This is a genomic window from Pseudomonas sp. s4, from assembly GCF_046764235.1.
GTDB lineage: Bacteria > Pseudomonadota > Gammaproteobacteria > Pseudomonadales > Pseudomonadaceae > Aquipseudomonas > Aquipseudomonas asiatica.
Window position 1 is genome coordinate 6,221,152 of record NZ_CP177209.1, and the last position, 57,671, is coordinate 6,278,822.

Annotated in this window: 49 protein-coding genes (2 of these 49 only partly in view); 29 read left to right on the forward strand and 20 right to left on the reverse strand. The window is 59.3% G+C overall.

What is annotated here, in order from left to right; all coding sequences use genetic code 11:
• Positions 1–868: the 5' portion of a LysR substrate-binding domain-containing protein gene (locus ACK56M_RS28825; protein WP_013974829.1), read on the reverse strand. 50 nt of this gene lie to the left of the window's left edge; the window shows 868 of its 918 coding nt (coding positions 1–868); its start codon is at positions 866–868; its stop codon lies off the left edge, out of view.
• Positions 869–1,050: 182 nt separating this feature from the next.
• Between ACK56M_RS28825 and aspA the strand changes: the two genes are divergently transcribed.
• The 4 genes from aspA (at position 1,051) to ACK56M_RS28845 (ending at position 6,023) form a co-directional block, all read left to right on the forward strand.
• Entirely contained in the window at positions 1,051–2,475 is a 1,425-nt protein-coding gene (aspA, locus tag ACK56M_RS28830) for an aspartate ammonia-lyase (RefSeq protein WP_003260072.1), read from the forward strand.
• A gap of 183 nt (positions 2,476–2,658) precedes the next feature.
• Positions 2,659–3,651 carry an AraC family transcriptional regulator gene (locus ACK56M_RS28835; RefSeq protein WP_015272357.1) on the forward strand — a complete coding sequence of 331 codons (993 nt, stop codon included), beginning with the start codon at positions 2,659–2,661 and terminating at the stop codon, positions 3,649–3,651.
• Between the two features lie 225 nt (positions 3,652–3,876).
• On the forward strand, positions 3,877–4,920 hold the full coding sequence (locus tag ACK56M_RS28840) for a histone deacetylase family protein (RefSeq protein WP_015272358.1): 1,044 nt from the start codon (positions 3,877–3,879) through the stop codon (positions 4,918–4,920).
• Positions 4,920–6,023 (forward strand): polyamine ABC transporter substrate-binding protein, encoded by a 1,104-nt coding sequence (locus ACK56M_RS28845; protein WP_015272359.1) that lies wholly within the window; start codon positions 4,920–4,922, stop codon positions 6,021–6,023. The genes ACK56M_RS28840 and ACK56M_RS28845 overlap by 1 nt, the downstream gene beginning before the upstream one ends.
• 111 nt (positions 6,024–6,134) lie before the next feature.
• Here ACK56M_RS28845 and ACK56M_RS28850 read toward each other — a convergent pair whose 3' ends face one another.
• A complete protein-coding gene (locus tag ACK56M_RS28850) occupies positions 6,135–7,679 on the reverse strand; it encodes a PLP-dependent aminotransferase family protein (RefSeq protein WP_411959177.1) in 1,545 nt (514 codons plus the stop codon).
• Between the two features lie 90 nt (positions 7,680–7,769).
• On the opposite strand from ACK56M_RS28850, the gene ACK56M_RS28855 reads away from it, so the two are divergent.
• From ACK56M_RS28855 to ACK56M_RS28865, 3 genes are read left to right on the forward strand one after another with little or no spacing between them, the layout of a single operon-like run.
• Entirely contained in the window at positions 7,770–8,399 is a 630-nt protein-coding gene (locus ACK56M_RS28855; protein WP_015272361.1) for an FMN-binding negative transcriptional regulator, read from the forward strand.
• An 11-nt stretch (positions 8,400–8,410) separates the two neighbouring features.
• The gene (locus tag ACK56M_RS28860; RefSeq protein ID WP_061304772.1) at positions 8,411–8,857 is read left to right on the forward strand and encodes a GNAT family N-acetyltransferase; all 447 of its coding nucleotides are present in this window, start codon (positions 8,411–8,413) and stop codon (positions 8,855–8,857) included.
• 8 nt (positions 8,858–8,865) lie between these two features.
• A complete protein-coding gene (locus ACK56M_RS28865; RefSeq protein WP_015272363.1) occupies positions 8,866–9,537 on the forward strand; it encodes a GNAT family N-acetyltransferase in 672 nt (223 codons plus the stop codon).
• A gap of 160 nt (positions 9,538–9,697) precedes the next feature.
• Here the strand turns inward: ACK56M_RS28865 and oadA are convergent, their stop codons facing one another.
• Both oadA and ACK56M_RS28875 read right to left on the reverse strand, forming a co-directional pair.
• Positions 9,698–11,506: a sodium-extruding oxaloacetate decarboxylase subunit alpha gene (gene oadA / locus ACK56M_RS28870; protein WP_013974836.1), complete on the reverse strand. Its 1,809-nt coding sequence runs from the start codon at positions 11,504–11,506 to the stop codon at positions 9,698–9,700.
• An 11-nt stretch (positions 11,507–11,517) separates the two neighbouring features.
• A complete protein-coding gene (locus ACK56M_RS28875) occupies positions 11,518–12,933 on the reverse strand; it encodes an acetyl-CoA carboxylase biotin carboxylase subunit (RefSeq protein WP_013974837.1) in 1,416 nt (471 codons plus the stop codon).
• Between the two features lie 189 nt (positions 12,934–13,122).
• Between ACK56M_RS28875 and ACK56M_RS28880 the strand changes: the two genes are divergently transcribed.
• Positions 13,123–14,085: a LysR family transcriptional regulator gene (locus ACK56M_RS28880; protein ID WP_015272364.1), complete on the forward strand. Its 963-nt coding sequence runs from the start codon at positions 13,123–13,125 to the stop codon at positions 14,083–14,085.
• Here the strand turns inward: ACK56M_RS28880 and ACK56M_RS28885 are convergent.
• Positions 14,027–14,245 (reverse strand): PA3496 family putative envelope integrity protein, encoded by a 219-nt coding sequence (locus ACK56M_RS28885; protein WP_080563834.1) that lies wholly within the window; start codon positions 14,243–14,245, stop codon positions 14,027–14,029. The genes ACK56M_RS28880 and ACK56M_RS28885 overlap by 59 nt on opposite strands.
• Before the next feature lie 149 nt (positions 14,246–14,394).
• Positions 14,395–15,261: a transcriptional regulator HexR gene (hexR, locus tag ACK56M_RS28890; protein WP_011536461.1), complete on the reverse strand. Its 867-nt coding sequence runs from the start codon at positions 15,259–15,261 to the stop codon at positions 14,395–14,397.
• A gap of 103 nt (positions 15,262–15,364) precedes the next feature.
• Here hexR and zwf point away from each other — a divergent pair, with 103 nt between their 5' ends.
• The 5 genes from zwf (at position 15,365) to ACK56M_RS28915 (ending at position 21,158) form a co-directional block, all read left to right on the forward strand.
• A complete protein-coding gene (zwf, locus tag ACK56M_RS28895; protein ID WP_015272365.1) occupies positions 15,365–16,807 on the forward strand; it encodes a glucose-6-phosphate dehydrogenase in 1,443 nt (480 codons plus the stop codon).
• An 87-nt stretch (positions 16,808–16,894) separates the two neighbouring features.
• Positions 16,895–17,209 carry a hypothetical protein gene (locus ACK56M_RS28900; RefSeq protein ID WP_015272366.1) on the forward strand — a complete coding sequence of 105 codons (315 nt, stop codon included), beginning with the start codon at positions 16,895–16,897 and terminating at the stop codon, positions 17,207–17,209.
• Between the two features lie 130 nt (positions 17,210–17,339).
• Positions 17,340–19,526: a DNA helicase II gene (gene uvrD / locus ACK56M_RS28905; protein WP_015272367.1), complete on the forward strand. Its 2,187-nt coding sequence runs from the start codon at positions 17,340–17,342 to the stop codon at positions 19,524–19,526.
• Positions 19,527–19,781: 255 nt separating this feature from the next.
• Entirely contained in the window at positions 19,782–20,636 is an 855-nt protein-coding gene (locus ACK56M_RS28910) for a Tim44 domain-containing protein (protein WP_003260050.1), read from the forward strand.
• A 114-nt stretch (positions 20,637–20,750) separates the two neighbouring features.
• Entirely contained in the window at positions 20,751–21,158 is a 408-nt protein-coding gene (locus ACK56M_RS28915; RefSeq protein WP_013974843.1) for an SMI1/KNR4 family protein, read from the forward strand.
• 212 nt (positions 21,159–21,370) lie between these two features.
• Here the strand turns inward: ACK56M_RS28915 and ACK56M_RS28920 are convergent, their stop codons facing one another.
• On the reverse strand, positions 21,371–23,131 hold the full coding sequence (locus ACK56M_RS28920; protein ID WP_015272368.1) for a cation:proton antiporter: 1,761 nt from the start codon (positions 23,129–23,131) through the stop codon (positions 21,371–21,373).
• 343 nt (positions 23,132–23,474) lie between these two features.
• Here ACK56M_RS28920 and ACK56M_RS28925 point away from each other — a divergent pair, with 343 nt between their 5' ends.
• Positions 23,475–23,960, forward strand: a complete 486-nt coding sequence (locus ACK56M_RS28925) for an acyl-CoA thioesterase (protein ID WP_003260046.1) — start codon at positions 23,475–23,477, stop codon at positions 23,958–23,960.
• Here the strand turns inward: ACK56M_RS28925 and pdxY are convergent.
• Complete coding sequence (gene pdxY, locus ACK56M_RS28930) at positions 23,957–24,829, reverse strand: pyridoxal kinase PdxY (RefSeq protein ID WP_013974845.1); 873 nt, start codon at positions 24,827–24,829, stop codon at positions 23,957–23,959. The two genes, ACK56M_RS28925 and pdxY, sit on opposite strands and share 4 nt — an antisense overlap.
• A gap of 120 nt (positions 24,830–24,949) precedes the next feature.
• On the opposite strand from pdxY, the gene ACK56M_RS28935 reads away from it, so the two are divergent.
• Positions 24,950–25,342 (forward strand): DUF3301 domain-containing protein, encoded by a 393-nt coding sequence (locus tag ACK56M_RS28935; RefSeq protein WP_015272369.1) that lies wholly within the window; start codon positions 24,950–24,952, stop codon positions 25,340–25,342.
• On the opposite strand, the gene ACK56M_RS28940 is transcribed toward ACK56M_RS28935, so the two are convergent.
• Genes ACK56M_RS28940 through zigA form a run of 3 tightly spaced genes read right to left on the reverse strand, consistent with a single transcriptional unit; the run spans position 25,343 to position 28,186 of the window.
• Positions 25,343–26,314 carry a CobW family GTP-binding protein gene (locus ACK56M_RS28940; RefSeq protein ID WP_054572032.1) on the reverse strand — a complete coding sequence of 324 codons (972 nt, stop codon included), beginning with the start codon at positions 26,312–26,314 and terminating at the stop codon, positions 25,343–25,345.
• A gap of 40 nt (positions 26,315–26,354) precedes the next feature.
• Positions 26,355–26,981, reverse strand: coding sequence for a DUF1826 domain-containing protein (locus ACK56M_RS28945; protein WP_015272371.1), 627 nt, complete (start codon positions 26,979–26,981; stop codon positions 26,355–26,357).
• A complete protein-coding gene (zigA, locus tag ACK56M_RS28950) occupies positions 26,978–28,186 on the reverse strand; it encodes a zinc metallochaperone GTPase ZigA (RefSeq protein WP_054572034.1) in 1,209 nt (402 codons plus the stop codon). Before zigA ends, ACK56M_RS28945 begins: the two co-directional genes overlap by 4 nt.
• A 202-nt stretch (positions 28,187–28,388) precedes the next feature.
• Between zigA and folE2 the strand changes: the two genes are divergently transcribed.
• Positions 28,389–29,294, forward strand: a complete 906-nt coding sequence (gene folE2 / locus ACK56M_RS28955; RefSeq protein ID WP_015272373.1) for a GTP cyclohydrolase FolE2 — start codon at positions 28,389–28,391, stop codon at positions 29,292–29,294.
• On the opposite strand, the gene ACK56M_RS28960 is transcribed toward folE2, so the two are convergent.
• Complete coding sequence (locus tag ACK56M_RS28960) at positions 29,278–29,805, reverse strand: DUF3617 domain-containing protein (protein WP_015272374.1); 528 nt, start codon at positions 29,803–29,805, stop codon at positions 29,278–29,280. The genes folE2 and ACK56M_RS28960 overlap by 17 nt on opposite strands.
• A gap of 131 nt (positions 29,806–29,936) precedes the next feature.
• Here ACK56M_RS28960 and cls point away from each other — a divergent pair, with 131 nt between their 5' ends.
• The gene (gene cls, locus ACK56M_RS28965) at positions 29,937–31,376 is read left to right on the forward strand and encodes a cardiolipin synthase (RefSeq protein WP_015272375.1); all 1,440 of its coding nucleotides are present in this window, start codon (positions 29,937–29,939) and stop codon (positions 31,374–31,376) included.
• Positions 31,377–31,516: 140 nt separating this feature from the next.
• Here cls and cfaB read toward each other — a convergent pair whose 3' ends face one another.
• Positions 31,517–32,701, reverse strand: coding sequence for a C17 cyclopropane fatty acid synthase CfaB (cfaB, locus tag ACK56M_RS28970; RefSeq protein WP_411959178.1), 1,185 nt, complete (start codon positions 32,699–32,701; stop codon positions 31,517–31,519).
• A gap of 207 nt (positions 32,702–32,908) precedes the next feature.
• Here cfaB and lpdA point away from each other — a divergent pair, with 207 nt between their 5' ends.
• Positions 32,909–34,309 (forward strand): dihydrolipoyl dehydrogenase, encoded by a 1,401-nt coding sequence (lpdA, locus tag ACK56M_RS28975; protein ID WP_411959179.1) that lies wholly within the window; start codon positions 32,909–32,911, stop codon positions 34,307–34,309.
• Positions 34,310–34,742: 433 nt separating this feature from the next.
• Here the strand turns inward: lpdA and ACK56M_RS28980 are convergent, their stop codons facing one another.
• On the reverse strand, positions 34,743–35,225 hold the full coding sequence (locus ACK56M_RS28980) for a hypothetical protein (RefSeq protein ID WP_411959180.1): 483 nt from the start codon (positions 35,223–35,225) through the stop codon (positions 34,743–34,745).
• 316 nt (positions 35,226–35,541) lie between these two features.
• On the opposite strand from ACK56M_RS28980, the gene ACK56M_RS28985 reads away from it, so the two are divergent.
• The 8 genes from ACK56M_RS28985 to ACK56M_RS29020 all read left to right on the forward strand — a co-directional run bounded on the left by ACK56M_RS28985 (position 35,542) and on the right by ACK56M_RS29020 (position 49,520).
• The gene (locus ACK56M_RS28985) at positions 35,542–37,866 is read left to right on the forward strand and encodes a P-loop NTPase fold protein (protein WP_411959181.1); all 2,325 of its coding nucleotides are present in this window, start codon (positions 35,542–35,544) and stop codon (positions 37,864–37,866) included.
• A gap of 279 nt (positions 37,867–38,145) precedes the next feature.
• Entirely contained in the window at positions 38,146–38,730 is a 585-nt protein-coding gene (locus ACK56M_RS28990; protein WP_411959642.1) for a DUF6088 family protein, read from the forward strand.
• An 85-nt stretch (positions 38,731–38,815) separates the two neighbouring features.
• Positions 38,816–39,805 carry an AAA family ATPase gene (locus ACK56M_RS28995; RefSeq protein WP_411959182.1) on the forward strand — a complete coding sequence of 330 codons (990 nt, stop codon included), beginning with the start codon at positions 38,816–38,818 and terminating at the stop codon, positions 39,803–39,805.
• 17 nt (positions 39,806–39,822) lie between these two features.
• Entirely contained in the window at positions 39,823–42,318 is a 2,496-nt protein-coding gene (locus ACK56M_RS29000) for a S8 family peptidase (RefSeq protein WP_411959183.1), read from the forward strand.
• Between the two features lie 842 nt (positions 42,319–43,160).
• Entirely contained in the window at positions 43,161–46,163 is a 3,003-nt protein-coding gene (locus tag ACK56M_RS29005) for a TrlF family AAA-like ATPase (protein ID WP_411959184.1), read from the forward strand.
• A gap of 374 nt (positions 46,164–46,537) precedes the next feature.
• On the forward strand, positions 46,538–47,302 hold the full coding sequence (locus tag ACK56M_RS29010) for an SDR family NAD(P)-dependent oxidoreductase (protein ID WP_015272379.1): 765 nt from the start codon (positions 46,538–46,540) through the stop codon (positions 47,300–47,302).
• A gap of 97 nt (positions 47,303–47,399) precedes the next feature.
• Positions 47,400–48,632: an ethanolamine utilization protein EutH gene (gene eutH, locus ACK56M_RS29015; protein ID WP_411959185.1), complete on the forward strand. Its 1,233-nt coding sequence runs from the start codon at positions 47,400–47,402 to the stop codon at positions 48,630–48,632.
• An 84-nt stretch (positions 48,633–48,716) separates the two neighbouring features.
• On the forward strand, positions 48,717–49,520 hold the full coding sequence (locus ACK56M_RS29020) for a LuxR C-terminal-related transcriptional regulator (protein WP_405047042.1): 804 nt from the start codon (positions 48,717–48,719) through the stop codon (positions 49,518–49,520).
• Positions 49,521–49,544: 24 nt separating this feature from the next.
• On the opposite strand, the gene ACK56M_RS29025 is transcribed toward ACK56M_RS29020, so the two are convergent.
• Entirely contained in the window at positions 49,545–50,870 is a 1,326-nt protein-coding gene (locus ACK56M_RS29025; protein ID WP_411959186.1) for a 2Fe-2S iron-sulfur cluster-binding protein, read from the reverse strand.
• 444 nt (positions 50,871–51,314) lie between these two features.
• On the opposite strand from ACK56M_RS29025, the gene ACK56M_RS29030 reads away from it, so the two are divergent.
• The 3 genes from ACK56M_RS29030 (at position 51,315) to ACK56M_RS29040 (ending at position 54,291) form a co-directional block, all read left to right on the forward strand.
• On the forward strand, positions 51,315–52,802 hold the full coding sequence (locus ACK56M_RS29030) for a SulP family inorganic anion transporter (RefSeq protein WP_009684101.1): 1,488 nt from the start codon (positions 51,315–51,317) through the stop codon (positions 52,800–52,802).
• 11 nt (positions 52,803–52,813) lie between these two features.
• Positions 52,814–53,665 (forward strand): universal stress protein, encoded by an 852-nt coding sequence (locus tag ACK56M_RS29035; protein ID WP_012316922.1) that lies wholly within the window; start codon positions 52,814–52,816, stop codon positions 53,663–53,665.
• Positions 53,666–53,757: 92 nt separating this feature from the next.
• Positions 53,758–54,291: an NUDIX hydrolase gene (locus ACK56M_RS29040; RefSeq protein WP_009684099.1), complete on the forward strand. Its 534-nt coding sequence runs from the start codon at positions 53,758–53,760 to the stop codon at positions 54,289–54,291.
• A gap of 33 nt (positions 54,292–54,324) precedes the next feature.
• Here ACK56M_RS29040 and tnpC read toward each other — a convergent pair whose 3' ends face one another.
• The 5 genes from tnpC to ACK56M_RS29065 all read right to left on the reverse strand — a co-directional run.
• Positions 54,325–55,860 (reverse strand): IS66 family transposase, encoded by a 1,536-nt coding sequence (gene tnpC / locus ACK56M_RS29045; RefSeq protein WP_009684098.1) that lies wholly within the window; start codon positions 55,858–55,860, stop codon positions 54,325–54,327.
• A gap of 61 nt (positions 55,861–55,921) precedes the next feature.
• On the reverse strand, positions 55,922–56,257 hold the full coding sequence (tnpB, locus tag ACK56M_RS29050; RefSeq protein ID WP_009684097.1) for an IS66 family insertion sequence element accessory protein TnpB: 336 nt from the start codon (positions 56,255–56,257) through the stop codon (positions 55,922–55,924).
• Positions 56,254–56,586, reverse strand: coding sequence for an IS66-like element accessory protein TnpA (tnpA, locus tag ACK56M_RS29055; protein WP_009684096.1), 333 nt, complete (start codon positions 56,584–56,586; stop codon positions 56,254–56,256). Before tnpA ends, tnpB begins: the two co-directional genes overlap by 4 nt.
• A gap of 74 nt (positions 56,587–56,660) precedes the next feature.
• Entirely contained in the window at positions 56,661–57,095 is a 435-nt protein-coding gene (locus ACK56M_RS29060; RefSeq protein ID WP_411959187.1) for a hypothetical protein, read from the reverse strand.
• 218 nt (positions 57,096–57,313) lie between these two features.
• A protein-coding gene (locus ACK56M_RS29065; RefSeq protein WP_411959188.1) for an aldehyde dehydrogenase crosses the window boundary here: on the reverse strand, positions 57,314–57,671 show its 3' end. It continues 1,133 nt past the right edge of the window; only the last 358 of its 1,491 coding nucleotides appear in the window; its start codon lies off the right edge, out of view; it ends in the stop codon at positions 57,314–57,316.

Sequence of the window (57,671 nt, forward strand, 5' to 3'; positions counted from 1 at the left end):
ACAAGCGGACGTTGGCCTTGCGCACCAGTGCGCAGCGGTACAGACGAATTTCCAGTGGCACATGCCACTGGCTGCCGCCGCAGATCGCCAGTTCGCCCCGCTCCAGTTCGCCACGCATCGACAGGCGCGGCACCCAGGCGATGCCCATGCCCTCCAACGCCATGCTCTTGAGGCTGTCGGCCATGGCGGTTTCGTAGACGGTGGTATAGCGCAGGTTTCGCTGGCGCAGCAGCAAATTGACCGACCGACCGAGGAAAGCGCCGGCGGTATACGCCAGCAGCGGCACACTGCCCTCGCCTTCCAGGTCGAACAACGGCTTGCCGTCGGCATCCACGGCGCACACCGGCAACATTTCAGTGGTGCCCATGTGCAGCGACGGGAAGATTTCGGCATCCATCTGCAAGGCGGCATCCGGGTCATAGAAGGCCAGCATCAGGTCGCAGCCACCTTCACGCAATGCATGCACGGCATCTCCGACGTTGGTCGCAACCAGGCGGGTGGCGATGTTCAAACCATCGTTGCGCAACTGGGCCACCCAACGCGGGAAAAAGCCCGACGCCAGCGAGTGTGCAGCGGCCACCTGTACCACTTCACCCTGCCCGCCCTCCAGGTGATGCAAATGGCGGAGAATTTCGCTCAATTGGTCGACAACAGTACGCGCGGTGACGAGAAACAGCTGCCCCGCCTCGGTCAGTTCGATCGGCGTGCGGGAACGATTAACCAATTGCAGGCCCAAAGCTGCTTCCAGACTGCGTATACGCCGGCTGAAGGCAGGTTGGGTAACGAAACGCCGCTCTGCCGCCTGGGAAAAACTGCGGGTCGCAGCCAGCGCGCTGAAGTCTTCCAGCCATTTGCTTTCAAGGTTCACGAAGCACATCTCCTGGCGTGCACCAAAATGGAACACGCTCGAATATCAATTGGCGTCACATGAAACACTATGCCGTTTGTGCATAGGTTAGCGTGCAACAGCATTGGCCGCAAAATCACCTTCAGGCCTAGGATTGGCGCCATTCCGGCATGTGCCGGGTCAAAATCGAGATGATATACATCATGTCCTCCGCTGCATCGTTCCGCGTCGAAAAAGATTTGTTGGGTACCCTTGAAGTTCCTGCAGATGCCTACTACGGCATCCAGACCCTGCGCGCTGCCAACAACTTCCACCTCTCCGGTGTTCCGCTGTCGCACTATCCGAAGCTGGTCGTGGCCCTGGCCATGGTCAAGCAGGCTGCTGCTGACGCCAACCGTGAGCTGGGCCACCTGAGCGATGCCAAGCACGCTGCCATCACCGCAGCCTGCGCCCGCCTGATCAAAGGCGATTACCACGACCAGTTCGTGGTGGACATGATCCAGGGCGGTGCTGGTACTTCTACCAACATGAACGCCAACGAAGTGATCGCCAACGTTGCGCTGGAGGCCATGGGCCACCAGAAGGGTGAGTACCAGTACCTGCACCCGAACAACGACGTGAACATGGCGCAGTCGACCAACGACGCCTACCCGACGGCTATCCGCCTGGGCCTGCTGCTGGGCCACGACGCGCTGCTGGCCAGCCTCGACAGCCTGATCCAGGCCTTCGCTGCCAAGGGTAAAGAGTTCGACCACGTACTGAAGATGGGCCGTACCCAGCTGCAGGACGCCGTACCGATGACCCTGGGCCAGGAATTCCGTGCCTTCGCCACCACCATGACCGAAGACCTGCAGCGCCTGCGCTCGCTGGCCCCGGAACTGCTGACCGAAATCAACCTGGGCGGTACCGCCATCGGTACCGGCATCAACGCCGACCCTGGCTACCAGGCCCTGGCCGTACAGCGCCTGGCTGCCATCAGCGGCCAACCGCTGGTACCGGCTGCCGACCTGATCGAAGCCACCTCCGACATGGGCGCCTTCGTACTGTTCTCCGGCATGCTCAAGCGTACTGCAGTCAAGCTGTCGAAGATTTGCAACGACCTGCGCCTGCTGTCCAGCGGCCCACGCACCGGCATCAACGAAATCAACCTGCCAGCGCGTCAGCCAGGCAGCTCGATCATGCCAGGCAAGGTCAACCCGGTTATCCCGGAAGCCGTCAACCAGGTGGCCTTCGCCATCATGGGCAACGACCTGGCCCTGACCGTCGCCGCCGAAGGTGGCCAGCTGCAGCTGAACGTGATGGAGCCGCTGATCGCCTACAAGATCTTCGACTCGATCCGCCTGCTGCAACGTGCCATGGACATGCTGCGCGAGCACTGCATCGTCGGTATCACCGCCAACGAACAGCGCTGCCGTGAACTGGTCGAGCACTCGATCGGCCTGGTCACCGCACTGAACCCGTACATCGGCTACGAAAACGCCACCCGTATCGCCCGCGTTGCCCTGGAAACCGGCCGCGGCGTACTGGAACTGGTGCGTGAAGAGAAGCTGCTGGACGACGCGATGCTCGACGACATCCTGCGTCCGGAAAACATGATCGCTCCCCGTCTGGTTCCGCTGAAGGCGTAACCAGGCCGCTGTAAACAGTCTCACCAGGTCGAGGGACTAGACACCTCTCAACCTTTCCAAGGCCCGAGCCTATGCTTCGGGCCTTTTTTTTGCCTGAAGGATTTGGGGGCTGCTTTGCAGCCCCCCGAACATCGGCACACAACTTGCTCCATAATGCGTCCCAGGCCAACGGGATTACCCAGCATGCTGCACAGCCACCTGACCACCCTCAACGCGGTTTCGCTGATCCTCAACGTCTTCCAGGCAGACGGTTGCGAGGCGTCGGCGCTGCTGGCCGGCAGCGGCATCGGCCCGGCAGACCTGGGCCATGCCGATGCGCGTATCACCACCCAGCAGGAACTGCAGGTGTGCGCCAACGCCGTTGCCCGACGCGAAGATATAGGCCTGGAGCTGGGCCAGCGCATGCATGTGTCGTGCTACGGCATGCTCGGTTACGCCCTGCTCTCCAGTGCCACTTTGGGTGACGCCTTGCGCTTGGCGCTGCAGTATCCGGCACTGCTGGGAACAGTCTTCAAACTGCGTTTGCTCGACGACGGCCAGCGCATCTGGCTCAGCGCCAGCGACTACCACGACAGCCCGGCGCTGACCGCCTTCAATGCAGAGTTCTGCCTGGTGTCGCTGAAGGTCATCTGCGACGACCTGCTCGGCCGCCCGCTGCCCCTGCTGGGTGCTCGTTTTGAACACCCACGGCCCGGTTACCATGCTCTCTATGCCGGGGCATTCCAGTGCCCGGTAGGTTTCGACGACGAGGACAATGCCTTTGCCTTCGAACGGCGCTGGCTGGACACGCCACTGCCGCTGGCCGACCCGATTACCCACAAGGCCATGAGCGAACGCTGCCGACGCCTGAACCTGGAATTCACCGGCCGCCAGGCCTGGCTGGGGCGGATTCGCCAACTGCTGGCGCAGCAACTGGATGCAGCGCCCGGGCTGGAAGGGCTGGCGCGGCAGATGAACTGCTCATCGCGCACCCTGCGCCGGCATTTGCAGGCGTTGGGCAGCAGTTATCAACAGCTGCTGGATGAACTGAGGTTCGAGCGGGCCAAGCAGTTGCTGGCTGATGAGCAGATGCCGATCTATCGGATTGCCGAGTGCCTGGGGTTCAGCGAGACCGCCAGTTTTCGGCATGCCTTCCAGCGTTGGAGTGGCGTCGCGCCCAGTCACTTCCGCGGTTGACCTGTACCGGCCTCTTCGCGGGCTTGCCCGCTCCCACAGGATCTGCACAACTCCCCAGTGTTGTGGGATACCTGTGGGAGCGGGCGCGCCCGCGAAGAGGCCGGTACAGGAAAAGTGGGCCAAAGAGCTTGGCCATATCGATCCCCTTTTGGCCACTTGCGTCGTTCTCCACCACTGGCCCGCCCATGAAAATGGGCCCACGCCAGTACCTACCGGAGAACAACAATGCTGACGATCTATTCCGATGACCACCGCCTGCACCATGGCCGCTGCGAGCTGATCGACGGCAAGCTGATGCCCTGTTTCGAAATGCCGTCACGCGCCGACCATGTGCTCGACCAAGTGAAAAAACGCAACCTTGGCGACATCCAGGGCCCCACCGACTATGGCCGTGCACCGTTGCTGCGCATCCACAGTGCCGATTACCTGAATTTCTTCGAAGGTGCCTGGGCGCGCTGGGCCGCACTGGGTCAGGATGGCGACCTGCTGCCATTCACCTGGCCCGCACGCACCCTGCGCCAGATAAAACCCACCGGCCTGCACGGTGAACTGGGCTACTACAGCTTCGACGCCGGCGCACCGATCACCGCCGGTACCTGGCAGGCTGCCTACAGCGCCGCCCAGGTCGCCCTCACCGCCCAGGCGGCGATCCAGCAAGGCGCCCATTCCGCCTTCGCCCTGTGCCGCCCGCCAGGGCACCATGCGGCTGGCGAAGTCATGGGCGGCTATTGCTACCTGAACAACGCCGCCATCGCCGCCCAGGCCTTCCTTGACCAGGGCCGGCGCAAGGTCGCAATCCTCGATGTCGACTATCACCACGGCAACGGCACCCAGGACATCTTCTACAGCCGCAACGATGTGTTCTTCGCCTCGATCCATGGCGACCCGCGCGACGAGTTCCCGTTCTTCCTCGGCTATGCCGATGAAACCGGCGAGGGTGCCGGCGAAGGCTGCAACATCAACTACCCACTGCCGGCTGGCAGCGACTGGGCCGCCTGGAACGCCGCCCTGGAGGACGCCTGCCAGCGCATCGCCGCCTATGACGCTGACGTGCTGGTGATCTCGCTGGGCGTGGATACCTTCAAGGACGACCCGATCTCGCAGTTCAAGCTGGACAGCCCGGACTACCTGGAAATGGGCAAGCGCATCGCCCAGCTCGGCAAGCCGACCCTGTTCGTGATGGAAGGCGGCTACGCTGTGGAAGAAATCGGTATCAACGCGGTCAATGTGCTGGAAGGCTTCCAGCAGGCCCAGCCAGGAGCCCGATAATGGTTCGACTCAAGCGTCTGCTCGCCCCGTTCATCGCCGCTACCCTGTTCACCGGTGCCCTGCAGGCCCAGACCGAACAGCGCACCCTGCGGGTGTTCAACTGGTTCGACTACATCACTCCGCAAACTCTCACCGAGTTCCAGAAAGACAGCGGAGTGAAGCTGGTCTACGACATCTTCGACACCAACGAGGCGCTGGAAGCGAAACTGCTGACCGGCAACTCAGGATATGACGTGGTAGTGCCATCCAACGTGTTCCTCGCCAAGCAGATCGAAGCGGGTGTGTTCCAGCCGCTGGACCGCAGCAAGCTGCCGAACTGGCAGCACCTGGACCCGGCGCTGATGAAGCTGATCGAAGCCAACGACCCCGGCAACAAATTTGCCGTACCCTACATGTACGGCACAGTGCTGATCGGCTTCAACCCGGCCAAGGTCAAGGCTGCGCTCGGCGAGAACGCCCCGGTGGACAGTTGGGACCTGATCTTCAAGGAAGAGAACATCGCCAAGCTCAAGCAATGCGGCGTGGCCCTGCTCGACTCGCCGTCGGAGATCATGCCGCTGGCCCTGCAGTACCTGGGCCTGCCACCGAACAGCGACAAACCGGCTGATTACAAGAAAGCCGAAGCGCTGATGCTGAAGATCCGCCCGCACATCACCTACTTCCATTCCTCGAAGTACATGGCTGACATCGCCAACGGCGATATCTGCGTGGCAGTGGGCTACAGCGGCAGCTTCTCTCAGGCAGCCAACCGCGCCCGCGAGGCGAAGAATGGCGTTGTGGTGGACATGCGCCTGCCCAAGGAAGGTGCACCGATCTGGTTCGACATGCTGGCGATTCCGAAGAACGCGACCAACCCGGAAGATGCCCACGCGTTCATCAACTACTTACTGCGGCCTGAGGTGATTGCGCCTATCAGCGACTTTGTCGGGTACCCGAACCCGAACAAGGATGCGACCGACAAGGTCGACCCGGCGATTCGCAACAACCCCAACCTGTATCCGACAGCGGAGGCGATGGCCAAGCTGTATACCCTCAAGCCCTTGGCGCGGGATGCCGAGCGAGCTCGGACCAGGGCCTGGACACGGATCAAGTCCGGTACCTGATTTAGAGCCGGGGCTGCTTTGCAGCCCAATCGCCGGCAAGCCAGCTCCCACAGGATCTCCACTACCTGTGGGAGCTGGCTTGCCGGCGATTGGGCCGACTAGCGGCCCTATTCACTTCCTCCAGGCCTTGCGCAAGCGCATCAAAGCCTCGGCAATCTCCCCCTCCGGCACCGCTGCAAACCCCAGCACCAGCCCTGCCCTTTTATCCACAGGCACCTCGCTGTCAGCCAGCCAGAAATTGCTCAGCGGCGTCACCTCCACCCCCACCGCTTCAGCCTTGGCCACCAACTCCTGCTCCCGCGCAAAGTTATCCACATCGACCTTCACATGCAGCCCGGCCGCCACCTCCGGCATGCCGCTCAAACCCGGAATATCCACGGGCCAGCCAGCCTTCAGCACATTGCGCCGGCTCAACGCCGCCTTGCGCATGCGCCGAATATGCCGCTGGAAGTGCCCCCGTGCCATGAACTCTGCCATCACGCACTGGCTACTGACCTCCGAATGCCGCACCGCCAGCGCCCTGCCCTGGCTGAACGGCTGCGCCAGTTGTGGTGGCAGTACCAGATAGCCCAGGCGCAACGCAGGAAAGGCGATCTTGCCGAAGGTACCGACGTACAGCACCCGCCCGTGCCGGTCGAGCGCCGCTAGCGGGGCCAAGGGCGCACCGCTGTACCGGTACTCGCCGTCGTAGTCGTATTCGATGATCCAGCCTTCGCTGCGCTCGGCCCATGCCAGCAGCTCCAGGCGTCGCGCCAGGCTCATGGTCACCCCGGTCGGGTACTGGTGGGCTGGCGTGACATAGGCCAGCCGGCAATCCGTCAGTTGCCCGAGCCGGCGACAGTCCATGCCGTCCTCGTCCACCGGCACGCCACACAGCCTGCCACCGGCCAGCGCAAAGGCATGCCCGGCTGCGCGGTAACCCGGGTTTTCCACAGCCACACCGTCGCCGGGCTGCAATAGCAACTGTGCACAAAGGCTGATGGCCTGCTGCGCACCACTGGTGATCACAATTTGTTCAGCAGTACAACTCAGCCCACGCGAGCGACGCAGGTAGGCCGCGATCAGTTCGCGCAGCAGCGGCTCGCCTGCCGGGTCACCATAACCCAACTGCGCCGGAGCCGGGTTGCGCCAGAAACCCGCCTGCAGCTTGGCCCAGACGTCGAACGGGAACAGGTCGAACGCCGGAATACCGACGCGAAAAGCACGCGGTGCACCGCTTCTTGGGGGCGGCAGATGGTTACTTTTCAGGCGCTGCAAAGGCTCGCTGGAACGACGCTTGCTGGATAAATCCTCAGTATTTTCTGAGGGAGATGTGGATAAGTCTGTTGATAACCCACGGGATAACCCTGTGGATACTTGTGTGGATAGTTTTGCAGTGGAGAGCTTCGGTAACTGGCTGACATAGGTGCCGTCGCCTACCCGGCTTTCGATGTAGCCCTCGGCATATAGCTGGTCATAGGCCCGCACCACACTATTGCGTGACAGCGCCAGCATGGCGGCCAGATCACGAGTGGCCGGTAGCCGCGTGCCACTGCTCAGGCGCCCGTCCAGCACCCGCGCACGTAGCGCCTGGTACAGCTGCTGGCTGAGCCCGCGGCGGCGATCGAGGTCGATCCCGGCAGGGTCGAAAGGCAACACGAGGGGGCGCTCGCTCATGGCATTGGACCTATAAAAACAGCTGTTAATGGCTCTTACTATGAACCAATAGCCTGCCTAGGATGGAGCCATCGCACAAGGAAACCGAGCATGTACAACAGCAAACCCCATCAGGAACACGACCTCGGGCGCCTGCACCAGCACATGCTCGACACCCGCCTGGCCATCCTGGTCAGCCAGGGCGAACAAGGCCTGCTGGCCACGCACCTGCCAGTGCTGGTCGATATTGCCGAAGGCGAATTCGGCACCGTCTATGCCCACCTGGCGCGGGCCAACCCCCAATGGCACGACCTGAGGCAAGGTGGCGAAGCCCTGCTGGTGTTCCCCGGCGCCGATGCCTATGTCAGCCCCGGTTACTACCCGAGCAAGACCGACAACCCCAAGGTGGTGCCAACCTGGAACTACCTGGCGGTGCACGCCTATGGCCCAGCCGAAGTGATCCACGAAGCCGAAACCTTGCTGGCCATTGTCAGCCGACTGACCGAGCGCCACGAACAAGGCCGCGACGAACCGTGGAAAGTAACCGACGCCCCGCGTGATTACCTCGATGGCATGCTCCGCGCCATCGTCGGTGTTCGCTTGCCCATCACCCGCCTGCAAGGCGCGCGCAAGCTAAGCCAAAACCGCTCTGAGCAAGACATTGCCGGCGTGCGTGAAGGCCTTAGCGCCAGCCCCGATTACCTGGATAACCAACTCGCGGCGCATATGCGCCAACTCTGAAGGAATAGCCCATGTCCAGCGTTACCCTGCGTCCTGTCACCACCCAAGACCATGCTGCCTGGCTCGCCCTGTGGCAGGCCTACTTGCACTTCTATGAATCCGAATTGGCCGATGAGGTCAGCCTCAGCACCTGGCAACGCCTGCTCGACCCAAACGAACCGACCCATTCAGCCTTGGCCTGGGTCGATGGCAAGGCGGTGGGCATGGTCAACTTCATCTACCATCGTTCCAACTGGAGCATTGGCAACGCCTGCTACCTGCAGGACCTGTACGTGGAAAGCGGGCAGCGCTGCCTGGGCATCGGCCGCCAGCTGATCGAGCACGTCTACGCCCAAGCCAAGACCGACAACTGCATCAAGGTGTACTGGGTGACCCATGAGACCAACGCCACCGCCATCAGCCTGTACCAACAGGTTGCCGAGCGCTCGGGCTTCATCCAATTCCGCAAAGAGTTCTAAGGCCGAACATGACCGACGCATTGAACTGGAAACCCGCCGCAGTCCCACAGGCCGACCCTATCGACGGCCGTTTCATCCGCCTCGAAAAGCTTGACCCGGCGCGACATGGCGACGACCTCTGGGAGGTGTTGCAAGGCCCGGCTGCCGATCCGGTACTGTGGGACTACTTGCCCTATGGCCCATTTGCCGAGCGTGCCGCCTTCGACCGTTGGCTGGAAGGCAACGCCGCCGGCCGCGACCCGCTGTTCTACACCGTCATCGACCGCACCAGCGGCCAGGCCCAGGGCATCCTCAGCCTGATGTCGATCGTGCCCGACCACGGTCGCATCGAAATTGGCCACATCGCCTTCGGCGCCGCCATGCAGCGTACACCCAAGGGCACCGAGGCGGTGTACCTGCTGGGCAAGCTGGGCTTCGAGCTGGGCAACCGCCGGCTGGAGTGGAAGTGCAACAACGCCAACGCCCGCTCCAAGCGTGCTGCGGAGCGGTTTGGCTTTGTCTATGAAGGAGTGTTCCGCAAGCACCTTGTGGTGAAGGACCACAATCGGGATACGGCGTGGTATTCGATTACCGATGATGAGTGGCCAGCGGTGGCCGCCGGGTTCGAGCGGTGGTTGAGCGATACCAACCAACAACCTGGAGGTCAGGTAGAAACACTTGAGGCATGCCGTAAAAGTTGAGAGTTGTGTTGGATCAGCCGGCCTCTTCGCGGGTACTGACCTCAGGCTTGCGGGGGCCTGTAGGAGCAGCCTTGTGCTGCGAAGAGGCCGTCAGATTCAACGCAAAAAAAGGGGAGCATTCGCTCCCCAGAGGTTAACCGCTTATAGATGAGGGCTTATCTCAGCCCTCGATCTCGATCAGGATCTCGCCCGGAGTCACACGGTCGCCCTTGGCCACGTGGATGGCCACGACCTTGCCAGCGATACCCGCCTGCACTTCGGTCTCCATCTTCATGGCTTCGGTGATCAGCACGGCCTGGCCGGTCTTGACCATGTCGCCTTCCTTGACCAGCACATCGACGATGTTGCCTGGCATGGTGGTGCTGACGTGGCCCGGGGCACTGGCCTGCTTGCGCTTGCTGCTGCCGCCGCCGACGAATTCGTTGAGTGGCTCGAACACCACTTCTTCCGGCATGCCGTCGATCGACAGGTAGAAGTGGCGCTTGCCTTCGGCCTTCACGCCCACACCGGTGATGTCGACACGGTAGGTTTCGCCGTGCACATCGATGACGAACTCAGTCGGTACGCCTTCACCGCTGTGGGACGCCACTGCGCCCGCTTCAGGAATTGGCAGCAGAACTTCGGGAGTCAGGGTGCCGGCTTCACGCTCTTCGAGGAACTTGCGGCCAATGTCAGGGAACATGGCGAAAGTCAGCACGTCTTCTTCGCATCGGGCCAGGGCGCCGATATCGGCACGCAGCTTGGCCATTTCCGGCTTCAACAGGTCGGCTGGGCGCACGTCGATCACTTCTTCACTGCCGATCGCCTGACGGCGCAGCTGCTCATTGACCACGCCCGGAGCCTTGCCGTAACCGCCTTGCAGGTACAGCTTCACCTCGTTGGTGATGGTCTTGTAGCGCTCGCCGGCCAACACGTTGAAGAATGCCTGGGTACCGACGATCTGCGAGGTCGGGGTCACCAGCGGTGGGAAGCCGAGGTCTTCACGCACGCGCGGGATCTCAGCCAGCACTTCGTTCATGCGGTTGAGGGCGCCCTGTTCCTTGAGCTGGTTGGCCAGGTTGGAAATCATGCCGCCCGGTACCTGGTTGACCTGCACGCGGGTGTCCACGGCGGTGAACTCGCTTTCGAACTGGTGGTACTTCTTGCGCACGGCATAGAAGTACAGGCCGATTTCCTGCAGCAGTTCCAGGTCCAGACCAGTATCGAATTCGCTGCCCTTGAGCGCGGCAACCATCGACTCGGTACCCGGGTGGCTGGTGCCCCAAGCGAAGCTGGAGATGGCGGTGTCGATGTGATCGGCGCCGTTTTCCACAGCCTTCAGCTGACACATTGCGGCCAGGCCGGCAGTGTCGTGGGAGTGGATGAACACCGGCAGCGACTGCTCGGCTTTCAGCGCCTTGACCAGTTCGCCGGTGGCGAACGGGGTCAGCAGGCCGGCCATGTCCTTGATCGCGATCGAGTCGCAACCCATGGCTTCCATCTGCTTGGCCTGGTTCACGAAGGCTTCGATGGTGTGCACCGGGCTGGTGGTGTAGGCGATGGTGCCCTGAGCGTGCTTGCCGGCAGCCTTGACCGCTTCAATGGCCACGCGCAGGTTACGCACGTCGTTCATGGCATCGAAGATACGGAATACGTCGATACCGTTGACTGCGGCCTTGGCGACGAACGCCTTGACCACGTCGTCGCTGTAGTGGCGGTAGCCCAGCAGGTTCTGGCCGCGCAGCAGCATTTGCAGGCGGGTGTTGGGCAGCGCTGCGCGCAGCTTGCGCAGGCGCTCCCACGGGTCTTCCTTGAGGAAGCGCACGCAGGCGTCGAAGGTGGCGCCACCCCAGACTTCCAGCGACCAGTAGCCGACCTTGTCGAGCTTGTCGCAGATCGGCAGCATGTCTTCGGTACGCATGCGGGTGGCCAGCAGGGACTGGTGGGCGTCGCGCAGGATCGTGTCGGTTACGTGAATTTTCTTGGACATTATGGGGTTCCTCACAGGCCTGCGTGGGCGGCGATGGCGGCGGCGATGGCCAGGGCCAGCTCTTCGGGTTTGCGCTTGATCGAGTAATTGGTCAGTTCCGGGTGGCTTTCGACGAAGCTGGTGTTGAACTGGCCGCTACGGAATTCCGGATTGCGCAGGATTTCCTGGTAGTACGCGGCGGTGGTCTTCACCCCTTGCACGCGCATGTCGTCCAGGGCCCGCAGGCCGCGGTCCATGGCTTCTTCCCAGGTCAACGCCCACACCACCAGTTTCAGGCACATGGAGTCGTAGAACGGCGGGATGGTGTAGCCGGTGTAGATCGCTGTGTCGGTACGCACGCCTGGGCCGCCGGGTGCGTAGTAACGGGTGATCTTGCCGAAGCTGGGCAGGAAGTTGTTCTTCGGATCTTCGGCGTTGATGCGGAACTGCAGCGCGTAACCGCGGTGCTGGATGTCTTCCTGCTTGACCGACAGCGGCAGGCCCGAGGCAATGCGGATCTGCTCACGGACGATGTCGATACCGGTGATTTCCTCGGTGATGGTGTGTTCCACCTGCACCCGGGTGTTCATTTCCATGAAGTACACCTCGCCATCGGCGAGCAGGAACTCCACGGTACCGGCGTTCTCGTAGTTCACCGCCTTGGCCGCACGCACCGCCAGGTCGCCGATGTAGGCGCGCTGTTCGGGGGTGAGCTGGGGGCTCGGAGCAATTTCGATGAGTTTCTGGTTGCGGCGCTGGATCGAGCAGTCGCGCTCGAACAGGTGCACGACGTTGCCAAAGCTGTCACCGAGGATCTGCGCCTCGATGTGCTTGGGGTTGACGATGCACTTTTCCAGGAACACTTCCGCAGAACCAAAGGCCTTGGTAGCCTCGGAGATGACGCGGGGGAAATTCTGTTCCAGTTCTTCACGGCTGTTGCAACGGCGAATACCACGGCCGCCACCACCAGAGGTGGCCTTGAGCATGACCGGGTAACCGATGCGGTCACCTTCGCTCAGGGCTTCGTGAATATCGGCAACGTTGCCTTCTGTACCCGGGGTTACCGGCACACCAGCGGCGATCATGGTGCGACGCGCTTCGGTCTTGTCGCCCATGCGGCGGATGACCTCGGCGGCCGGGCCGATGAACTTGATCCCGCGCTCGGCGCAGATCTCTGCCAGTTCAGCATTTTCCGACAGGAAACCATAACCTGGGTGCAGGGCATCACAGCCGGTTTCCACAGCCAGGTTCACCAGCTTGCGCGGGTTCAGGTAACCGGCCAGCGGCTCGGCACCAATGCTGTGGGCTTCATCGGCACGCTTGACGTGCAACGCATGGCGGTCGGCGTCGGAATAGATCGCCACCGAGCGAATGCCCATTTCGGCGCACGCACGCACGATCCGAACTGCAATTTCACCTCGGTTGGCGATCAGGATTTTTTTTATCACTGGAGTCTTCCCAAAGCCGTAGGAACAGTCGAGCCGGTTCTCCCGGTCGGCGCGTGACCAGACGTTGCTGGCCAGTCGCACATTCACCCTAGCGCTGTAGGTTGATAAACAAAAATCAATATTTGTTAGGGGCTGTATTAGCAAAAGCTTATAGTGCGGTAACAAGGTGTTGCCGAAGGGCGGATAAAAATGCGTAAGTCCTTGATGCGTATGACTTTGCGTCAACTGCAGATCTTCAACGAGGTGTGCGATTTGCGTTCATACAGCCGTGCGGCAGAAGAGATGGCGCTTACGCAACCCGCCGTTAGTCTACAGATCCGTCAGCTCGAAGAGCTGATCGGTCAGCCGCTGTTCGAGTACGTGGGTAAGAAGCTTTACCTGACCGAAGCTGCCGAGGCCCTGCAACGCGCCAGCCGCGATATCTTCGGGCGCCTGGAGAGCCTGGACATGCAGCTTTCGGACATGCAGGGCTCATTGCAGGGGCAGTTGAAACTGGCGATCGAGTCCAGTGCCAAGTACTTCGTGCCACACCTGTTCGCGGCTTTCAAGCAGCGTCACCCGGAGGTCAACCTGACCCTGACGGTGGTCAATCGCGCCCAGGCCATCCGCCGCCTGTCGGACAACCGCGACGACCTGATCATCATGTCCATGGTGCCGCAGGACATGGGCCTGGAGTTTCTGCCGTTCCTCAACAACCCGATCATCGCGGTGGCGCCGCCCGAGCACCCGCTGTGCAAGCTGGAGCAACTGCGCCTGCAGGACCTGGAGCCTCATACCCTGCTGGTCCGCGAACAGGGTTCGGGCACGCGCAAGGCTTGCGAGGAATACTTCAAGGACAAGCGCGTGCATTTCACCCAGACCCTGGAGGTGGCCTCGGCCGACGCCCAGCGCGAGTGCGTAATTGCCGGGCTGGGCATTGCCATGCTTACCCGCCATGCGGTCAACCTGGAGCTGGCTACCGGTGTATTGAGGGAGCTGCCGGTGGAAGAACTGCCGCTGTACCGCAGCTGGTGCGTGGTGCAGTCCAAGGCCAAACGGCAGTCGCCGGTGGCCTTGGCTTTCCTGGCGTTCATCCGCAGCGAACGTGCGCTGATCAGCGCGCTGGTTGAGCGTTTTTCGGGGAAGCTGCTGCCGACGCCTGCCAGACCGTGAGCTCTTGCAGTTCGGGGTAGTCCACTAGTTCGCGGAGCAATTGACGTTGGTCGCAATAGCTTTCGATCGCGCGGCGGTATTCCATGCGGCGCTGATCCTTTTCCTGCTGCTTGCGAGCCTTGGCGCTGGGTTGGTACGTACCGTCGAAGTCACGAGCCATTGCCTGTCTCCCAGATAGGATGCGGGAGTTTCAGACTGGCTTGAGTGGTTTACGGTTTGGCTGTGGAATGGTGACAGAATCGTGAATTTTCACTCCCTGTACCGGCCCATTCGCGAGCAAGCCCGCGAAGAGGCCGGCGCAGGGAGAATTCAGTCGTCGGTAGCCTTGATCGACTTGGGCGACAAGCGCAGGCTGCGCAAGCTGCGCTTCACGCTCTTCAGGTGGTTGACCAGGCTCGGCCCGCGCGCCATGGCTACGCCCATGGCCAGCACGTCGATCACCACCAGGTGGGCGATACGCGAGGTCAGCGGGGTGTAGATTTCGGTGTCTTCATGCACATCGATCGCCAGGTTGACAGTCGAAAGCTCCGCCAGCGGTGTCTGGCTTGGGCACAGGGTAATCAGGTTGGCGCCGCTCTCACGGACCAGGTTGGCGGTAATCAGCAGGTCCTTGGAACGGCCCGACTGGGAAATGCATACCGCCACATCACCTGGTTTCAGGGTCACCGCCGACATCGCCTGCATGTGCGGGTCGGAATAGGCTGCCGCGCTGAGCAACAGACGGAAGAATTTGTGCTGAGCATCGGCCGCCACCGCACCGGAGGCGCCAAAGCCATAGAACTCCACACGCTGCGCCTGGGCCATGGCAGTCACCGCCTGCTGCAGCGCCTGTGGGTCGAGGTGCTCGCGCACTTCCATCAGGGTGTGCAGCGTGGTGTCGAAGATCTTCAGGCTGTAGTCGGCGACCGAGTCGTCTTCATGGATGGCGAACTGGCCGAAACTCGCCCCCGCAGCCAGGCTCTGCGCCAGCTTCAGCTTCAGGTCCTGGAAGCCCGAGCAACCGATCGCGCGGCAGAAACGCACGATGGTCGGTTCGCTGATACCCACGCTGTGCGCCAGATCGGCCATGGAGCTGTGCATGACGGCAGCCGGGTCGAGTAGCACGTGGTCGGCTACCTTGAGTTCCGATTTGCGCAGCAGGTGGCGCGATTGGGCGATATGTTGCAACAGATTCACAGGCTGGACTCGGTTATGATCGGCTGGCCGGGTTGTAGCTTTCTTGTAGTTATACTACATGGACGCCAACCCGCCCAGTTAAACGAACGTGGAGAGTGGTGGTTTGACTATTCCTTGCGACATTCTGGTCTTCGGCGGCACCGGCGATCTGGCCCTGCACAAACTGCTTCCGGCGCTCTACCACCTGTTTCGCGAGGCCCGTCTGAACAACGCCGTGCGGATCATCGCGCTGGCACGACGCAACTTGCCACGTAACGATTATCTCAAGCTCGCCGAACGCCATTGCCGGGCACAGATTGCCCGCAGCGACTTCGACGAAGAGGTCTGGCAGCGGTTTTCCGCGCGGGTCGACTATTTCGCCATGGATGCTTCGCAAAGCGCCGACTTCGGTCGCCTGGCGCGCTACCTGGGCGAACCCGGCGGCTTGACGCGCATCTTCTACCTGGCCACCGCCCCCAATCTGTTCGTGCCGATTGCCAAGCACCTGCATAACGCCGGCCTGGCAGACACTGAGGCGCGCATCGTGCTGGAAAAGCCGATCGGCCACTCGCTGGAATCGGCTACCGCCATCAACGAAGCGATTGGCGCAGTGCTGGAGGAAAACCAGGTATTTCGCATCGACCACTACCTGGGCAAGGAAACCGTGCAGAACCTCATGGCCCTGCGTTTTGCCAACGCCCTGCTGGAGCCGGTGTGGCGCAACAACCAGGTTGATCACGTGCAGATCAGCGTTTGCGAGACCCTGGGTGTAGAGAACCGTGGTGCCTACTACGACCGCGCCGGGGCGACCCGCGACATGTTGCAGAACCACCTGCTTCAGCTGCTATGCCTGGTGGCCATGGAGCCCCCCGCGCAGTTCGAGGCCGAAGCGGTGCGTGACGAGAAAGTGAAGATCCTGCGGGCCCTCAAGCCCATCACTGGCCAGGACGTGCAGGACAAGACCGTACGCGGCCAGTATGGCGCCGGGCGCATCGGCGGCCAGGAAGTGCCGGCTTATTACTTCGAAAAGGACGTCGACAACGACAGCGACACCGAAACCTTCATCGCCATCGAGGCGCACATCGACAATTGGCGCTGGGCGGGCGTGCCCTTCTACCTGCGTACCGGCAAGCGCATGGCACGGCGCTCATCGCAGATCGTCATCCAGTTCAAGCCGGTGCCCCACGAGCTTTTCAATGGTGGCCAGGTCAACCAGCTGCTGATTCAGCTGCAACCGGACGAACGCATCAGCCTGCGCATGATGACCAAGAGCCCAGGCAAGGGCATGCGCCTGGAACCTGTGGACCTGGACCTGAACCTGGCCCAGGTGTTCAGCCAGACCCGCCGCTGGGACGCCTACGAGCGCCTGCTGCTGGATGTGCTGGAGGGCGACTCGACGCTGTTCATGCGCCGCGATGAAGTGGAAGCGGCCTGGGCCTGGATCGACCCGATCATCAAGGGCTGTGAAGAGCACTTCCAGGCGCCGCGACCGTACCCGGCAGGCTGTAATGGGCCAGAGCAAGCCAACAGCCTGCTCGCCAGGCACGGCAGGCACTGGCATAGCTGAAGCACTGCCCTGCTCCCCTGGCAGGCCAAAGGGCAGAAAGTAGCCCAGCGCACTGGCGCTACTTTCAACCCGAGACAGGAGCAGGCAATGGCTACTATCACCAACCTCGTTGCAATCAACGACATCGCCCACGGCAAGCAGGTTTTCAGGGTTCACGGCACCGTTACGGTCGCCTCCCCGGCCGTAGAACCGGTGCTGGTCGAACCCAAGCTGCGCCACAGGGGTGGCTGGGAAGTGCTTGAGCTTCAACTTCTGGATAGCGGCGCAATCACTCCGCAGGTGCTGACGGAAAAAACCGTGGCTTTCGAGCGTGCAGGCGGCACTGGCTGGAAAACCGTGGAGATCATTCATGCAGACGGTTCGCAGCGCTGCGAAATTCGTACCATCGAGGCGATTGACTGAGCCGCTGCCGGCCAGGTCGCCCGAGCGGTGGCCTGGCACCTTCCATCGGCTCGATGAACGGACATGTGGCAGGTGAATATTTATACAGTAGAGGTTTGCCCCATTTCCTGCCGCGCCCTAGAATGGCCCGATGCGCACAGACGACCTCTCCCTCCTGCTGAACTCCCTCAACGATGCCCAACGCCAGGCCGTAGCGGCCACGCTCGGGCGTCAACTGGTGCTTGCTGGCGCCGGTTCCGGTAAAACCCGCGTGCTGGTGCACCGCATTGCCTGGCTGATCCAGGTGGAGCAGGCATCGCCGCACTCGATCCTGTCGGTGACCTTCACCAACAAGGCCGCGGCAGAAATGCGCCAGCGTATCGAGCAACTGCTGGGTATCAACCCGGCGGGCATGTGGGTCGGCACCTTCCACGGCCTGGCCCATCGCCTACTGCGGGCCCATTGGCAGGAAGCGAGGCTGGTGCAGAACTTCCAGATCCTCGACAGCGACGACCAGCAGCGCCTGATCAAGCGGGTGATGCGCGAGTTGGGCCTGGACGAGCAGAAATGGCCGGCACGCCAGGCCCAGTGGTTCATCAACGGGCAAAAGGACGAAGGCCTGCGTCCACAGCATATCCAGGCCGGGGGCGACCTGTTCCTGTCGACCATGCGCGACGTCTATACCGCCTATGAGCAGGCCTGCGAGCGCGCCGGGGTCATCGACTTCTCCGAACTGCTGCTGCGCGCCCTGGACTTGTGGCGCGACCACCCGGGCCTGCTGGAGCACTACCAGCGGCGCTTCCGCCACGTGCTGGTGGACGAGTTCCAGGATACCAACGCCGTGCAGTACGCCTGGCTGCGCCTGCTGGCGCGCGGCGGTGACAGCCTGATGGCGGTGGGCGATGACGACCAGTCGATCTACGGCTGGCGCGGTGCCAAGATCGAGAACATTCACCAGTACACTGCCGACTTCCCCGACGCCGAGATGATCCGCCTGGAGCAGAACTACCGCTCCACCGGTGGCATCCTCAAGGCGGCGAACGCACTGATCGCCAACAACAGCGGGCGCCTGGGCAAAGAGCTGTGGACCGACATGGGTGAAGGCGAACCGCTGACCCTGTATGCGGCCTACAACGAGCACGACGAAGCGCGCTACGTGGTGGAAACCATCGAGAGCCTGGTCAAGAAGGGCAATGCGCGCAACGAGATCGCCATACTGTACCGTTCCAACGCCCAGTCGCGGGTGCTGGAAGAAGCCCTGCTGCGCGAACGCATCCCCTACCGCATCTACGGTGGCCAGCGCTTCTTCGAGCGCGCCGAAATCAAGAACGCCATGGCTTACCTGCGGCTGATAGAAGGCCGCGGTAACGATGCTGCCCTGGAACGGGTGATCAACGTGCCGCCACGTGGCATTGGCGAAAAAACTGTCGAAGCCATACGCGAGCACGCCCGCCACAGCCAGCTGTCGATGTGGGAAGCAATGTGCCAGCTGCTTGCCGCCAAAGCCCTGAAAGGCCGCGCTGCCAGTGCCCTGGGTGCATTTATCGAGCTGATCGAAGGGTTAGCTGCCAAGGTCGTGGACATGCCGCTGCATACCATGACCCAAACCACCATCGAGCAGTCCGGGCTGATCATCTACCATCAGGAAGAAAAGGGTGAGAAGGGCCAGGCACGGGTAGAAAACCTTGAGGAACTGGTCAGCGCAGCGCGCAACTTCGAGTCTACCGACGAAGACGCCGACCTCTCGCCTCTCTCGGCATTCCTTGGCCACGCCTCGCTCGAAGCAGGCGATACACAGGCCGACGAGCATGAAGACAGCGTCCAGCTGATGACCTTGCACAGTGCCAAGGGCCTGGAGTTTCCGTATGTGTTCCTGGTGGGCATGGAAGAAGGCCTGTTCCCGCATAAGATGAGCCTGGAAGAGCCTGGCCGCCTGGAAGAGGAACGCCGCCTGGCTTATGTGGGTATCACCCGCGCCATGCGCCAGCTGGTCATGACCTACGCCGAAACGCGTCGCCTGTATGGCAGCGAGACTTACAACAAGGTGTCACGTTTCGTACGCGAAATTCCGGCAGGCTTGGTTCAGGAAGTGCGCCTGTCCAACAGCGTCAGCCGACCGTTCGGCGGGGCCAAGACGGCCACGAACAGCAACCTGTTCGCCAATGCCAGCATTCCGCAGACCGCGTTCAACCTTGGCCAACGTGTGCAGCACGCGGTGTTTGGCGAGGGTGTGATCCTCAACTTCGAGGGCTCCGGCGCCCAGGCGCGTGTGCAGGTGAATTTTGCCGAAGGGAGCAAGTGGCTGATGCTGGGGTATGCCAAGCTCGAGGCCATCTGAAAGCCTGCGCGGTCCCTTGTAGGAGCGGCCTTGTGTCGCGATAGGGCCGCAAAGCGGCCCCACAATCATGGCGTCGACGCTGATATCTTAGGGCTGCTTCGCAGCCCTTTCGCGACACAAGGCCGCCCCTACAGGTCCGTCATAAGCACCTTGTAACATTCAGGCAAAAGCTCGAAACATTATGTCGCTGGTCATGTGCCCGGGAACCTGTGCACCATGAAGCGCGTGCAATCCACAACAGGGGATATCCCACTTATGCAACGTTTTCTTAGCATCGCTCTGGCGCTCTGCGTCGGCCTGACGCTGAGCCTGGACGCCAACGCCAAGCGTTTTGGCGGCGGCAAGAGCTCGGGCTCCGCGCCTATTCACCAGACCCGCCAGGCCACGCCAACCACGCCTGCCGCCGCGCCGACCGCACCTGGCCGTGCCGCTCCGGCCGCCAGCGGTGCTTCGCGCTGGTTAGGCCCTCTGGCCGGCCTCGCCGCCGGTGGCCTGCTGGCTTCCATGTTCATGGGCGACGGTTTCGAAGGCTTCCAGATCATGGACTTCCTGATCGTGGCGCTCATCGCCTTCCTGGTGTTCCGCTTCATCGCCGCGCGCCGTCGCCAGCAGCAGCCGCAAATGGCCATGCCGGGCCATGCGCCGATGCAGCGTGAAACTCACGCGCAGCCGGCCCAGCCGTCGATCTTCGGTGGTTCGGCCGCACCTGCTGCCGCAGCCGCCCCGGTGATCAACGCCCCGGCCTGGTTCAACGAGCAGAACTTCCTGGCTGCTGCCCGTAACCACTTCCAGGCGCTGCAGCAGCACTGGGACGCCAACGAGATGGACAAGATCGCCGAGTTCGTCACCCCGCAGATGCTCGAGTTCCTCAAGCGCGAGCGCGCCGAACTGGGTGATGGCTTCCAGTCCACCTACATCGACAACCTCGAGGTACAGCTGGACGGTGTTGACGACCGCGCCGACCGTACCGACGCCACCCTGACCTTCCGTGGCGTGTCGAAGAACTCGCGCTTCGACCAGGGCGAAGTGTTCAGCGAAAGCTGGCACATGGTTCGCGCCCAGGGCGAAAACCAGCCTTGGCTGGTGGCCGGTATCCGTCAAAACGGCTAACCGCTGCGTGCTGCACAAAAAACCCCGGGCCTGTCCCGGGTTTTTTGCTTTTGCCAGAGTGGCCTACTAGGGTATAACGCGCAGCGTTGTCATCTAGGTCAGAGGAAGTGAACCGTGGAAGAAGTGATCGAACAACTCCGTGAAGCCAACGAGCCAGTGCCGGTGCCCCTTGAGCTTCCCGACGAGGACCTGCTGGTCGAAATCGAAGAAGAGCTGTTCATTAACATTCCTTTCGTGTTCAAGGAGTTCCTGCTGACCGTCAGTGACGTGGTGTATGGCTCACTGGAGCCGGTGACCGTTACCGACCCACAGTCACATACCTACCTGCCCGACGTCGCCGCCAACGCCTGGGATGCCGGCGTGCCACGTGACCTGATTCCACTGTGCCAGGACGGCGACAACTACTACTGCGTCGAAGAGGATGGCACCGTGGTGCTGTGGGATGCCGAAGAGGAAATCGTCGGTGAAGACAGCTGGGAATCGGTGTGGCACTGGGCGCGGGATGTCTGGCTGGAGAGCTGATCTCTATTCCATTGCCCAGGCCCTGATTGGATTTAGCAGGGTCCTGTGGGAGCGTCGCGCTTACGAATTGAGTTCTCCGATCTGAGACAGAGAATTATGGCCTAGTGCCATCTATACAGTTAAAATCGCCAGGCTTTCTGCGCCTGGCGACATCGCTACCGCTCCATCCCCTCGGACGACGGTGAAATCTTGCGCAGGGAGCATTGCCCTCTTCAGTGCGTATTCTCGCGGCTGTTCTCCAGCGTCTCCAGCAAGGCAATCTGCATGCGCGTATGCACGCGGATAAACCAGCGCCACAGCAAGGCCACCACCACTGCAGCCACCACGGCGATCACCAGCAGCAGCTCGCTGGTCGGTAGAATGCTCGCCGACAGCGCCGACAGCAGCAGGAAAATCACCAGCAGCGACAACAACGGAATCACCTCGGCAATAACTCGTCGCACGCGCTGAGTATGCCGTCCGGCCGTTTCCGGTTTGACGCCCATCTCTGCCAGTAGCATCGACAGCGCCTTGAGCTTGCGATAGGCCGCAATCAGGAATGGTAACGACAGCAATAACGCTACCCCCCAGATCAGCGCTTTCTGTTGGCTGGTATCGCTGACCCACTCGCTGAGCCAGTTGCCGATCCGCCCGGCGAAATAGCCACCACTGAAGAAGATGGCGATCACCAGCGCCAGGTTCACCCCAACCTGCAACAGGATGCGCCGGATCATCGCCGCGAGCATGGCGCCCTCGCCCTGCGGCTGGATGCTGCGCAACCATTCGCCATACAACGACAACACCCGCGCCAGGCGGCTGGGCACCACCTTGCCCAGCTTGAGCGACAGCGGGTCGGCGGCACGGATCAGGTAGGGTGTCAGCAGCGTGGTGATTGCCGATACCGCCACAGCCACCGGGTAGAGGAAGTCGCTGGTCACCTGCAGAGTCATGCCCAGCGCGGCGATGATGAAAGAAAACTCGCCAATCTGCGAAAGCCCCATGCCCACCCGCAGCGATGTGCGCCCGTCATTGCCTGCAATGAACGCGCCCATGCCACACGACAACATCTTGCCCAACACCACCGCTAGGGTAATGACCACGATCGGCCAGGCGTAGTCGATCAACACCTGGGGGTCGATCATCAGCCCGATGGCGACGAAGAAGATGGCGCTGAACAGGTCGCGTACCGGTTCGATCAGGCTCTCGATCTTCAGCAACTGGCGCGACTCGGCCATGATCGCGCCAATCAGGAAGGCGCCAAGCACCATGCTGTACTCGAGCTTCACCACCAGCAGGCAGAAGCCGAAGCACAGGCCCAATACGGTTATCAGCAGCATCTCGTTGCTTTCGAACCTGGCCACGTAGGCCAGCAGGCGCGGCACCAGCAGGATGCCGATGACCAGCGCAACGATCATGAACAGCGACAGCTTGCCGACAGTGGAGAACACCTCGCCCGAGCTGACCGTGCCGCTGACGGCGATGCCCGATAGCAGGGCGATGATGCCGATACCGAGGATGTCCTCGACGATCAGCACGCCGAATATCAGCTGGGCGAAACGCTCGTTCTTCATCTTCAGGTCGTTGAGCGCCTTGACGATGATGGTGGTCGAGGAAATCGCCAGGATGGCGCCGAGGAACAGCGAATCCATGGTGTTCCAGCCGAACCAGCGGCCGATCTCGAAGCCGATCCAGATCATCAGCACAATTTCCAGGAACGCCGCGATGAACGCCGTGGCGCCTACCTTGAACAGCTTGCGCAGGCTGAATTCGAGCCCCAGGCAGAACATCAGGAAGATCACCCCCAGCTCGGCGAGGGTCTTGATGGTGTCTTCATCGTGGATCAGGCCGAACGGTGGGGTGTGCGGGCCGATGATGAAGCCGGCGACGATGTAGCCCAACACCACGGGCTGCTTGAGGCGGTGAAAGAGAATGGTGACCACGCCAGCAACCAGCATGATGACTGCCAGGTCCTGGATGAAGCTGATGGCATGCATGGCGTGATACTCCTTTTCTCGTCCGTTGCTGGATGCCTGGGCAGACCGCTCCTCTGCCAAGGCAACCCTGAGCGAGCAGCAAGTACTTACTGTTTTGAATGCAGGAAAAGCCCATGTTGCATGGGTGCAGTCAGGTTAACATCGCACCCCGCCGCAAAAAGGCGGTGCAATATGCAGAAACAGATCGGCTGGAAAAGCGCCGCTGATGGCATGATCGGCGTGACGATGGAGCGTCAGCCAACGTCCCGTATCAGGAAGGCAAATTCAAAAGAGGGGAACAGAAGTGTCTGCAGATAATGCCCCCCATTCGCCCGATTCAGCGCAACCTCACCGTGAGCACACTATGGAACCTGGAAACGCCCAGCTGAGCATGACCGTCCTGATGACCCCGGACATGGCCAACTTTTCTGGCAACGTACATGGCGGCACCCTGCTCAAGTACCTCGACGAAGTGGCCTATGCGTGCGCCAGCCGCTATGCCGGCAGCTATGTAGTCACCCTGTCGGTCGACCAGGTGATCTTCCGTGAGCCGGTGCACGTGGGTGAACTTGTGACCTTCCTGGCGTCGGTCAACTACACCGGCAACACCTCGATGGAGGTGGGCATCAAGGTGGTGACCGAGAACATCCGCGAGCGCTCGGTGCGCCATTCCAACAGCTGCTTCTTCACCATGGTCGCGGTCGACGACAACCGTCGCCCGGTGCAGGTGCCGCCGCGCCAGCCGCAAAGCAGTGAAGAAAAGCGCCGTTTCCTGCAGGGCCAGCAGCGCCGACAGATCCGCCAGGAGCTGGAAAAGCGCTACCAGGACCTGAAAACCGACGCGATTTAAAGCGCCAGCAGCTGTGCCTCGAAGCGTACCCTTGGGTGCGCAATGCGGTCCTGGGCCCGCACCAGTTGCAGTTCATAGCTGGAGCAGGCCTGGGTTTCGAGCAGCACTTCGTGTACGGCCGCAGCGGTGAATTCGAACGCCTGCACCCAGCTGTCTCCGAGTAGGACGCGGGCCAGGAACAGGCCTGAGGTCAGGTCACCCACCCCTACCGGCTGCCGCGGGAACGCCAGCAGCGGGCGGCGCAGGTGCCAGCTTTGCTCGGCGGTCACCAGCAGCATCTCGAACTGGTCCTCGGCGCGCCCGGGGTAAGCAAGGTGCTTGACCAGCACCACCTGCGGCCCGCGCTGCAACAGGCTGCGCGCCATGTTCACGCAGTCCTCCAGCGACTGCGCTCGGCGGCCACAGAAGCTGTCCAGCTCCAGCTGGTTGGGGCACAGGATGTCGGCCCTGGTAGCCGCCTCATCGAGCAGGAACTCGCTCACTTCCGCTGGCACGATACAGCCCTTCTCAGGGTGCCCCATGACCGGGTCGCAAAGGTACAAAGCCTTTGGGTTGACTGCCTTGATCCGCTCGACGCCGGCCAGAATCGCCCGACCTTGTTCGGCACTGCCCAGGTAACCGGACAGCACCGCGTCGCAATGGCCCAGCTCGCCGATGTTGGAAATGCCTTCCACCAACGCAGGAATTTGCGCAGGGGCAAGCACTTCACCTGCCCACTGGCCATACTGTGTGTGATTGGAGAACTGCACGGTATTGAGCGGCCACACATTGACCCCGATACGCTGCATGGGAAACACCGCGGCGCTGTTGCCGGCGTGGCCGAACACCACGTGGGACTGGATGGCGAGCAGGTGCGGGGTACGTTTCATGCGGGAGGTTTCCAAAGCTGTTTCAGGGATTGTGCGCGACGCAGTATGAACTCGATTGCCACCTGTACGACAGGCCAGGGACGCAGTTAAGCTGGATCGACCTGTTTGGAGCATATGCAAATGTTGACCCTGGAAAACCTCTTCGTCCTGATGCTGGTCGCTACGGCAGGCGCCTGGTTGTGGCACAACCACGGGTTGCGCGAGAAAGCCCTGGAACGGGTCAAACAGCATTGCGCCAAGCTCGACCTCGAACTGCTCGACGACGCGGTCGCACTCAAGCGTATCGCCTTTGTCCGTGACGCCAACGGCCGCAAGCGCCTGGCGCGCGTCTACGCCTTCGAGTTCACCGTCACGGGCGAGCAGCGCCACCCCGGTACCGTGACCCAGTTCGGCGCCCACAGCGTGCAGATTGAACTGGCGCCCTACCCGTTCGAGATCAAGACCCCACCGCGCACCGACAATGTCATCGAGATGCAGCAGTGGCGCCAGGAGCACAACCGCTGGCGCAACTGATCAGTTGACACGACATTCGCTCAACCCGGCCTGCAGCGCGGATTGCGATTGCGGCTGGTCGAAAATCAGCTCGATACGCGTATCCCTGCGCCAGTCGCTGGGCTGCCAGGCGGGCATGTCCCCATTCAGGCCATTGAATGATTGCCAACCCTCCACGCTGTGGATAACCCCTTTCGCGCGCCGCCACGGCCAAGCCCGCAAGAACGCCTGCAGCCGCTGTGGATAAAACTGCTGGCCAGGGTGCCAGCGCCAGCCGATGCTCCAACCCCCCTCTCCCTGCTGTGCAAGACAGATCGGCTGCCCGGGGTCTGCCCATAGCGCTGCCGGTGGATTTACAAGATTGTCGACAATACTGTTATCCACAAGCGAGCTGTCGACAATGCCATGGGGTACAGCCGGAAGGTCCGACAAGGGCAGCCAACCTTGGACGGTCCAGAATATTTTCTTTTCATTAAATTTCTTATTTATCAACAACTTAGTGTTTTCATCCACAGCCTCTGATTTGTTCAAGACAACGCTCTCAGCAGCATCGAACGCCTGCTGTTGAGCCTCCGGAAGCTGTTCGTTCCGGACCATCGACTGCGCGTCGACGACCATCAGCAATGGCTGTATTGTCAGCACTCCAGTCCAATGGGCTTTTTGCAACTGAGCAAGCAACTGCAAGGGATGACCCAGTCCGGACGGCTCTATGAACAGCCGGTCAGGGCGGGATTTGCGCAGCAGTCGGCCCAGGCCCACCTGGAACGGCATGCCATTGACGCAGCACAGGCAGCCACCTGCGACCTCGCCGATGGCGATGCCGTCTTCGTCACGGCTGAGCAAGGCCGCATCCAGGCCTACCAGGCCGAATTCGTTGATCAATACCGCCCAGCGCTCATTGGCCGGGCGCTGGGCCAGCAGGTTACGGATCAGGGTGGTCTTGCCGGCCCCCAGCGGGCCGGCAATCACGTGGGTGGGAATGTTCTGCAGCATGGGGAGGCTTCGGGCGATGGCGATGCCTCACTATGCGCCGTCAGGCCAGCCAGTCAAGGCTGAGCAGCAGGCGCCCCTGCTGCCCCGATGGCGACCGATGCACCAGACCCGCGCCTTCGTTGCCCTGCCACTTTTCACCTTTGAGCACCGCCACATCGCCAGCTTGCAAGTACTGAACGTTATCCACAGGAAGTATTGCTGTGTGTAAGTTGCCACGAGGGCTCGCGTCCTCTTTCAACCACTCGCTACCTGGACCTGCGTAGGTAGTGAGCAGACGCAGCGGTACGTTATCCACATGGAAGCGCGGGCACATAGGGCCGGTCAGTACCCGCAGGCGCAAACCAACCCGCTGCGCACCCACCAGGCAGGTATAGGCCGCCACCAGCCAGGCCACATCTGCCACGAATGCCTCATAGCCGTGCAAGTCGGCCGCTTCGCGCAAGAGTTCGGTGAATACCGGCATGTGCCGCTCGTCCACATCGATGACGCGCTGGTCTGCCAAGGGCTGGCCGAGGCTAACCACCAGCGCGGCAAAGTCCTCCAGTTGCGGCGGCAAACGTCGGCGCCATACCGCCAGGTTTACGCCATCCTGCAGCACATCGGTCAGCACCTGCGGTGTCTCGCCAAATACCTGGAAAATATCCACAGGCTTGCGTGCAGGGTTCATGCTGCGGCCTCCTCATGCCATGAACCGAACGGATCGGGCAGGCGCAACCAGCCCATGTGCCCCAATTCCATTTCCTGATCGGTCAAAAGGCATGCATCGAGTGCTGTGGATAATTTTTCGAAGTCGATATTCTGCCCGATGAACACCAGTTCCTGGCGGCAGTCACCGCTCTCGGCAACCCAGTTCTTCAAGATCGCGGCAGTGTTATCCACATCCTGTGGCCACTGCTCGCGCGGCACGAAACGCCACCAGCGGCCCGCCAAGCCATGGCGCATCATGCCGCCTGCCTGCGACCAGCTTCCAGCTTCCTGGTATTTGCTGGCCAGCCAGAAAAAACCTTTCGAACGCAGCAGGCGGCCATTGCTCCAGGGCTTGTGGATAAAGTCGAAAAAGCGCTGTGGATGAAAGGGGCGCCGGGCCTGCCAGGTGGTGGCGGCAATGCCATACTCTTCGGTTTCCGGCACATGCTCGCCGCGCAACTCTTGCAGCCAGCCCGGTGCCTGGGCGGCCTGGTCGAAGTCGAACAGGCCGGTGTCGAGGATGCGGTCCAGCGGTACCTGGCCCATGACCATGGGCACGATCTGCGCCCGAGCATTGAGGCTGCGCAGAATGGCCATGAGCTCTTCGCGCTCGTGCTGGCTGATCAGGTCGATCTTGCTCAGCAACAGTACATCGGCGAACTCGATCTGCTCGATCAGCAAGTCACTGATTGAGCGCTCGTCTTCCTCACCCAGGGTTTCGCCACGGCTGGCCAGGCTGTCTGCTGCCTGGTAATCACGCAGGAAGTTCAGGCCATCGACCACAGTGACCATGGTGTCCAGGCGCGCCATGTCGGACAGGCTACGGCCCTGTTCGTCGCGGAAGGTGAAGGTCTCGGCCACAGGCAGTGGCTCCGAGATCCCCGTGGACTCGATCAGCAAATAATCGAAACGCCCTTCTTCAGCCAGCCGCGCCACTTCCTCGAGCAGGTCTTCACGCAGCGTGCAGCAGATGCAGCCATTGCTCATTTCCACCAACTTCTCCTCGGCACGGTTGAGGCTTACGTTGCGCTGCACCTCGCTCGCATCGATGTTGATTTCGCTCATGTCATTGACGATGACCGCGACTCGCAGGTTGTCGCGGTTACGCAGCACATGGTTGAGCAAGGTGCTCTTGCCGGCGCCAAGGAAGCCGGATAGCACGGTGACAGGGAGACGGTTGGACATGGCGAAACCTCTTCAGGCGAGCGCATTCGAAACGATGCATTGCACAATGTTATAAAGTAACAATACAATTTCGCCAAGCCGTTCGTGACGAATGAGTGCCCACCGGGAGGAAAAGTGAACCCGCCACGTGCCAGGGTGCCCCTCCCGGCATTGCAGCTTGATCGGTGGTGGCCGCTGATCTCCCTTTTGTTTGGAATAGCAGATGACTCAGCTCAAGCTCCCCGACATAGCCGCACAAACCCATGAATACGCCTTACCTTTGAACTGGGTGGGTATGTGCGGGATCGCCCAACCTGTGCAGTTCGAGGGGCGCACAGCAGCTGCCACGGTCGATGCCGGCGTTAGCCTGGTAGACGGCAGCTCACGCGGTATCCATATGTCACGGCTTTATCTCGCCCTGGAGTCGTTGGAGCACCAGCCCCTGACGCCGCTCACCATCCACCAGCTGCTGACTGACTTCCTCAGCAGCCATGAAGGCCTTTCTTCCTCAGCCTATTTGCGTCTGCGCTTCGAGCATCTGCTAAAAAGGCCTGCATTGATCAGCCCGCTGCAGGGTTGGAAAAGCTATGCCGTCACAGTCGATGCAAGGATCGAAAATGAAATGTTCCACGTGGAACTATCCGTTTCTGTCCCTTACTCCTCGACCTGCCCATGCTCGGCTGCACTTGCACGGCAACTGATTCAGCAGCAGTTCCAGGCGCATTTCAGTGCAGAGCAGGTCGACAAATCTGCAGTGCTGCAGTGGCTTGGCAGCGCCGAAGGCATCGTAGCGACGCCCCATAGCCAACGTAGTAGCGCGCAAATCCAGGTAAGGCTGCGCAGCAATCAGCAGGTTCTGCCAATCACCGAGTTGATCGACCGCATAGAAGCAAGCCTGGGGACAGCGGTGCAGACCGCAGTTAAGCGCGCAGACGAACAAGCCTTTGCCTTGGCCAACGGCCAGAATCTGATGTTCTGCGAAGACGCCGCACGACGCCTGCACAAGGCGCTACGGCAAATGGAATGGAGCACGGCCTTCAAGCTGCGCGTGGAACATGCAGAAAGCCTGCATGCCCACGATGCTGTCGCGACCAGCCAGTGGCAATGGGATGTCAGCTGCGCGGCTTGACCGAGCCGCAGTCATTACCCAACCACACGGCACGGGTGTTCATGCTGCCTTGCTGCTGTACACCCGAAGCGTTGAATGTACCGTTGACCTGGGTGGTGAATTCCCGGTCACTGAGGAAAGTCGCCTGGCCACTGCCCTGCGCTTTGGGGCAGCTGAACTGGAACTTCCATACATTGCCGGTGCGGTCGGTTATCTTTTGTGTACAACCTGACTTCGGGTCCTGCAGGGGGATATCGTTGGTTGCCACCTGTTCTGGCGTCAGGCACGAGCGCACCCCCTTACCCCCAACAGTCACTCCCTGCTTGGCCAGCACCCCTTCCATCATCGCGCGCTGCTCTGGCGGCAGGTTCTTCAACTGGCCGAGCATGAACTCCATATCGGGTAACGGCTTGCCATCGACCTGCATGTTGCTGGTGGTCAGCTCCCACAAACCTGGCTGTAGCATCTGAGCATGCACCAGCGGGCTGCTCACACCTAGGGCCAACGCCAACAGTGGCAGACGAATCTTCATGGACGAACGCTCCTGGAAAAAGCCGGCCAAGCGGGCCGGTCTGTGCCTTAGACGCCAAATCCACCTGCAGGTTGCAAGGCGGACCGGGAACGTGTTCTGTTACTCAAGTGTACTCGGCAAGCAGGATGCATATGGACTACCACAGCCCCTACTTCTTCGGTTACCTACTCGGCCTGGTTCATTTGCTGGGTATTGTCGCCGCATTACACGCACTGTTCACCGTGCGCACTGCCCAGGGCGCAATCGCCTGGGCCATGCCGTTGTTCTTCATCCCCTACCTCACCCTGATCCCTTACCTGATCTTCGGTGCGCGCTCGTTCTATGCCTACATCAAGGCTCGGCGCCAGGCCAACCAGGAAATGCATGTGGCCATGGCCAACCTCAACTGGCGGCCTTGGGTAGAAGAAGCCCTTACCGCCCGCGAGTCGGAAAGCTATGCGGCCTTGCGCGCCATGCCCAAACTCGGGCGGATGCCCTGCCTTGCCAATAACGAGGTGAAGCTGCTGATCGATGGCAAGGCAACATTCGATGCAATATTTGCCGCCATCGAAAAAGCCCGCGACGTGGTGTTGGTGCAGTTCTTCATCATCCATGACGACAACCTTGGCAAAGCATTGCAGCAACTGCTGCTGCGCAAAGCCGCCGAGGGGGTGCGGGTGTTCGTGCTGTATGACCGTGTCGGCAGCCATGCCTTGCCGGCAAGCTACAGCCAGTTGATGCGCGACGGTGGTGTACAGATTCATGCCTTCGCAACCCGTCGGGGCTGGTTCAACCGCTTCCAGGTTAATTTCCGTAACCACCGCAAAATCGTGGTGGTGGATGGCTTGCTCGGTTTCATCGGCGGGCACAACGTGGGCGATGAGTACCTCGGTGGCCACCCGCAGCTTTCACCTTGGCGCGACACCCACGTGCAGATCAGCGGGCCGGTGCTAGCCTGCCTGCAGGAGTCGTTCGCCGAGGACTGGTACTGGGCCACGCGCCAACTACCGCCGCTGATTCTGCCGGACGCCTACCCTGACAACGGCGTGCTGTGCCAAGCCTTGGCCAGCGGCCCGGCCGATCCACAGGAAACCTGCTCGCTGTTCTTCCTTGAGGCGATCCATTCAGCCACCCGGCGCGTGTGGATCACCAGCCCGTACTTCATCCCCGACGAGGCGGTGTTCGCCGCGTTGCGTTTGGCGGTACTGCGTGGGGTCGATGTGCGAGTGCTGATTCCGTCACGCCCAGACCATCGCATCGTCTATGCCGCCTCCAGCCTTTTCGCCTTCGAAGCGGTACGTGCGGGTGTACGCATGTTCCGCTACCAACCGGGTTTCCTGCATCAGAAGGTGGTGCTGGTGGATGACGATGTCAGCGCTATAGGCAGTGCCAACCTGGACAACCGCTCGTTCCGCCTGAACTTCGAAATCACCCTGTTGACAGTCGATCGCGGCTTCGCTGACCAGGTCGAGAACATGCTGAACAATGACTTTGAACAGGCACGGGAAATTACTGCGGAGGACAGCCGCGATACTCATCGGCTGCAGCAACTGGGGATGCGGATTGCTCGGCTGATTTCGCCGATTCTCTGATGCGCCTGCGCCCGTTGCAGGGTATCGCGGACCTTGTGGGAGCGGGTTTACCCGCGAAGACGTCAGTGGCTGTACCGACGCATTCGCGGGTAAACCCGCTCCACAGGGTATGGTGTCGCGCTTGCGTGCTTTGTTGCAATTCAGCGATACAGGTCTTCACGCGTCCAAGGCAGGTCATGGTGCCCATCGGCGTACGGCTTCACGGCCAGGATCTGATGCAGGTTGATCCAGCCCTTCTGGAAGGCATAGGCACACCCGGCCAGGTACAGGCGCCAGATGCGCAAGGTCTTCTCGGGCACCAGCGCCGCCGCCTTGTGCAGCTGGTTCTCCAGGTTCTCGCTCCAGTGGTGCAAGGTCTTGGCGTAGTGCAAACGCAGGCTCTCCACGTCTACTACCTCCAATCCCGCTTCACAGATGCTGGCACTGATCATCGACAGGTGCGGCAGCTCGCCATGGGGGAACACGTAGCGATCGATGAACTCGCCAGCGCCACGCCCGACCGGGCGACCATCCACATGCTTGGCGGTAATACCGTGATTCATCACCAGGCCCCCTTCCCTCACGGCACCGAACAGCTTCTGGCTATACAGCGCCAAGTTGGCATGCCCGACATGCTCGAACATGCCAACGCTGACAACCTTGTCGAAGCGGCCGTCCTGAGGCAGGTCGCGGTAGTCGAGAATCTGCAGGTCGACCTTGTCGGCCAACCCCTCTGCCTTCACCCGCTCGCGACCGAGCTTGAGCTGCTCCTTGCTCAAGGTGATACCAAACACCTTGGCGCCATATTCGCGAGCAGCGAAACGCGCCAGCCCACCCCAGCCGCAGCCAACGTCGAGCAGGTAATCACCCGCTTCCAGGCGTAGCTTGCGGCACAGATGATCGAATTTGTCCTGCTGTGCCTGATCCAGCGTGTTGTCCGGCTCACGGAAGTAGGCGCACGAGTAGGCCATGTCCTGATCCAGCCATAGCTGGTAGAACGCGTTGGAAACATCGTAATGGTAGGAAATGGCTTCGGCGTCGGTGCTCTTGTCATGGGCCCGCCGCTGCGGTGGGGTGTCATCCTCATCGCTCAGTAGCGCTTCGCTCAGCTCATCGCATACACGGATGGCTTCACCAATATCGCCTTCCAGCTCCAGCTTGCCTTCGACGAATGCGGTGCCCAGCTGGTCCATGCTCGGGTGGCTCAACTGGCTGATCAGCTGCGGCTCCTTGACCAGGATGGTGACCTGCGGGCTAGGCCCCAGATCGAACTGGTTACCGTCCCACAGTTTCAGCCGCAGCGGCAGATGCAGGCTCTGCAGTGCCGGTGGAAGTTGCGCAAGCATGAACGACCCTCCTGTCCGTATTTGGCCACGACGCCTGATATTTCGAACGTCGCCGGATCAGAGTAGTTCATTCGTGGGATGTTTCCTCTAAACGAGACCATGGTCTAGAACCAACTGATCTTATCCATACAGCGGATTGTATACAATTTTAGCATCTCAGCTTAACCTTGTGCCCCTCTCGCGCTTCTTCATCCTGGAGTTGAACCCATGAAATCCTATGACGTGGTGATCATCGGCGGTGGCCCTGGCGGCTACAACGCAGCCATCCGTGCCGGCCAGCTGGGCCTGAGCGTAGCCTGCGTGGAAGGCCGCTCGACCTTGGGCGGCACCTGCCTGAACGTGGGCTGCATGCCCTCCAAGGCGCTGCTGCATGCTTCCGAGCTGTACGAAGCGGCCAGTGGTGACGAGTTCGCCCACCTCGGTATCGAAGTCAAACCTGGCCTCAACCTCGCCCAGATGATGAAACAGAAGGACGAGAGCGTGACCGGCCTGACCAAGGGCATCGAGTACCTGTTCCGCAAGAACAAGGTCGACTGGATCAAGGGTTGGGGCCGCCTGGAGGGCGTCGGCAAGGTCGTGGTCAAGGCTGAGGATGGCAGCGAAACCGCACTGCAGGCCAAGGACATCGTCATTGCCACCGGCTCCGAGCCTACCCCTCTGCCGGGCGTGACCATCGACAACCAACGCATCATCGACTCTACCGGCGCGCTGTCGCTGCCACAGGTGCCCAAGCACCTGGTCGTCATCGGTGCCGGCGTGATCGGCCTGGAGCTGGGTTCGGTATGGCGCCGCCTGGGCAGCCAGGTCACGGTCATCGAATACCTCGATCGCATCTGCCCGGGCACAGACGAAGAAACCGCCAAGACCCTGCAGAAGGCCTTGGCCAAGCAAGGCATGGTGTTCAAGCTGGGCAGCAAGGTGACCCAGGCCAGCGCCAGCGCCGATGGCGTGAGCCTGGCCCTGGAGCCCGCCGCCGGCGGCAGCGCAGAAACGCTGCAGGCCGACTACGTACTGGTCGCCATCGGTCGCCGCCCCTATACCAAAGGGCTGAACCTGGAAAGCGTGGGCCTGGAGACCGACAAGCGCGGCATGCTCGGCAACGACCACCACCGCACTAGCGTGCCGGGTATCTGGGTGATTGGCGACGTCACCTCCGGCCCGATGCTGGCGCACAAAGCCGAAGACGAAGCGGTGGCCTGCATCGAACGCATCGCCGGCAAGCCCCACGAGGTCAACTACAACCTTATCCCTGGCGTGATCTACACCCGCCCGGAGCTGGCCACGGTGGGCAAGACCGAAGAGCAGCTCAAGGCCGAAGGGCGTGCCTATAAAGTCGGCAAGTTCCCCTTCACGGCCAACAGCCGGGCCAAGATCAACCACGAGACCGAAGGCTTCGCCAAGGTCATCGCCGATGCCGAAACCGATGAAGTGCTGGGTGTGCACCTGGTCGGCCCAAGTGTCAGCGAGATGATTGGTGAGTTCTGCGTGGCCATGGAGTTCTCGGCCTCGGCGGAAGACATCGCCCTCACCTGCCACCCCCACCCGACCCGCTCCGAGGCCTTGCGCCAGGCAGCGATGAATGTGGACGGGATGGCGATGCAGATCTGATGCGAGATAGCCGGGGCTGCTTTGCAGCCCACAAGGCCGCTCCTACAGGAGAACGCAATTTCCTGTAGGAGCGGCCTTGTGTCGCGACGGGGCGCTGAACTTTGAGAATTAAATATGTCGCGATGGAGGCCCAAATTCCGGGGGCTTCAGCCTCGCTTTGAGGAGGCGCAAAACTGTCGCAGAACGACCAAACGCTGCTCCGAGCATTTGCGCCACAGAATTAAAACTGTCGCAACCAGCAATGACGCGACTTTGCGCAGTGATAGCGATCTATTGAAGGCGAAGCTGCCGTTCTGTTCGCTTTTGACCCAAGTCGAATAATGGTGAACGGCACCTGATAGAGAAGGTGAATGAGGACTTCGGGGCGGCTTGTCGACGTCGCCAAGAAAAGGCTCATCCGACCCGAAGTGCAGAGACGGCACGACCTCAGACCTCAGGTCTTGCGCTTGACTTCCTGCATGTACTCGATCCAGACATCATACGGGTGCACATACAGATGGTAGCTGTCCAGTCCGGACGCAGGTGGCCACGTTACGTGCTTACTGATCACGAAAATCTCATGTTGAGGATCGACGTAGTAGCCCGTTACCACATTCCGCCCGTAAATGCCGGGAGTCGGCTTTCCTGTCATTGTTTCAGGATGGGTGTGTTTTTTTGTCCAGATCACTTCGTCTTGGATCCAGCGTTTTATTTCAACGAAATTGTCCACCAGTCCGTCAGTCTTGGAGAACAAGTTGTTGAATAGCTCAGCGGAGCTTTCTTGTACGCTTTCCTCAAGGGGAATACCCCCTAAGGTTAGGCTACTCAGGTATTGGCTCACTGCTTTAGTGATGATGGAGTTGCGCGGCTCGCCCGTGCGTAGCGCCCAGAGATCTAACTGGTCGCGGATATTGTCGTTAAGTCGTACGGATAACATTTCGATTCTCAGCTGTGTGGAGAAGATGAAAGCATACGTTGTATGCACTCATGCGCATACTATGTATTACAAGGCTCTCGGTCAAGGCACCAAAGCGCCGTTAGCCATCTGCAAGTGGCTGCGTAGCAAAATTCGGTTGGCTAATATGTCCCCGCGTTTCTCAAGCTGGGCACCTCAAGATTTGCGCTCGCTACGATGTGACGGGTTACGCCCATACCCTGCCGCAAGTGGTTGCGTCGCGAAATTCGGTTGGCAGCCCGAGGTCGAGGCTTCAACGCAACATTAATCTCGGCTCCACGCAGGGAGGACACAAAGAATGAGTGACTTGTGGATCTGGATGAAGAAGTGGCTCCCTGGCCAGAAGTCGCTGCCAGGAGATGGGCCGATCAGCCAGCCGCCGATGGAGATCGGTACTGAAGCACCGATTCGTACAAAGGCTGAAGATCGTCTTCGAAGGGTGGGCTACGCAAGTCGCATCGCCGGCGTGCTGTCCGAACTCAGTCTTCGTGAAGGCCGCGTGTTTTCAATCCGAGGGGGCTGGGGCTTTGGAAAGTCCTCACTCAAGCACCTGGTTATCGAACAATTGCAAGCCAGAAACGACGGCGCAGATTGGCTGGATTTCAATCCTTGGCAATGGGGCGATGGCAACGCCATCACTCGAGCACTGTTTAGTCAGCTAGCTGACCGATTGGGCGGTGACCATTCCCAGGAAGCAAAGGCTCGTGCAGAAGCGTTGAGGCGCTACGGTGCAATTTTATCTGGCTCCAGCGCCCCGCTAAAAAAGGCAGGTGGGGACAGCCAGAAAATCTCTACAGTGCTGACAAACGCGTCGGTAATTTCTGTTGCCTCATCCATCGGCTTCAACCTTCCCGCTGCAGCCACGGTGGCTTATGTTCTGGCAGGGTTGTCGATCGTTACCTCGTTGCTGGGCCGTTTGTTGAAGCACCTTGGCCGCGACCGTAGCGGCGAACCGCTGGACAAAATACGTAAAGCTCTCGAAGCGCGCCTGCGTGAATTGAAGCGCCCGCTCATTGTCTTCGTCGACGATATTGATCGACTCGAACCTGATCAGATTCGGGTCCTGCTGCGTCAGGTCAAAGCTAACGCAAATTTGCCCAACATTGTCTTTGTGTTGCTCTTCCAACCCAGCATCGTGGAACGAGCCCTTGACCCGGTGGCAGACAACAACGGGCGCGCTTTCCTCGAAAAAATTGTACAGGCCAATTTCGATCTCCCCGCTGTGCCAACGCAAATGGTGCATCAGATCTTTGCGGAGCAGCTAACGGAGTTGGCAATCCGATTCGCTACCGAGCAAAACGGCTTCGCCAAGGTCCGCTGGGGAAATGCCTTGCTAGGCTGCATCCAACCACACGTGCGGAACATGCGAGATGCTCATCGACTGCTGACGTCCATAGCGGTGCATCTACCCTTGCATGCGTCAGATGATTTGCTCGAAGTGAATATTGTGGACTTCCTTGTGCTGGAAACGCTGCGGGTTTTCGAACCAGATCTACACGAAGCTCTGTTCCAAGAGAAATCATTGGTTCTACAAGAGCATCGCTACCGTGGGGATGGTCGCGATGCCATCGTGAAGGATGCCGTACAAAAGCTCATTGAGATCGTCCCAGAAGATCGACGCAAACTGGCCCAAGACACCATCAAGCTGCTCTTCCCCACCATCCAATGGGCCATGGGCGGGACGCGTTACAGTGATGGTTTCCGCCAACAATGGTCGGATGGCAAACAGGTGTGCGCCCCACGCTTTTTCCCCCGGTATTTCGAGCTTCAAACGGCGCTCGGTGAGATTTCGGAACGACGCTTCATTGAATTTATTGATGCCACAGCGACTGAGGAAAACCTTGCCGCTTTGATCGCCGAGATAGAAGCAGACAACCTGCTGCCTTCGCTCATTGCGAGGCTTGATGAATCGGTTGGCCTTCTGCCAACTGAAAACGCCGCAATACTGCTGCCGGGACTGTTCACCATCGCGCAGAAGCTCGTGCGCTTCGAAGGTGAGTCGTTCAGCTCACCTTGGGTAAGCGGATGGCATGCAGTATCTTGGTTCTTGAAGCGCCTTCCAGAGGACCAGCGAGGTGGTTTAGCTGTTGATGCTCTTCAGAAGACCGGAGCGCTTTCTGTCGCAGCAATGCTAATCCATCTCAGTGATCCAGCCGACCACCAAGAAACAGCTGACTTTGATCCCACCCTGAGCTTCGCGACTGTCGAGGCGATGAAGGATATGTGGCTACAACTAATCAGGAGTCGCGCTGCGGGCAAAAGCGTGTTGCTCGCGGAGCCCGATCTCGACTCCCTGCTTTATCGGTGGAAAAACTATGCAGGGTCCGTCGAGGAACCTCGCGCATGGCTGCTAGAGGCCATCAGCAGCGATGAAGGCTTTGCCAGTATGGCTAAAAGCATGATGAGCGTTGGGAGCAGCCATACCGTAGGTGATCGCGTCTCTCAGGTGCACAATATTTTCAGCAAGGACGTCTTCGAGATTTTCATCGGCCTGGATACGGCAAGGGATCGATGCGAGGCCATCAACCCAGCTGACTTCCCGGATGAAGCAGTAGCCCTCACCACTCTGCGCCAACACTTTGATGCTTGGGCTGAGAACAAGGGCAGTTTCATCTATCGATAAGCCCTTCTCTGATGGGCAACCCCGGCGCACCAACGCATTTCATCCTTGATGGCGAGGGTGCGCCGAGGCGGTGCTCTGACGTAGGAATAGCTCTCGTCCACGGGCTGGAGCACTAACAGTCAGTCGATTACCTCGACACTCATCAATCCATCCACACCAAGCTCCAGTGACGATCGCATTTTGGCAGTGCTATCGATAATACATTTGCTCTTTATGTCAGAACTATCATTTAATATCTGACAAATCACAGCTAGGTCACCCTTGATGTCGCTACCGTCGATGATTCTGGAACGCTCCCGAGCCCTCCCTGACGGCACAGTTCTATCGCCCAAGGAGTTCTTGCACTTGGGCAGTAGGGCAGCCGTAGACCAGGCGTTTTCTCGGCTGGCTAGAGGTGGGATGCTTAGCCGTGTAGCGCGGGGAATCTATGTCCGCACGGCCAAAGGAGTACAGGAAGCTGCGCCCACGTTAGAAAAGGTCGTGAAGTCCATGGCTGTGAAAGGTAAAGCGGCTATTGTCTTGGGGGGTGCTAAGGCAGCTGAGCTATTTGGCCTTACCTCGCCACAACAGGACGGCCAGGAATTTCTGACTTCAGGCCAAACCCGTCAGTTGAGAATCGGGGGCGAAGTGGCGCTTCTTCGTCATGCACCGCGCTGGATGTTGGCGATGGCTGGGTCATTGGCCGGCAATGCGATTCGCGCGTTAGCGTGGTTCGGCCCACAAAAGGCCGATGAGGCGGCTCGCCACTTGCGCACAAGAATGTCTGAAATGGAGTGGGAAGCACTGTCATCGATCCGCGGTCGCCTTCCTTCTTGGATGGCAATCGCCATAGGACGAGCGTCAATTGCACAGGAAGTCCAGTGACCAACGGCCTCATTTCGAGGGCGTAAGCACGGAAAGCATTGGGTCAGAACGTTTACACTATTGATATCGAAAAGGCAGGAAAATCATGGCTAGCGGCGAGCACTTAAAGGCACTACTACGTTCCCACATCAAAGGGGACGATAGCCATTTCCTTGCCGTAGCGATGCAGATGGCCGCTCATGAAGCGAAGCAAGGCCATGGAAAGCTCGCGCAGGATCTACGCACACTCATTGACGCCGCTGTCAGCAAGCGTAATCAACTTCCGCCCAGCCAACCCGTGCCTATCGGCCAACCTCGGGGCGAGCTCAGTAACCTGCTGTCGGTAGCTATGCCCAACACCCGCATTTCGGAAATGGTGCTCGACGAAGGCACTCACGGCCGCCTGGCTCGAATTATCAGCGAACAACGGAACTTCGAGAAAATCCGGGCTCATGGCCTGTCTCCTCGCAGGAAACTGCTACTTGTTGGGCCCCCAGGTACTGGCAAGACAATGACCGCTTCTGCCCTCGCCGGCGAGCTCAAGATTCCGCTGTACGTTGTCCGCTTGGACAGCCTGATTACCAAATTCATGGGTGAGACTGCAGCGAAACTGCGCCAAGTGTTCGATGCAATTCGCGATACCAGAGGCATCTATTTCTTCGACGAGTTCGATGCCATCGGTTCTCAACGCGGTCTGGCAAACGACGTCGGTGAAATTCGCCGGGTGCTTAACAGCTTTCTGCAGATGATTGAGCAAGACCAATCGAACAGTTTGATTATCGCGGCCACGAATCACCCAGAAATCCTCGACTACGCCTTGTTCCGCCGCTTCGATGATGTTATCGAATATGGGCTGCCCAACAGCGAACAGATCCAGGCAGTACTCAAAGGTCGCCTAGCGAACTTTTCGAAAAAGATGAATAGCTGGGGTGTACTTGCAGATGCCGCAGCTGGCCTCAGCTACGCAGAGTTGGCTCGGGCAGCAGACGACGCTATCAAGGATGCGATCATTGATGACCGTGTTCAGGTAGATGCTAGGGACGTGGAAAGGCATCTTGGGGAGCGCAAGGCCTTCCACCAACGACAACGAGTATGAGCCGGTAGAGCTTTTCGATGACGGAACCAAACGCAGGACAGCGACGACACTTTCACTTCAAACAGACAGGGAAATCCGAAAGGTTCCAGTCCACGATCAGCGCCAAGCGAGACCCCAGGTTTCCTGAAAGGAACAACCAGACTCATGGGAACTCGCTGCGACGGCAGCTGCAGCGCGTCCAGGAGCAGCTCGACGAAGCTGTTGAGCTTCAGCGGATGTACGGCCAGGAAAATGGCCTCGGTCTTCAAATTGAATTTGTAAGCGAACCTTCATTCCCCCTCGTCTTCGAGGGACTGGCCCGCGGACAGCAACGGATAGAGTTGCTGAACGTCCGCTTCGATAAGGCCACCGATACGCACTTCGCCACAGTCTTCGTTCCCGATGGGAAACTCGTTGCATTCGAAAATTTGGTGACGAAATACCTCAATGAAAAATCGAAGAAAGGTATTCCCCTCAACACTCCGCTTCTGAACCCCATTGCTGAAATCCGATCTGCCACCTTCGATTCTCTGTGGACAGATGCCGCCCATATGCTGCCAGAGAACGATCAGGAAGCTGTGTGGTGGGAGTTCTGGCTTCCGGCTCGTGAGAACCAGGCGGCGGTAGAGCAACGATTCAGGGCTGTCACAGCCGTGCTTGGCCTTCAAACGTCCGAACACGTACTCACTTTCCCCGAGCGTACCGTCATCAACGTGCTTGCCTCACGCAGGGCAATCGTTGGTTCGATTCATTTGCTCAATGAAGTGGCAGAGATCCGAAGAGCGAAAGAGACCGCTGAATTTTTCGACGCGCTACATCCGCTTGAGCAGCAGGCTTGGGTCACCCACCTGTCTAGTCGAACCAACGCCGCCGCGGATGACAACCTACGCATCTGCTTACTCGATACCGGCGTGAATCCTGGCCACCCTCTGCTTTCAGCGCATATCGATGTGGCGGATCTGCATACCGTCAATGCCGAATGGGGCGTCGATGATCATCAGGGACATGGCACAGGACTCGCCGGGGTAGCGCTGTACGGCGATTTGACCGAGCCCTTGGACGACGACAATCCAGTCAACATCTCGCATCGAGTCGAATCAGTGAAGGTACTACCCGCCGCTCGAGGCGACTCAAGCGAGCCTTATGGTGCGCTGACATTGCGGGCCGTCGCCTATCCCGAAATATCCAGCCCCTACAAGCAGCGTATCTACAGCATGGCAGTCACCAGCATCGATGACCGTGATAGAGGGCGACCATCAGCTTGGTCCTCCGCAGTGGACATGCTCACCTCCGACTCACTCGGCAAACGGGCAACCCCCCGCTTGATGATTGTCTCGGCCGGCAACACCAAGGAATCTGGTTATCTGGAATACCCAACGAGCAATATCACCGATGGTATTCACGATCCTGGCCAGTCTTGGAACGCACTTTGCGTAGGCGCCTATACCCTTAAGGACAGGATTGATCCGCCTAGCCCGAACTCATCGGCGCTAGCTGCTCACGGCAGCCTGAGCCCCTACAGCACGACGTCGAGGCTCTGGCTCAATACTCCTTGGCCACTGAAACCTGATGTGGTGTTCGAAGGTGGGAACCTGATTCGGGATGCGTTTGGTGCATTCAGCCATACGTCGCTGTCACTGCTCACCACCTCCCACCGCCCCCAAGAACGCTTGTTCTCCACCACCTGGGCCACAAGCGCAGCCTCAGCACTAGCCGCTCGCATGGCCGCCCAGATATCAGCCGCTTACCCCGAGTTGTGGCCGGAAACCGTGCGCGCTTTGATCGTCCATTCTGCCGAATGGACTCAGCGCATGAAGGATGACTTCTTGAAGGGTAACACCAAAGGATCGTACGAAAACTTGATTCGAACGTGTGGGTTTGGCGTGCCTGACATTGGACGAGCGTTGTGGAGTGCTTCGAACACCTTGACCCTCATCGTCGAGGATGAACTGAAGCCTTTTGCCCGTGTTAAACCAAAGCCACCTACCACCCATGACATGCACCTCCACGAACTTCCCTGGCCGAAGGCAGCGCTCATTGACCTGGGCGACAACGAAGTCGAAATGCGTGTGACGCTTTCCTATTTCATCGAGCCAAACCCTGGGGTGGCGGAGCGTGGGCTCAAAGGCCGTTATCGCTACGAGTCTCACGGGCTACGTTTCCAGGTGAGCAGGCCAAACGAGGACGTCAGCGATTTCCGTCAGCGCATCAACAAACGGGCTCGCGATGAGGAAGACGATCTTCCCTTCGTGGCCGGCGCAGCGGACGACCGCTGGCTGATCGGCATGAACGCGCGCCACAAGGGTTCTCTGCACTCGGATGTTTGGCGAGGTCCAGCGTCTGACCTCGCGGGCTTAGGCATCCTGGGTGTTTACCCCGCGCCAGGGTGGTGGAAGACCCTGATATCGAAGAATCGCTTCGATGATAAGGTCCGATACAGTCTGGTCGTGTCCATCAAAACCCAGCAGACCGAAGTCGACCTGTACAACGCGGTCACGACTGAGATCGAGAATAGAGCCGTCGTCACGGTCTAATTTAAGCTGACGATTAGTGAGCCGCCCTCGTGTCCTATACACCTCCTATCCTCATACTGGATTTGGGTGATGTATAGGCCCCCCCAAGGAGCGTCCACTTGAACTGGTCATCCCACACGCTGAAGTGTTCACCTTCGGAAACGTACTGCTTTCCTCAGTACAAGTAATCCCAATAGCCTTTGAAGACATGGGTTGAAGGCATCATGGTGTGGCTGTGAACTAGGCGATTGAAGCCGTTACATCCTGGTCAGCCCATCGCCTCTCCAAAGGCATGGACGAGCATCAACGCAGGGTGCGGCCAGCGCAACAGGAGATAGAAAGATCGGGGCGACGAAGGGAGCCTAGGACGGCTCCCTCTGCGACAGTTTTTATTCTCAGAAACCAACGCGTGGGGGCTCACAATATAGTTTGACACAGAGCCCCTTGTGATTCGCGGCCTTCAGCCCTGAGACCTATCGCTGCGGATGAATCATAGTTTGACACAAGCAGGTGTCTCATCGAATAAAGCATTCCGCTTCGCGCAATATAGTTTGACACAAGCAGCGACAAGCCCCCTCAGAGCCACCTCGTCAATCCTCAACGTCATCTGCTTCTGCTTCCAGGTGTCCAAGGCTGGTCAGCAGGTAGGCGAGTGGCTTGTGATGCGGATACCTATTTCGAACCGTACCTCGATCTCACGGTGATCCTTCGTCTGCTATTCAGCTCCTGCTTAAACTGATGACTAAGACGATTTGATGGGTGCTTTCTGGCATTTGTGCCACGTTTGCCAAGAGGGTGGCACTAGGCTGGCGAACCGGCTTCTTATAGATTGCTCAACATGGTAGCAAATGGAAGGGAATCTCATGTCTGGCGATTTTGATATCCAAAGTGACCTTGGCTCTCTGTGGCACCGTTGGGACCCACACCTCCATACCCCTGGCACAGCATTGAACGATCAGTACCATGGGAAAGATCCTTGGACGGAATTCCTCGACACGATTGAAGCTTCAGATCCGCCAATTCGTGCGTTGGGTATCACCGATTATTTCGGAATCGAGCGCTACGAACAGGTCGCTGCTTTCAAGAAGCAGGGGCGCTTGCCAGGTGTTGGCCTGATCTTCCCCAACGTCGAGTTGCGGCTGGGCATAGAGACCTCAAAGGGGTCGGCAGTCAATTTCCATCTTTTGTTCTCACCACACGACCCCGATCACGTCGAGCGCATTAAGCGCTTCCTTCTGGATTTTGAGTTTCCTCATCTTGGAGAGACCTATCGATGTCAACGTGATGACCTCATCCGCCTGGGCCGGATGCATAAGCCGCAGGCCGTAGACGATGAGGCAGCGCGATCCGAGGGCGCCAATCAATTCAAGGTAACCTTTGAACAGCTCAAACAGGCATGGACGAAGAACGACTGGATCAAGAAGAACACCCTTATCGCAGTCGCGGGCGGAGAAAAAGATGGCTCGTCTGGCCTACGAGATCCGTCGGGCTCATTTGCTGCGCAGCGGAAGAATATTGAAGGCATCGCGCATATCGTTTTCAGCTCTAATCCTAAGCAAATTCAATTCTGGCTCGGAAAGGATTCAGCCTCCCTTGACGTGCTCGAAACCCAATACAACGGCCGCAAACCATGCCTGCATGGATCAGACGCGCACTGCGTAGCCAAGGTGGGCATGCCAGATGCTAATCGCCGCTGCTGGATCAAAGGGGACCTGACTTTTGACTCGCTCCGCCAGATCTGCATAGAACCCGAAGAGCGTGTTTTCATTGGACTGGAACCTCCCCGCGGGGCCTTGGACAGCCATGTGATCACATCAGTGTCTGTCACGAACGCACCGTGGATTGCAAATGGTGCCGTTGTGTTGAACGCTGGCCTGGTTGCTGTCATCGGTGCACGGGGCTCCGGTAAAACCGCCCTTGCGGACCTGATTGCTGCCGGCGGGCTCGCCCTTGCCCAGCATGATAATGAAAGATCATTTATCCACAGGGCACGGCGGCACCTCACTGACAGTAACGCCGAGCTGCAATGGGCAACAGGCGAAAAATCTTGGAGCCATCTAACACGTCGGGAAGAAGAAGATCTTCCGAGTAGTCCCTATGTACAGTACCTGTCGCAACAGTTTGTGGATCAACTGTGTTCAGCGGAAGGTTTGGATGACGCTTTAGTCTTGGAGATCGAACGCGTCATTTTCGATGCTCATCCGCTAGCCGAGCGCCAGGGCGCTGACTCATTCAAGGAGCTCCTGGCGCTTCGCTTAGAATCCTCGCATCAAATGCGCACACGTCAGCAGCAGGCCTTGGCCCGGGCATCCGCCAGCCTTACCGAAGAACGTGTAAGGAAGGACGGCCTTAAGGCACTAGAAAAAGATCGCGACGATAGATCTCGGAGTATTGAAAAGGACAAAGCTGATCGTGACGACCTGATCCCCAAAGGCAATGAAGAACGGGCGAGACGCCATGAACAAATCTCCTTAGCGGTCGACATAAAGCGACAGCAGGTGGAGCAAGCCATGAGGAGGCTTCAAACTCTCCGCCAGTTGCAGAGCGACGTCGAAGATTTTCGCACCCGACAAGCGCCAGCACTTCTCGACGACTTGATGAGCGATCGCGAGCAGTCAGGGTTAAGCGCCACTGATTGGGAGGCCTTTAGACTCGACTTTGTAGGCAAGGTAGACCCGCTATTGAACAATCGTATCCAGCAGGCGAGCGCATTGGTTGATGCTCTGCGGGGTGCAGCGGAGATTTATCCCTTGACCGAGACGGACCTTGATACGGCTATTGAGCTTATCCCGATGGACGCGGACCTTTCTGCTCAACCGCTCCGATTGTTGGAGCTTGAGCTTGTTCGCATGCGTGCGCTAGTTGGGGTCGATGCCCAGAACGCGAAGCGTTTCACGACCTTATCGGACAAGATCACCAAATCAGAGGCGGCACTGGCTAAGGTACTTCAGCAGATAGATCGCGCCCAAGGAGCTGATGAGCGGATACGGGACCTTATCGATGCGCGCCGTACGGCATATGCAGCCATTTTCGAGGCAATCATTGAGGAAGAGAAGGAACTGGTGGATCTCTACGCCCCTATTAAGTCTCGAATTGAGGGCGCAGACGGCTCTCTGTCAAAGCTCTCGTTTTCCGTACGTCGAGTTGTAGACCTAGCGGGATGGGCGACCAGAGGCGAAAAGCTGTTGGACTTGCGAACTAATGGCCCCTTCAAAGGGCGCGGCGAACTGCTGAGGTCTGCACGCGCCGGATTGGAGTCAGCTTGGAGCACTGGGAATGCCGAGATGGCCGCCAATGCCTTGTTCGAATTCGTGAAAGCAAATGAGGCAGCACTCAGAACTCACATACCGGAAAACGCCGAATTTCGGACCTGGGCACGCGACATCTCTGATTGGCTATACAGCACCGACCACATAACTGTCGGATATGGCATTCAGTACGACGGTGTAGGCATTGAGGAATTATCCCCCGGCACCCGAGGTATCGTGCTGCTACTGCTGTACCTCACCATCGATGCGGAAGATGACCGACCTCTGATTATCGACCAGCCGGAAGAAAACCTAGACCCACAATCGATCTTCCAGGAGCTAGTGCACCGCTTCCGAGAAGCAAAGAAGCGGCGCCAGATCATCATCGTGACGCACAACGCCAATCTGGTGGTAAACACTGACGCCGACCAAATTATCGTGGCCCAGTGCGGCTTGCACAGGCCTGGCCAGCTACCGGTCATTTCCTATGTGAGTGGCAGCCTCGAAAACCCAACCATCAGACAGCATGTCTGCGAAATTCTGGAAGGTGGCGAGCGGGCTTTCAAGGAGCGTGCCAAGCGACTACGGGTCTCAACCGTCCCTGAGCATTGGAGGTGAGCAGAGTCACGCATGCGAAGCTAATCGGTACGTACGTTTGGCATCGCGCTTGATTAGCGGCAATCAAGAGTTGCGCGTTCGAGCGAGACGGTCTGCTCAACGAGATTCCCGGGCCTGTGCTCGATCGCCGGTAGGTTTCATAGAGCGAAATCATGTCGCCTTGGCACCTGACCTGGAGTGCTGATCAGGTATGTGAGTGGAATCATCGTGATGCGATGCGCGCGGTAGGTTGAGGCCGAAACTCGAAGAGTTTTGCATGCTTGCCTCTGGGGAGGCCTTTCGGCCATGCCTGGCTATACCCTTAGGTATATTTACCGCACTTAATCTCGGCTCTAGTTTTGGGAGCACAACCATAACAGCCGAGGAAAAAATCCATGGATCGTTTGAAAGGCAAAGTAGCACTGATTACCGGCGGCGCAGGCGGTTGTGGCTTGGCAGCGTCACAACTGTTCGCTGGCGAGGGCGCCAAGGTAATCATCCTCGACTTGCCGACCAGCCAAGGCGAATCCGTGGCAGCACGTATTAATGCCGAAGGCGGTCAGGCGCTGTTCGTTGCCGCCGACGTTTCCCAGGCCGACCAGGTGCACCGTGCTGTAACTCAGGGCCAGGCGCATTTCGGCTCAATCAACGTGCTTATGAACCACGCGGGGATCATTGCCGCCGCGCCGTTCCTGGAAACCAGCGAAGCCGACTGGGATCGGCTGATGAGCGTCAATGTCAAAAGCATGTTCTTAGTCACCAAGGCCGTATTGCCGGGCATGCTTGCCGCTGGCGGTGGCAGCGTCATCTGCACCTCTTCGATCTCCGCCGTAGTCGGCACGCCGATGGAGGTGCTGTATTGCACCACTAAAGGCGCCTGTCACATGTTCGCCCGCGCCCTGGCCGTGGAGTACCGCGACCAGAACATCCGCAGCAACGCCATTTGCCCAGGCTTCATCGGCACCGCCCATGGCCGCCGCGAGCTCGACCTGCTGCGCGGTTATGGCGTGGACGCTTCCGACGAGGCGATCAAGACCATGCAGGGGCGCCTGTGCGACCCGAGCGAAGTGGCCAATGCCGCGCTGTTCCTGGCCAGTGACGAGTCGAGCTTCGTCAGTGGCTCGCACCTGTTCGTCGACAACGCCTATACCGCCATGTAACACCCGGTTGGCAGCGCGCTGCCGGCTACCCACAACAAGAACTGCAACACCCTTCAATTCTGCCCCCAAGCCAATTCCAACAAGACAGAGGCAGCAGATGGAAAACATAGGCACTTACGTCATCTACGTGATCATGGTGTGCGCCGTGATCGGCGCGATCGCTTCGATCGTCAACGCAGAATCTGAGCTGGCCAAGGAGTTCACCGCCGGCCTGCACAGCATCGGGCCGATCTTCATCCCGGTGGCCGGTATCATGGCCGCAATCCCGTTCATTTCCAGCTTCATCAGCCTCGTCATCGGCCCTCTGTTCCTGGCCATGGGTGCCGACGCCGGCATCGCCGGGCCGATCTTCATCGCTTCGGACCTGGGTGGTTATCAGTTGGCCCAGGCACTGTCGCACAGCCCCGAGGGCTGGATCCTCGGACTGATCACCGGCTTTCAGTGCGGCTCAACGGTCATCTTCGTCATCCCGGTGGGCCTGGCCATGCTCAACAAGGCCGACCACAAGTACATGGCACTGGGCATCATGGCCGGGCTGCTTAGTATCCCGATCAGCATCGTGTTCATCGCCATGGGCATGCAGGCCATGGGCCTGGGCGTACGCCCGGACATCGCCACGGCTGGCGCGGCGACGCAGGCACTGCACTTCACCTTGCCGACCCTGCTGCGCAACCTGTCGCCGCTGATCCTGTTCTGTGTGGCATTGGCGGCGGCGCTGCGCTACTTCCCAAACCTGATGGTCAGCCTGTTCCTCAAGCTCGGGCAACTGATGTATGCGGCGGTGACCCTGGTGCTGGTGGCCTCGATCGTCGAGTACTTTACCGGTGTGTTCACTTCGCTGTTCGGTGGCTGGGGCTTTGCGCCGATCATCGCCGACAAGGCCGACCAGTTCCGCGCCCTGGAGATCGCCGGCTACGTGGGCATCATGCTCTGCGGTGCGTTCCCGATGGTCTACCTGATCAAGCGCTTCCTGTCGCGGCCGATCGAGAAGGTGGCCTCGAAGCTAGGCCTGTCGCCGGTGGGGGCAGCTGGCATCCTCGCCGCTTCGGCCAATATCCTGGCGATGTTCCGCCTGGTGGCCGACATGCCACCGAAGGACAAGGTGCTAGTGATTGCCTTTGCCGTGTGTGCCGCCTTCACCTTTGGCGATCACCTGGCCTATTCGGCCAACTTCCAGCCCACGCTGATCGGACCGCTGATCATTGGCAAACTCGCCGGTGGCCTGTTGGGCATGCTGTTGGCCTACTGGCTGGCGGTACCCAAAGCACTGGAGCTGGGCCGTCAGGAAGAGGAGGCCGAGCTGCTGCCCGCCAGTGCACCGTTGCACTGACAGTCCAGGCATCGTTCAATGCCGTTCGGGCTTGCACAGCCGGGCGGCATTCGCGCCCTCTTCCACACCGCATGGGCAACCGCAATGAACAGCGACGACGCCAACCGCCTGGGCGCGGTCATTCACAGCATCGGCAGCGAAGCACTGGGCCCGGCCCTCGACACTGCGCTCAAGGGCGTGGTTGATTTCGACATGAGCTGCGCCTACCTGTTTCGCTTCAACCAGCCCGCGCTGCTCATTCATGACGGCTACAATCAGCGGGTATCCGAACGTACCCTGAAAGCCTACCTGCGCGGCGGCTATCTGCTCGACCCGTTCTACGTCGCCTGTACCAACAACCATCCCTCTGGCCTTTGGCGCATGAGCGAGTTGGCCCCAGACAGCTTCTTCGCCTCCGGATTTGCCATCTCTCATGATATCCACCCATGCGTCTCGACGCATCACGGTAGCTTGATTGAGGAAATGGGCTTCATTGTCCCGATACGCCCACGTACTGCACTGGTGTACTCGCTGATGCGTGGCCTCGAAAAGGGCGCGTTCGAGGCCAGAGAAGTACAGTCGCTGGCGGAACTAACGCCCCTGGTTGACGCGATATTCAGCCAGCACCTGAAGCTGGCTCACTCACAGGACTTGGCAGATCCGCAGGAATCGGACAGCCAGTTGGAGGACGCCTTTGTTGATATCCTCCAGGGCCAGTTGACCGAAACCCAGCGCCTCGTGGCCAAACTTATCCTGCAGGGCCACAGCAGCCAGTCAATCTCTCGCGAGCTTCGGATTTCAGAAGGTACGGTGAAAGTGCACCGGCATAATATCTGGCAGCGCTTGGGCATTGCGGGGAATGCCGAATTATTTCGTTTGTTTATCAATTATCTTATCAAAAACAGTTAACCTCGCTGGTGCTTGATCTCTGATTCAGCAATCAACGGTGATATCAGTCCCCGGTACGGACGCGCACATGAGCGCATACCCGGGTTTAGCGCTACCGGCATCAATCAGGGGAATAATTCTCCCGTCCAATACGGCGCACTCACAGGTTTGGCATATGCCAGCACGACAATGGGCAGGTAATACCAGCCCCTTGGCTTCTGCGAAGCTAAGGAGGGTTCCATCTGTGGGTTGCCATGATGCAGTGACACCTGACCTGCTGAACGTGACCTGGAATGGCCCACATTCGGGAATTTTGCGCATTTCCACTGGACTGTCAGGAGTCGCGAAGCTGTCCATGTGCAGCCGATCCACAGCGTCCGCTTGAACCACGCTGTTCTTTATCTGGCCCTGAAAGCCTTCGGGCCCGCAAACATGGATGGCAGCGCCACGCTCGGCAGCGTCGGTGATTAACGCGGATATATCCGGCCTGTAGTTGATCGCGCCTTCAATTTCACTGTTCCCCTCGGTCACATGCAGAGCGATAGCACCTTGGCTTAGCTGCCCTACCAGCTTAGTGACCTCATCCCACAGCGCTAAGTCGTCGCTGCATTTGACGGCGTGCACGACCCGTACAGGATGCGGGTAATGTGCTTGCACAAGTGCTGTGAGCTTTGTGATCGTCGGGGTTATGCCTATCCCCGCTGTAAGAAAGAGATTAGCTGGAGCGTCCAGGTTGAACGAATCTGGGCCGGAAGGTCCGGTCAGATGCAGGCGCTGTCCTGTTTCCAATGCATGAATGGCTTGGGAGCCGGCACCACTCCCCTGCTTCACCGTGATGCGTAGCCGATCATCCTCGATGCCAGACACGGTATAGCGGCGCCACGTGCCATCTGTTGTCAGATGGTGAACTGCGACATGCTGCCCAGCCACAAAGCTGTCTAGCGAGCCGAGCATGGCTAGAGGATCTCGTAGCCATACCGAGCGAATACCCGGAGCTTCCTCAACAATCTCAACGACTTCTGCAGGACGCGGCCAGGTAGTCAACGCAGGTGCTCTTGGAACCTTGGCTGCAATTGCCAGCCTTTCGCCGTAATGCGCCTGCGTGCTTGAAATTCTGTCGCCAGGTTGCAGCGATCCTGCTTTCTCGACCTGTGCATAGACGCCGCAATACATGTGACCGAAATGTCGGTTCAGTTGGGCGGGGATGTTGATGTCCAATTCGCCCGTCTGCGGGTTTACCGACGTCGCTCGGCAACGCTTGATTGGCCGGATAATCGAGAGACGGGACTGACCAAAATCTACACCTTTGCCAAGCCACTCGAATTCCGAAAATGGCTCTGCATCGATATAGATATTGCCTCGAAAACGCATGGGGTCGATCGGTACGCCCACTGTAACCGTCTGGCCAACTCACCCCTCAGCACACAGACCAGCTCGGACAAGAACGGGTGGAAAACAAAGCCTTGCCCGCAGGTATACCCATTGAATAAGCCTGTATCTGACGTAGGTCATGCAGAGCCTGCCAGCGGGTCGCAATCGACGATGGCTTCATTGTATACTTCGGCTCCGCATACCCCTTGAGCTACAGGAACATCAGCATGACTGTACTCCAAACGATCTACTGGCAGCCTACGCCGCCTTAGCGCTACGCCCCCTCGCAACAACCTGCTTCCGCTAGCCTCGCTCGCGGGTGCTCACTGCTGTACGCCTGGTTTTACACCTTAAGCACACAGCAAAAAATCCTCAAAATTTGAATTTGTATCGATTCGCTCGCCACTCCCTTGGCGTGCGCGATGCTTTGCCTTGGATATTTATATGCTGCAAAAACTTAGACAAACGTGGTTTTCCAACGTCCGTGCCGACGTGCTCGCGGGGCTGGTGGTCGCACTCGCGCTGATCCCGGAAGCCATCGCCTTTTCCATCATCGCCGGGGTAGATCCCAAAGTCGGTCTCTACGCCTCCTTCTGTATCTGTGCTGTCATCGCCTTTGTCGGCGGGCGCCCCGGAATGATCTCGGCGGCGACAGGCGCCATGGCACTGCTGATGGTTACGCTGGTAAAAGAGCATGGACTCCAGTACCTGCTGGCCGCGACGCTACTATGTGGCGTACTTCAAATCCTTGCCGGCTACCTGAAGCTCGGCTCGTTGATGCGCTTTGTTTCACGCTCGGTAGTCACCGGCTTCGTAAACGCATTAGCGATTCTGATTTTTATGGCGCAATTGCCTGAGCTGACCAATGTCACCTGGCATGTCTATGCCATGACCGCTGCGGGCCTGGGAATCATCTACCTGTTCCCGTATGTACCGAAAATCGGCAAGGTGATTCCCTCTCCATTGGTGTGCATTCTGACGCTGACTGCCATCGCCATTTACCTCGGTTTGGATATCCGCACCGTCGGTGACATGGGCCAACTGCCTGATACGCTCCCGATCTTCCTCTGGCCTGAAGTTCCGCTGAATTTTGAAACCCTGCGCATCATTTTCCCGTACTCGGCTGCGTTGGCAGTAGTGGGTCTACTCGAATCAATGATGACCGCGACCATCGTCGACGACCTTACCGACACCACCAGCAACAAAAACCGCGAGTGCAAAGGCCAGGGTGTGGCCAACATCGCTGCCGGCATGCTTGGCGGCATGGCAGGTTGCGCCATGATCGGCCAGTCGATCATCAACGTGAAATCTGGTGGCCGCACCCGTCTCTCGACATTGTGTGCCGGCGTTTTCCTGCTGCTGATGGTGGTATTTCTTGGCGAGTGGCTCTCCAAAATCCCTATGGCGGCACTCGTGGCTGTGATGATCATGGTGTCCATCGGCACCTTTAGCTGGGATTCCTTGCGTAATCTGAAAGAGCATCCGCTGTCGACCAACCTCGTCATGGTGGCGACCGTCGTGGTCGTCGTGGCCACTCACAATCTGGCTTACGGCGTACTGGTAGGTGTGCTGCTGGCCTCCCTGTTCTTCGCAAACAAGGTCGGGCACTACCTGGATATCAAGAGCACTCTTGAAGAGACGAAATCGCATCGGACTTACCGCGTCGTGGGCCAGGTGTTCTTTAGCTCTGCGGACAAGTTCACTGAGGTTTTTGACTTCAAGGAGGCGCTCAACAAGGTCACCATCGATCTCACACAGGCGCATTTCTGGGATATCACCGCCGTCGCAGCGCTGGATAAGGTCGTGATCAAGTTCCGACGCGAAGGCGCTGAGGTTGAAGTGCTCGGTCTCAATGAAGCCAGCGCGACAATCGTTGACCGCTTCGGCGTGCATGACAAACCCGGTGCCATCGACAAGCTCATGAGCCACTAAGGAGAACGACAATGACCCGCGTAATGGCATGCATTGATAACTCACAATCCTCATTGGCGGTCTGCGATTACGCAGCATGGGCCTCGCAACGACTCAGCGCTCCCCTGACCTTGCTTCATGTGCTGGATAAGGAGAAATATCCTGCATCCGCTGACCTCAGCGGCAATATCGGTCTCGGTAGCAGAGAACATCTGCTGGAAGAGTTGGCCATGCTGGATGCGCAGCGGGCAAAACTGGCGTTGGAGCATGGGCAGCACATGCTTGAAAAAGCTCGCGAGCGAACAGTTCACTCTGGCGCCATGTCACCTGATATGAAGCAGCGCCATGGCCATCTCGTCGAGAGCCTGAGCGATCTCCAAGACGATATTCGGTTACTGGTGATTGGAAGAGTCGGTGAGGACAGCACGCGCAGTGCCCAAAGTCTTGGCAGCCAGATTGAAGCGATAGTCCGAACTATCCACCGCCCCACCCTGATTACAACCAGCCATTTCAGGAAACCTGAAACGGTCATGGTGGCATTTGACGGCAGCGCAACAGGCCACAAGACCTTACAGATGCTTGCTTCAAGCCCGCTGTGCGAAGGCCTGCCAATTCATATCGTCATGGTTGGAACGGATTCTGAAGACAACCAGAACGCGCTGGAGAAGGCACGAACCACGCTTGCGTCTTCCGGCTCGCTGGTGCATTCCGAGATCCGCCCAGGCGAAGTAGAGTCCACACTGCATGCGTATCAGGCAGAGCACGGCATTGACCTCTTGGTCATGGGGGCGTACGGGCACTCACGCATCAGGCAGTTTCTGATAGGCAGCACGACCACGACGATGCTGCGTACATCCACTGTACCCTTATTGCTGCTTCGCTGAGCCAGTTCCACTGGCCACAGTATTTCCAGAACTGAGGAAATACCGTGGCCACCCTGGACGATGACTAACTGATCTTGCCGCTACGAGACCACATGCAACTCATAACTGAAATTGTTCACCCCGAGCTGAAATCCAAGCAGGGCAGAGTATTCCGTCGACATGCAGCTCGCGGCATCGTGATGCGGGGTGAACAGATCCTGTTGCTGTTCACCGAGCGCTATAACGATTTCAGCTTTCCTGGAGGCGGCCTTGATGGTGACGAGGACATTGTCGCAGGCCTGAAGCGTGAGCTTGAGGAAGAGACTGGTGCTCGTGAAATACAGGTGCTCCAGCACTACGGTTACATCGAGGAGTACCGGCCCTACCAAAAGCCACAGTACGATCTGATGCACATGACCTCGCATTTTTATCAATGCGAAGTAGCGCCCCAGCTAGAGCCGGTGAGAATGGAAAGCCACGAAATCGCTAATGGTATGCGGCCTGTCTGGATCAACCTGCATGAAGCCATCGCACACAATGAAGCCGTCATGCAGCGTCACGAGTCTTCGATGGGGCAGTCAATTCTGCGCGAAACCTACATGCTGAGAAAAGTCGCTTCCGAATTGTTGATGCCAATCAGCCTTTGAGCTGACTATTTGGCGAAGTCCACTTAGCCTGCCTCAGGCAAGCATCCAATGCTGCGGGAGTAATTGCGTGATTTCGCTCGCCCGCTGTGTCGGAAGCCGCATCAGTACATCCTTGAGATAGGCATACGGATCGTGCCCATTCATACGCGCCGACTGGATCAGGCTCATGATTGCCGCCGCCCTTTTTCCACTGCGCAGCGACCCGGCAAATAACCAGTTCGAGCGCCCAAGCGCCCACGGCCGGATCAAATTCTCGATCTGGTTATTGTCGATGGGCACAGCACCATCTTCCAGGTAGCGCGTCAGCGCTACCCAGCGTTTAAGGCTGTAATCCAGGGCCTTGGCCGTGGCCGAACCCTCGGGCACAAGTTCGCGTTGGGCCAACATCCACTCATGCAGTTTTTCAGCGATGGGCACCGCTGTTTCCTGACGTAATCGCCAGCGGGCTTCGTCGCTCATTTCCTTGGCGTGTCGCTCGACTTCATACAACCCGCCAATCGAGTGAAGCGCCTGCTCCGCCAACTGGCTTTTATTGGCTGCATGCAGGTCGAAGAATTTGCGGCGTGCATGGGCCATGCAGCCGATTTCGGTGATGCCCAGCTCGAAGCTGGCCTTGTAGCCGGCGAAGTCATCGCAGACCAGCTTACCGTTCCACGTGCCCAGGAAGTTACGCGCATGTTCGCCGGCACGGCTGGGGCTGAAGTCGTAGACCACGGCCTTTAGGGCCGAGAAAGGCGTGGTGCTATAGGCCCACACGTAAGCGCGGTGGGTTTTCTTTTCGCCTGGTGCGAGCATCTGAACCGGGGTCTCATCGGCGTGGATCACGCCCTGGGCCAACACATGCTCACGCAGCGCATCGACCAGAGGCTGGAGCTGCACACCGGTCTGTCCGATCCATTGCGCCAGTGTCGAACGGGCGATGGGCAGTCCGGCCCGACCAAAAATCTTCTCCTGCCGGTACAGCGGTAAATGGTCGGCGAACTTCGCCACCATCACGTGGGCCAAAAGGCCTGCGGTCGGGATGCCCTTGTCGATCACTTGGGCCGGTACAGGCGCCTGGATCAGTGTTTCACACTGACGGCACGTCCATTTTCCACGCACATGCCGCTCAACTGTGAACACGCCCGGAGTGTAATCGAGCTTCTCGCTGACGTCTTCGCCGATTCGCTGAAGCTGGCAGCCGCACACGCACTGAGTATTCTCTGGTTCGTGACGGATCACGGTTCGCGGAAACTGCGGCGGCAGTGGTGCACGCTTGGGCTTATGACGTGGCTCGGCCGGTGCGGCCGGCGGATTGGCTGCCTTCAGCTCGGCTTCGATAGCTGCGATATCGGTATCGAGCAGATCATCAAGCAGACTGCCTTGGTCGGGGCTCAGTTGCTCGCTGCGCTTGGCGAACTTGTGTCGCTTGAGGATGGCGATTTCATGAGCCAGTTGCTCGTTGACCGTTTCGAGGCGTTGGATTTTCTGGCTCATGGAGTCGACCTGGGACAGCAACTGCATAGCCTGTTCGGCCAAGCCGCGCAGCTGTTCCGGTGTCATCTGGTCGAGATTGGGCGAGGAAGTCATGCCGCTGATTGTGTCAGAGCAGGTCGTCAACAGCGATAAACCGATGGGCTAATGGCAGGGGCTAAAGCACTGTGATCGCGCTGCCTGCGCCGACCCGCTGCCACGGCAAACCCAGTACCAAGGCTTGAAGTTGCTCGTTATCGAGTTCGACTTCCGATCCGTGACGGATGCCGGGCCAATGAAACTTGCCTTGGTTCAATCGTCGCGCTGCCAGCCAAATGCCCACACCGTCATGCACCAAGACTTTCATTCGGTTGGCACGGCGATTAGCGAAGAGGTATGCGCAGTGCGGCTTCGCCACACCGAACACCGCGATCACCCTGGCCAGCGCGGTCTCGGTACCGGCGCGCATGTCCATAGGCTCGGTGGCAAGCCAGATGGCATCGATCCGAATCATTCCAACAGGTCTCGCAGAAAGGTGGCACAGGCGACAGCGCTTTCGGTCGGCCAGTTCACTTTGACGGTGCCACGCGGGTGCTGGATTTCAATGCAGATACTTGATGAAGCTGCCTGCGAATGTCCTCCGGCTAGCGGCAAGGGCACTGGAATGAAAGCAGGTTGCAGCGCCATAGTTTTGTTCGTGAGTACCCTAATCCATTTATGTACGAGGTTCGCGTTAAGGCTGTGCTTCTGCGCGACGCTGGCAATCGATGCGCCGGGCTGGGCGCACTCTTGGACAACTTGGGCCTTGAAGGATTTTGAATAGGAACGGCGTTGTGACTGCATGGAAAGACCCGCTTAAAAGGCTAGAAATGGTGTCCACTTAAATTAGGTGGACACCATCGCCTTTGGCGTCGGGGTCAGGAAGGTGAGTTGGCCGGACGGTTACCGCCCACTAGCGTAGACAGCGCCTCTACTGTCCTCACATTGATAATGGAAAGTGCCGAGTCGTCAAAATCCCAGTGGCCGAGACAGTCGTTTCGATGAACAACGCGTGCTTGCACACCAAAAAACTCGGCCAGTAGTTCTGGCTCTGTCAGCAAATCTCCACGAGGCACCGGCTGCCTTTCATGGAGCGTCGCTGCGCCCAGGCTTTTGCCAGGCAAAAAATGGACAAGCGCAGGATTAGTCGTGAGCTGCTGATACGTGGCGGCGCCAGCCGCCGTTCCACTTCGTGTAATGGCTACCGCACGGTCGCCTGGAAAACCTTTCCCGTATTCCAGCGGGACACAGTCCAGCCTTTCACCTTCGAAGCCCTTTATTGGATAGCGGAACAGCGAAACGACGTGAGCCATCTGACATGCCCTCTTCACAAATTCGTAGGAATCACTTGAAGCCCAGCGTGACCTGACGGGGATGAATTGTTCGATGCATGCAATGCCGATCACCCGGTCGCTCGCCACGGATGCAAAAAAGCCACTGCCCGGAGGGGCAGTGGCCGGGTCCGCACCGAACTCCGTCAGAACAGCGCGGTATCAGGACGCAGGCGATTGAATCACCCGCGTCCCACCAGTCACGAAGCGTTAATCCAAATGGTCTTCAGCTCCGTGTACTGATCATGGGCCCAGATGGACTTGTCCCGCCCACCGAAGCCAGACTCCTTGTAACCACCGAACGGCGTAGTCACATCCCCTTCGCCGAAACAGTTAACCGTGACCACGCCCGCACGGATTTCACGCGACAGGCGCAGCGCATTGCGCAGGCTGCCGGTGTAGGCCGAAGCGGCCAGGCCGTAGACGGTATCGTTGGCCAGCTCAATCGCCTCATCGATGGTCTCGAAGCTGGTCACGCTCAGCACCGGGCCAAAGATTTCCTCGACGAACAACTTGTTGTCGCGGCCAACGTTGTCGACGATGGTCGGTTGCACGAAC

Excerpts from the sequence above, each read along its gene's own strand:
- cls (WP_015272375.1), top strand. The coding sequence starts at position 29,937 with ATGGACTACCACAGCCCCTACTTCTTCGGTTACCTACTCGGCCTGGTT.
- ACK56M_RS28845 (WP_015272359.1), top strand. The coding sequence starts at position 4,920 with ATGGTTCGACTCAAGCGTCTGCTCGCCCCGTTCATCGCCGCTACCCTG.
- ACK56M_RS28850 (WP_411959177.1), bottom strand. The coding sequence starts at position 7,679 with ATGAGCGAGCGCCCCCTCGTGTTGCCTTTCGACCCTGCCGGGATCGAC.
- ACK56M_RS28945 (WP_015272371.1), bottom strand. The coding sequence starts at position 26,981 with ATGAACCCTGCACGCAAGCCTGTGGATATTTTCCAGGTATTTGGCGAG.
- eutH (WP_411959185.1), top strand. The coding sequence starts at position 47,400 with ATGGAAAACATAGGCACTTACGTCATCTACGTGATCATGGTGTGCGCC.
- folE2 (WP_015272373.1), top strand. The coding sequence starts at position 28,389 with ATGACTCAGCTCAAGCTCCCCGACATAGCCGCACAAACCCATGAATAC.
- ACK56M_RS28865 (WP_015272363.1), top strand. The coding sequence starts at position 8,866 with ATGACCGACGCATTGAACTGGAAACCCGCCGCAGTCCCACAGGCCGAC.
- ACK56M_RS28925 (WP_003260046.1), top strand. The coding sequence starts at position 23,475 with ATGGAACCTGGAAACGCCCAGCTGAGCATGACCGTCCTGATGACCCCG.
- ACK56M_RS29020 (WP_405047042.1), top strand. The coding sequence starts at position 48,717 with ATGAACAGCGACGACGCCAACCGCCTGGGCGCGGTCATTCACAGCATC.
- uvrD (WP_015272367.1), top strand. The coding sequence starts at position 17,340 with ATGCGCACAGACGACCTCTCCCTCCTGCTGAACTCCCTCAACGATGCC.
- ACK56M_RS28985 (WP_411959181.1), top strand. The coding sequence starts at position 35,542 with ATGAGTGACTTGTGGATCTGGATGAAGAAGTGGCTCCCTGGCCAGAAG.
- ACK56M_RS28835 (WP_015272357.1), top strand. The coding sequence starts at position 2,659 with ATGCTGCACAGCCACCTGACCACCCTCAACGCGGTTTCGCTGATCCTC.
- cfaB (WP_411959178.1), bottom strand. The coding sequence starts at position 32,701 with ATGCTTGCGCAACTTCCACCGGCACTGCAGAGCCTGCATCTGCCGCTG.
- ACK56M_RS29030 (WP_009684101.1), top strand. The coding sequence starts at position 51,315 with ATGCTGCAAAAACTTAGACAAACGTGGTTTTCCAACGTCCGTGCCGAC.
- ACK56M_RS28960 (WP_015272374.1), bottom strand. The coding sequence starts at position 29,805 with ATGAAGATTCGTCTGCCACTGTTGGCGTTGGCCCTAGGTGTGAGCAGC.
- ACK56M_RS29025 (WP_411959186.1), bottom strand. The coding sequence starts at position 50,870 with ATGCGTTTTCGAGGCAATATCTATATCGATGCAGAGCCATTTTCGGAA.
- zigA (WP_054572034.1), bottom strand. The coding sequence starts at position 28,186 with ATGTCCAACCGTCTCCCTGTCACCGTGCTATCCGGCTTCCTTGGCGCC.
- pdxY (WP_013974845.1), bottom strand. The coding sequence starts at position 24,829 with ATGAAACGTACCCCGCACCTGCTCGCCATCCAGTCCCACGTGGTGTTC.
- ACK56M_RS29035 (WP_012316922.1), top strand. The coding sequence starts at position 52,814 with ATGACCCGCGTAATGGCATGCATTGATAACTCACAATCCTCATTGGCG.
- ACK56M_RS28840 (WP_015272358.1), top strand. The coding sequence starts at position 3,877 with ATGCTGACGATCTATTCCGATGACCACCGCCTGCACCATGGCCGCTGC.
- ACK56M_RS29040 (WP_009684099.1), top strand. The coding sequence starts at position 53,758 with ATGCAACTCATAACTGAAATTGTTCACCCCGAGCTGAAATCCAAGCAG.
- ACK56M_RS29000 (WP_411959183.1), top strand. The coding sequence starts at position 39,823 with ATGACGGAACCAAACGCAGGACAGCGACGACACTTTCACTTCAAACAG.
- ACK56M_RS28920 (WP_015272368.1), bottom strand. The coding sequence starts at position 23,131 with ATGCATGCCATCAGCTTCATCCAGGACCTGGCAGTCATCATGCTGGTT.
- ACK56M_RS28990 (WP_411959642.1), top strand. The coding sequence starts at position 38,146 with ATGATTCTGGAACGCTCCCGAGCCCTCCCTGACGGCACAGTTCTATCG.
- oadA (WP_013974836.1), bottom strand. The coding sequence starts at position 11,506 with ATGTCCAAGAAAATTCACGTAACCGACACGATCCTGCGCGACGCCCAC.
- aspA (WP_003260072.1), top strand. The coding sequence starts at position 1,051 with ATGTCCTCCGCTGCATCGTTCCGCGTCGAAAAAGATTTGTTGGGTACC.
- tnpA (WP_009684096.1), bottom strand. The coding sequence starts at position 56,586 with ATGCAGTCACAACGCCGTTCCTATTCAAAATCCTTCAAGGCCCAAGTT.
- ACK56M_RS28900 (WP_015272366.1), top strand. The coding sequence starts at position 16,895 with ATGGCTACTATCACCAACCTCGTTGCAATCAACGACATCGCCCACGGC.
- ACK56M_RS28935 (WP_015272369.1), top strand. The coding sequence starts at position 24,950 with ATGTTGACCCTGGAAAACCTCTTCGTCCTGATGCTGGTCGCTACGGCA.
- lpdA (WP_411959179.1), top strand. The coding sequence starts at position 32,909 with ATGAAATCCTATGACGTGGTGATCATCGGCGGTGGCCCTGGCGGCTAC.
- ACK56M_RS28940 (WP_054572032.1), bottom strand. The coding sequence starts at position 26,314 with ATGCTGCAGAACATTCCCACCCACGTGATTGCCGGCCCGCTGGGGGCC.
- tnpB (WP_009684097.1), bottom strand. The coding sequence starts at position 56,257 with ATGATTCGGATCGATGCCATCTGGCTTGCCACCGAGCCTATGGACATG.
- ACK56M_RS28860 (WP_061304772.1), top strand. The coding sequence starts at position 8,411 with ATGTCCAGCGTTACCCTGCGTCCTGTCACCACCCAAGACCATGCTGCC.
- ACK56M_RS28880 (WP_015272364.1), top strand. The coding sequence starts at position 13,123 with ATGCGTAAGTCCTTGATGCGTATGACTTTGCGTCAACTGCAGATCTTC.
- ACK56M_RS29005 (WP_411959184.1), top strand. The coding sequence starts at position 43,161 with ATGTCTGGCGATTTTGATATCCAAAGTGACCTTGGCTCTCTGTGGCAC.
- ACK56M_RS28995 (WP_411959182.1), top strand. The coding sequence starts at position 38,816 with ATGGCTAGCGGCGAGCACTTAAAGGCACTACTACGTTCCCACATCAAA.
- ACK56M_RS29010 (WP_015272379.1), top strand. The coding sequence starts at position 46,538 with ATGGATCGTTTGAAAGGCAAAGTAGCACTGATTACCGGCGGCGCAGGC.
- ACK56M_RS28885 (WP_080563834.1), bottom strand. The coding sequence starts at position 14,245 with ATGGCTCGTGACTTCGACGGTACGTACCAACCCAGCGCCAAGGCTCGC.
- ACK56M_RS28980 (WP_411959180.1), bottom strand. The coding sequence starts at position 35,225 with ATGTTATCCGTACGACTTAACGACAATATCCGCGACCAGTTAGATCTC.
- ACK56M_RS29060 (WP_411959187.1), bottom strand. The coding sequence starts at position 57,095 with ATGGCTCACGTCGTTTCGCTGTTCCGCTATCCAATAAAGGGCTTCGAA.
- ACK56M_RS28910 (WP_003260050.1), top strand. The coding sequence starts at position 19,782 with ATGCAACGTTTTCTTAGCATCGCTCTGGCGCTCTGCGTCGGCCTGACG.
- ACK56M_RS28855 (WP_015272361.1), top strand. The coding sequence starts at position 7,770 with ATGTACAACAGCAAACCCCATCAGGAACACGACCTCGGGCGCCTGCAC.
- tnpC (WP_009684098.1), bottom strand. The coding sequence starts at position 55,860 with ATGACTTCCTCGCCCAATCTCGACCAGATGACACCGGAACAGCTGCGC.